53 protein-coding genes, 2 tRNA genes and 1 other RNA gene (2 of these 56 cut by a window edge) are annotated in these 55719 nt (G+C 65.4%); 26 read left to right on the forward strand and 30 right to left on the reverse strand.

Features of this window, described 5'->3' with window-relative positions; all coding sequences use genetic code 11:
* From efp to ACLB0R_RS10345, 6 genes are all read right to left on the reverse strand, one after another.
* Window positions 1-78 carry the 5' portion of an elongation factor P gene (gene efp / locus ACLB0R_RS10320; protein WP_416643770.1) on the reverse strand. Its footprint begins 486 nt before the window's first position, so 78 of the gene's 564 nt are visible here — the first part of the coding sequence; it begins with the start codon at window positions 76-78; its stop codon lies off the left edge, out of view.
* A 69-nt stretch (window positions 79-147) separates the two neighbouring features.
* The gene (locus tag ACLB0R_RS10325; RefSeq protein WP_416643769.1) at window positions 148-423 is read right to left on the reverse strand and encodes a type II toxin-antitoxin system RelE/ParE family toxin; all 276 of its coding nucleotides are present in this window, start codon (window positions 421-423) and stop codon (window positions 148-150) included.
* Window positions 398-592: a type II toxin-antitoxin system RelB family antitoxin gene (relB, locus tag ACLB0R_RS10330; protein WP_416643768.1), complete on the reverse strand. Its 195-nt coding sequence runs from the start codon at window positions 590-592 to the stop codon at window positions 398-400. The genes ACLB0R_RS10325 and relB overlap by 26 nt, the downstream gene beginning before the upstream one ends.
* A gap of 12 nt (window positions 593-604) precedes the next feature.
* The gene (thiE, locus tag ACLB0R_RS10335) at window positions 605-1288 is read right to left on the reverse strand and encodes a thiamine phosphate synthase (RefSeq protein WP_416643767.1); all 684 of its coding nucleotides are present in this window, start codon (window positions 1286-1288) and stop codon (window positions 605-607) included.
* A gap of 53 nt (window positions 1289-1341) precedes the next feature.
* A complete protein-coding gene (locus ACLB0R_RS10340) occupies window positions 1342-2025 on the reverse strand; it encodes an O-methyltransferase (protein WP_416643766.1) in 684 nt (227 codons plus the stop codon).
* A gap of 6 nt (window positions 2026-2031) precedes the next feature.
* Window positions 2032-2937, reverse strand: coding sequence for a fructose bisphosphate aldolase (locus tag ACLB0R_RS10345; RefSeq protein ID WP_416643765.1), 906 nt, complete (start codon window positions 2935-2937; stop codon window positions 2032-2034).
* A 212-nt stretch (window positions 2938-3149) separates the two neighbouring features.
* On the opposite strand from ACLB0R_RS10345, the gene ACLB0R_RS10350 reads away from it, so the two are divergent.
* On the forward strand, window positions 3150-3677 hold the full coding sequence (locus ACLB0R_RS10350; protein WP_416643764.1) for a TlpA family protein disulfide reductase: 528 nt from the start codon (window positions 3150-3152) through the stop codon (window positions 3675-3677).
* On the opposite strand, the gene ACLB0R_RS10355 is transcribed toward ACLB0R_RS10350, so the two are convergent.
* The 4 genes from ACLB0R_RS10355 to tkt all read right to left on the reverse strand — a co-directional run bounded on the left by ACLB0R_RS10355 (window position 3674) and on the right by tkt (window position 8418).
* Window positions 3674-4864: a phosphoglycerate kinase gene (locus ACLB0R_RS10355; RefSeq protein ID WP_416643763.1), complete on the reverse strand. Its 1191-nt coding sequence runs from the start codon at window positions 4862-4864 to the stop codon at window positions 3674-3676. The two genes, ACLB0R_RS10350 and ACLB0R_RS10355, sit on opposite strands and share 4 nt — an antisense overlap.
* Entirely contained in the window at window positions 4861-5340 is a 480-nt protein-coding gene (locus ACLB0R_RS10360) for an MOSC domain-containing protein (protein WP_434953836.1), read from the reverse strand. The genes ACLB0R_RS10355 and ACLB0R_RS10360 overlap by 4 nt, the downstream gene beginning before the upstream one ends.
* 78 nt (window positions 5341-5418) lie before the next feature.
* Window positions 5419-6426, reverse strand: coding sequence for a type I glyceraldehyde-3-phosphate dehydrogenase (gene gap, locus ACLB0R_RS10365; RefSeq protein WP_416643761.1), 1008 nt, complete (start codon window positions 6424-6426; stop codon window positions 5419-5421).
* 15 nt (window positions 6427-6441) lie between these two features.
* On the reverse strand, window positions 6442-8418 hold the full coding sequence (gene tkt / locus ACLB0R_RS10370; RefSeq protein ID WP_416643760.1) for a transketolase: 1977 nt from the start codon (window positions 8416-8418) through the stop codon (window positions 6442-6444).
* Window positions 8419-8565: 147 nt separating this feature from the next.
* Between tkt and ACLB0R_RS10375 the strand changes: the two genes are divergently transcribed.
* The 5 genes from ACLB0R_RS10375 to ACLB0R_RS10395 all read left to right on the forward strand — a co-directional run bounded on the left by ACLB0R_RS10375 (window position 8566) and on the right by ACLB0R_RS10395 (window position 10003).
* Entirely contained in the window at window positions 8566-8739 is a 174-nt protein-coding gene (locus tag ACLB0R_RS10375; RefSeq protein ID WP_416643759.1) for a hypothetical protein, read from the forward strand.
* Window positions 8740-8741: 2 nt separating this feature from the next.
* Entirely contained in the window at window positions 8742-9047 is a 306-nt protein-coding gene (locus ACLB0R_RS10380) for a cell division protein ZapA (protein WP_416643758.1), read from the forward strand.
* Window positions 9048-9059: 12 nt separating this feature from the next.
* A non-coding RNA gene (gene ssrS, locus ACLB0R_RS10385) (6S RNA) lies at window positions 9060-9214 on the forward strand.
* Entirely contained in the window at window positions 9201-9797 is a 597-nt protein-coding gene (locus tag ACLB0R_RS10390) for a 5-formyltetrahydrofolate cyclo-ligase (RefSeq protein ID WP_416643757.1), read from the forward strand. The genes ssrS and ACLB0R_RS10390 overlap by 14 nt, the downstream gene beginning before the upstream one ends.
* Window positions 9794-10003, forward strand: a complete 210-nt coding sequence (locus ACLB0R_RS10395; RefSeq protein WP_416643756.1) for a DUF2842 domain-containing protein — start codon at window positions 9794-9796, stop codon at window positions 10001-10003. The genes ACLB0R_RS10390 and ACLB0R_RS10395 overlap by 4 nt, the downstream gene beginning before the upstream one ends.
* Here ACLB0R_RS10395 and ACLB0R_RS10400 read toward each other — a convergent pair.
* Window positions 9992-10068, reverse strand: a tRNA-Asp gene (locus ACLB0R_RS10400). The genes ACLB0R_RS10395 and ACLB0R_RS10400 overlap by 12 nt on opposite strands.
* Window positions 10069-10133: 65 nt before the next feature.
* Window positions 10134-11300: an AI-2E family transporter gene (locus tag ACLB0R_RS10405; protein WP_416643927.1), complete on the reverse strand. Its 1167-nt coding sequence runs from the start codon at window positions 11298-11300 to the stop codon at window positions 10134-10136.
* A 141-nt stretch (window positions 11301-11441) separates the two neighbouring features.
* On the opposite strand from ACLB0R_RS10405, the gene glpK reads away from it, so the two are divergent.
* On the forward strand, window positions 11442-12920 hold the full coding sequence (gene glpK, locus ACLB0R_RS10410) for a glycerol kinase GlpK (protein WP_416643755.1): 1479 nt from the start codon (window positions 11442-11444) through the stop codon (window positions 12918-12920).
* A gap of 276 nt (window positions 12921-13196) precedes the next feature.
* On the opposite strand, the gene ACLB0R_RS10415 is transcribed toward glpK, so the two are convergent.
* Entirely contained in the window at window positions 13197-14597 is a 1401-nt protein-coding gene (locus tag ACLB0R_RS10415) for a S41 family peptidase (protein ID WP_416643754.1), read from the reverse strand.
* A 109-nt stretch (window positions 14598-14706) separates the two neighbouring features.
* Complete coding sequence (locus ACLB0R_RS10420; protein WP_416643753.1) at window positions 14707-16473, reverse strand: class I adenylate-forming enzyme family protein; 1767 nt, start codon at window positions 16471-16473, stop codon at window positions 14707-14709.
* A 125-nt stretch (window positions 16474-16598) separates the two neighbouring features.
* Between ACLB0R_RS10420 and ACLB0R_RS10425 the strand changes: the two genes are divergently transcribed.
* The 8 genes from ACLB0R_RS10425 (at window position 16599) to ACLB0R_RS10460 (ending at window position 25934) form a co-directional block, all read left to right on the forward strand.
* Window positions 16599-17822, forward strand: a complete 1224-nt coding sequence (locus tag ACLB0R_RS10425; RefSeq protein WP_416643752.1) for a serine hydrolase domain-containing protein — start codon at window positions 16599-16601, stop codon at window positions 17820-17822.
* Window positions 17823-17901: 79 nt separating this feature from the next.
* A complete protein-coding gene (locus ACLB0R_RS10430; protein ID WP_416643751.1) occupies window positions 17902-19932 on the forward strand; it encodes a 3-hydroxyacyl-CoA dehydrogenase NAD-binding domain-containing protein in 2031 nt (676 codons plus the stop codon).
* A 142-nt stretch (window positions 19933-20074) separates the two neighbouring features.
* On the forward strand, window positions 20075-21421 hold the full coding sequence (locus ACLB0R_RS10435) for an amidase family protein (RefSeq protein ID WP_416643750.1): 1347 nt from the start codon (window positions 20075-20077) through the stop codon (window positions 21419-21421).
* 61 nt (window positions 21422-21482) lie between these two features.
* Entirely contained in the window at window positions 21483-22667 is a 1185-nt protein-coding gene (locus tag ACLB0R_RS10440) for an acyl-CoA dehydrogenase family protein (RefSeq protein ID WP_416643749.1), read from the forward strand.
* A 97-nt stretch (window positions 22668-22764) separates the two neighbouring features.
* Complete coding sequence (locus tag ACLB0R_RS10445) at window positions 22765-23892, forward strand: acyl-CoA dehydrogenase family protein (protein ID WP_416643748.1); 1128 nt, start codon at window positions 22765-22767, stop codon at window positions 23890-23892.
* Window positions 23893-24780, forward strand: a complete 888-nt coding sequence (locus ACLB0R_RS10450; protein ID WP_416643747.1) for an acyl-CoA thioesterase — start codon at window positions 23893-23895, stop codon at window positions 24778-24780.
* Between the two features lie 5 nt (window positions 24781-24785).
* Window positions 24786-25586: a dienelactone hydrolase family protein gene (locus ACLB0R_RS10455; protein ID WP_416643746.1), complete on the forward strand. Its 801-nt coding sequence runs from the start codon at window positions 24786-24788 to the stop codon at window positions 25584-25586.
* Window positions 25587-25673: 87 nt separating this feature from the next.
* Window positions 25674-25934: a hypothetical protein gene (locus tag ACLB0R_RS10460; RefSeq protein WP_416643745.1), complete on the forward strand. Its 261-nt coding sequence runs from the start codon at window positions 25674-25676 to the stop codon at window positions 25932-25934.
* A 55-nt stretch (window positions 25935-25989) separates the two neighbouring features.
* Here ACLB0R_RS10460 and ACLB0R_RS10465 read toward each other — a convergent pair whose 3' ends face one another.
* The 5 genes from ACLB0R_RS10465 to ACLB0R_RS10485 all read right to left on the reverse strand — a co-directional run bounded on the left by ACLB0R_RS10465 (window position 25990) and on the right by ACLB0R_RS10485 (window position 31356).
* Window positions 25990-26799, reverse strand: a complete 810-nt coding sequence (locus tag ACLB0R_RS10465; protein ID WP_416643744.1) for an SDR family NAD(P)-dependent oxidoreductase — start codon at window positions 26797-26799, stop codon at window positions 25990-25992.
* 100 nt (window positions 26800-26899) lie between these two features.
* Window positions 26900-27664: an SDR family NAD(P)-dependent oxidoreductase gene (locus tag ACLB0R_RS10470; protein ID WP_416643743.1), complete on the reverse strand. Its 765-nt coding sequence runs from the start codon at window positions 27662-27664 to the stop codon at window positions 26900-26902.
* Between the two features lie 108 nt (window positions 27665-27772).
* Window positions 27773-28816 carry a phosphotransferase family protein gene (locus ACLB0R_RS10475; protein ID WP_416643926.1) on the reverse strand — a complete coding sequence of 348 codons (1044 nt, stop codon included), beginning with the start codon at window positions 28814-28816 and terminating at the stop codon, window positions 27773-27775.
* A gap of 26 nt (window positions 28817-28842) precedes the next feature.
* Window positions 28843-29928: a Zn-dependent alcohol dehydrogenase gene (locus ACLB0R_RS10480; RefSeq protein WP_416643742.1), complete on the reverse strand. Its 1086-nt coding sequence runs from the start codon at window positions 29926-29928 to the stop codon at window positions 28843-28845.
* A gap of 150 nt (window positions 29929-30078) precedes the next feature.
* On the reverse strand, window positions 30079-31356 hold the full coding sequence (locus tag ACLB0R_RS10485) for an acyl-CoA dehydrogenase family protein (RefSeq protein WP_416643741.1): 1278 nt from the start codon (window positions 31354-31356) through the stop codon (window positions 30079-30081).
* A 166-nt stretch (window positions 31357-31522) separates the two neighbouring features.
* On the opposite strand from ACLB0R_RS10485, the gene ACLB0R_RS10490 reads away from it, so the two are divergent.
* Window positions 31523-32770: a TetR/AcrR family transcriptional regulator gene (locus ACLB0R_RS10490; RefSeq protein WP_416643740.1), complete on the forward strand. Its 1248-nt coding sequence runs from the start codon at window positions 31523-31525 to the stop codon at window positions 32768-32770.
* Window positions 32771-33043: 273 nt separating this feature from the next.
* Here ACLB0R_RS10490 and ACLB0R_RS10495 read toward each other — a convergent pair whose 3' ends face one another.
* The 5 genes from ACLB0R_RS10495 to ACLB0R_RS10515 form a co-directional block, all read right to left on the reverse strand.
* The gene (locus ACLB0R_RS10495; RefSeq protein ID WP_416643739.1) at window positions 33044-35779 is read right to left on the reverse strand and encodes a TonB-dependent receptor; all 2736 of its coding nucleotides are present in this window, start codon (window positions 35777-35779) and stop codon (window positions 33044-33046) included.
* Between the two features lie 240 nt (window positions 35780-36019).
* A complete protein-coding gene (locus ACLB0R_RS10500; protein WP_416643738.1) occupies window positions 36020-37084 on the reverse strand; it encodes an acyl-CoA dehydrogenase family protein in 1065 nt (354 codons plus the stop codon).
* Window positions 37085-37178: 94 nt separating this feature from the next.
* On the reverse strand, window positions 37179-38399 hold the full coding sequence (locus tag ACLB0R_RS10505; RefSeq protein WP_416643737.1) for an acyl-CoA dehydrogenase family protein: 1221 nt from the start codon (window positions 38397-38399) through the stop codon (window positions 37179-37181).
* Window positions 38400-38550: 151 nt separating this feature from the next.
* A complete protein-coding gene (locus tag ACLB0R_RS10510; RefSeq protein ID WP_416643736.1) occupies window positions 38551-39348 on the reverse strand; it encodes an SDR family NAD(P)-dependent oxidoreductase in 798 nt (265 codons plus the stop codon).
* Window positions 39345-39959 (reverse strand): glutathione S-transferase family protein, encoded by a 615-nt coding sequence (locus tag ACLB0R_RS10515; protein WP_416643735.1) that lies wholly within the window; start codon window positions 39957-39959, stop codon window positions 39345-39347. Before ACLB0R_RS10515 ends, ACLB0R_RS10510 begins: the two co-directional genes overlap by 4 nt.
* Before the next feature lie 107 nt (window positions 39960-40066).
* Between ACLB0R_RS10515 and ACLB0R_RS10520 the strand changes: the two genes are divergently transcribed.
* The 5 genes from ACLB0R_RS10520 to ACLB0R_RS10540 all read left to right on the forward strand — a co-directional run bounded on the left by ACLB0R_RS10520 (window position 40067) and on the right by ACLB0R_RS10540 (window position 45249).
* Window positions 40067-41590: a class I adenylate-forming enzyme family protein gene (locus ACLB0R_RS10520; RefSeq protein ID WP_416643925.1), complete on the forward strand. Its 1524-nt coding sequence runs from the start codon at window positions 40067-40069 to the stop codon at window positions 41588-41590.
* On the forward strand, window positions 41587-42375 hold the full coding sequence (locus ACLB0R_RS10525) for a thioesterase family protein (RefSeq protein ID WP_416643734.1): 789 nt from the start codon (window positions 41587-41589) through the stop codon (window positions 42373-42375). The genes ACLB0R_RS10520 and ACLB0R_RS10525 overlap by 4 nt, the downstream gene beginning before the upstream one ends.
* Before the next feature lie 126 nt (window positions 42376-42501).
* The gene (locus ACLB0R_RS10530; protein WP_416643733.1) at window positions 42502-43080 is read left to right on the forward strand and encodes an EF-hand domain-containing protein; all 579 of its coding nucleotides are present in this window, start codon (window positions 42502-42504) and stop codon (window positions 43078-43080) included.
* A gap of 100 nt (window positions 43081-43180) precedes the next feature.
* The gene (locus tag ACLB0R_RS10535; RefSeq protein WP_416643732.1) at window positions 43181-43900 is read left to right on the forward strand and encodes a response regulator; all 720 of its coding nucleotides are present in this window, start codon (window positions 43181-43183) and stop codon (window positions 43898-43900) included.
* Window positions 43897-45249, forward strand: coding sequence for a HAMP domain-containing sensor histidine kinase (locus ACLB0R_RS10540; protein WP_416643731.1), 1353 nt, complete (start codon window positions 43897-43899; stop codon window positions 45247-45249). Before ACLB0R_RS10535 ends, ACLB0R_RS10540 begins: the two co-directional genes overlap by 4 nt.
* 13 nt (window positions 45250-45262) lie before the next feature.
* Here ACLB0R_RS10540 and ACLB0R_RS10545 read toward each other — a convergent pair.
* The 3 genes from ACLB0R_RS10545 to nadC all read right to left on the reverse strand — a co-directional run bounded on the left by ACLB0R_RS10545 (window position 45263) and on the right by nadC (window position 47064).
* Window positions 45263-45347: transfer RNA gene (locus ACLB0R_RS10545), tRNA-Leu, on the reverse strand.
* A gap of 70 nt (window positions 45348-45417) precedes the next feature.
* Window positions 45418-46143 carry a ribonuclease T2 family protein gene (locus tag ACLB0R_RS10550; RefSeq protein WP_416643730.1) on the reverse strand — a complete coding sequence of 242 codons (726 nt, stop codon included), beginning with the start codon at window positions 46141-46143 and terminating at the stop codon, window positions 45418-45420.
* Window positions 46144-46206: 63 nt separating this feature from the next.
* Window positions 46207-47064 carry a carboxylating nicotinate-nucleotide diphosphorylase gene (nadC, locus tag ACLB0R_RS10555; protein WP_416643729.1) on the reverse strand — a complete coding sequence of 286 codons (858 nt, stop codon included), beginning with the start codon at window positions 47062-47064 and terminating at the stop codon, window positions 46207-46209.
* 246 nt (window positions 47065-47310) lie between these two features.
* On the opposite strand from nadC, the gene ACLB0R_RS10560 reads away from it, so the two are divergent.
* A complete protein-coding gene (locus tag ACLB0R_RS10560) occupies window positions 47311-49101 on the forward strand; it encodes a DUF885 domain-containing protein (RefSeq protein ID WP_416643728.1) in 1791 nt (596 codons plus the stop codon).
* Window positions 49102-49233: 132 nt separating this feature from the next.
* Here ACLB0R_RS10560 and ACLB0R_RS10565 read toward each other — a convergent pair whose 3' ends face one another.
* A complete protein-coding gene (locus ACLB0R_RS10565) occupies window positions 49234-50940 on the reverse strand; it encodes an alpha/beta hydrolase family protein (RefSeq protein ID WP_416643727.1) in 1707 nt (568 codons plus the stop codon).
* A 268-nt stretch (window positions 50941-51208) separates the two neighbouring features.
* Window positions 51209-51988 (reverse strand): class II aldolase/adducin family protein, encoded by a 780-nt coding sequence (locus ACLB0R_RS10570; protein ID WP_416643726.1) that lies wholly within the window; start codon window positions 51986-51988, stop codon window positions 51209-51211.
* 109 nt (window positions 51989-52097) lie between these two features.
* Here ACLB0R_RS10570 and ACLB0R_RS10575 point away from each other — a divergent pair, with 109 nt between their 5' ends.
* The 4 genes from ACLB0R_RS10575 (at window position 52098) to ACLB0R_RS10590 (ending at window position 55075) form a co-directional block, all read left to right on the forward strand.
* Window positions 52098-52487: a hypothetical protein gene (locus ACLB0R_RS10575; protein ID WP_416643725.1), complete on the forward strand. Its 390-nt coding sequence runs from the start codon at window positions 52098-52100 to the stop codon at window positions 52485-52487.
* Window positions 52484-53560, forward strand: a complete 1077-nt coding sequence (locus tag ACLB0R_RS10580) for an alpha/beta fold hydrolase (protein WP_416643724.1) — start codon at window positions 52484-52486, stop codon at window positions 53558-53560. Before ACLB0R_RS10575 ends, ACLB0R_RS10580 begins: the two co-directional genes overlap by 4 nt.
* Window positions 53557-54093, forward strand: a complete 537-nt coding sequence (locus tag ACLB0R_RS10585; protein ID WP_416643723.1) for a GNAT family N-acetyltransferase — start codon at window positions 53557-53559, stop codon at window positions 54091-54093. Before ACLB0R_RS10580 ends, ACLB0R_RS10585 begins: the two co-directional genes overlap by 4 nt.
* Before the next feature lie 181 nt (window positions 54094-54274).
* Entirely contained in the window at window positions 54275-55075 is an 801-nt protein-coding gene (locus ACLB0R_RS10590; RefSeq protein WP_416643722.1) for an esterase/lipase family protein, read from the forward strand.
* A gap of 610 nt (window positions 55076-55685) precedes the next feature.
* On the opposite strand, the gene ACLB0R_RS10595 is transcribed toward ACLB0R_RS10590, so the two are convergent.
* On the reverse strand, window positions 55686-55719 hold the end of the coding sequence (locus ACLB0R_RS10595) for a phasin family protein (protein WP_416643721.1). It continues 317 nt past the right edge of the window; 34 of the gene's 351 nt are visible here — the last part of the coding sequence; the start codon falls outside the window, past its right edge; it ends in the stop codon at window positions 55686-55688.

Raw genomic sequence — 55719 nt, forward strand, 5'->3', positions numbered from 1 at the left:
GATTTTGACGGCGCGCCAGATGCCGCCTTCATATTCGATGATGTTGCCGGGACGAATGTCCACGCCGCTGATCTTCATGGGCCGAGCCTGTTGGTTGAAAGAGCGAGAAGCGGCGCCTTTAGCGAGGCGGCGCGATGGGGGCAAGGCTTAGGGATAGCGCTGGCGGGCGTGGAGGACGGCGATGATATCGATCGTTCGTTCCCCGACGCGATAGACAATGATGTAATTCGGGTGGACAACGGCTTCCCGTGTCTCCGGGACGCGACCGCGACGATACAGGAATGGATGTTCCGGCAGCCGCTCGGCGGTCGACTCGACAAGTTCGCGAATACGCTGCGCCGCCAGGAAATGACGCTGCTCGATAAAGGCGACGATCTCCTCGAGATCGTCGAGCGCGTCAGGCGTCCAGCGAACCGCGAGCACGGCGCTTCGCCTCTAATCGTCGCGTTAATTCCGCCATCGCTTCATCATGCGGGATCCCCGGGCGCGGATCGTCGAGCGCTTTTTGCACCTTGGTGCGGAACCAGGCGTCATAGGCTTCCGCCTCTTCGCTGGTTTCGAATTCCGACACGATGGGATCGAGCTTTGCCATTGCTCGATGATATCATGCCGCAAGCAGTTGGGCAAAAGCCTTCACCGCCGCCGCCTCATCGCCGCCCCAAACCGCGCCTGACACGGCCAGGAAATCGGCGCCCGCCGCCACTAAGGGCGCGGCATTGGCGGGCGTGATGCCCCCGATCCCCACACAAGGCAGCTCGAACAGCTGCGACCACCAGCTGAGCAGGATCGGCTCGGCATGGTGCTCGACTTGCTTGGTGCTCGTCAGGAAAAAGGCACCGAACGCGACATAGTCGGCGCCTGCCTCGCCCGCTTCCATCGCCAGATGGCGGCTGTTGTGGCATGTGACGCCGATCTGCGCCGAGGGACCAAGCGCCGCGCGCGCCTCTCGCACATCGCCGTCGCCTTGCCCCAGATGCACGCCGTCCGCGCCCAATCTTTTGGCGAGCGAAATCGAGTCGTTGACGATGAACGCCACGTCATAATCGGCGCACACCCGTTGCAGCGGCTCTGCCAGCCGCGCCGCCTCGTGCTGATCGATGCCCTTCACCCGGAACTGGAACGCCGCAACCGGCCCCGCATCGAGCGCGCGCGCCAGCCGATCAGGGAAACTGCCCGACACGTCGAGCGGCGAAATCAGGTAAAGCTGGCAGGGCGGCCGCCGGTCGTCGCGAACGAATTGCGCCGCGAAATCGGGGTCGAGCGGGCCAAGCGGGTCATCAAAGTCCATCCCCGCCCCCTATCCCGACCGGCGGCGCAGCGGAAGAGGCACTCAATCCGCGCTCAATCGATCAGCGCCAGCAGGAACCCGTCCCAGTGCTTCACGCCCACGGTCTGGATCGCAGTCGCGGTCAGCCGGGGATGAGCGCCGACCGCGTCGAACAGCGCGCGCGTGCCCCTTACACGATCATCGGGGTGATCGGGATCGAGGATCGCGCCGGCGCGTACCACATTGTCGACGATGATCGTCGTGCCCGGTCGCCCCAAGGCGATCGCAGCATTGAGATAAGCGACGTTGCCCTGCTTGTCGGCATCGATGAAAACCAAGTCGAACGGCCCTTCCCCGGCCGACTGCATGGCCGCCAGCGTGTCGATCGCGGGGCCAACGCGCACCTCGACGCGATCGGCGAGGCCGGCCTGCGCGATATTGGCGCGCGCGACCGCCGCGTGATGCGGATCGAGCTCCAACGTGACCAAAGATCCGCCGTCGGGCAGCGCACGGGCCAGGCAGATCGTCGAATAACCGCCCAGCGTGCCGACTTCCAGAATGCGCCGCGCCCCCGCCATCCGCGCGAGCAGATGGAGCAACCTCCCCTGCACCGGCGCAACGTCGATATCGGGCAGGCCGGCGGCGGCATTGGCGGCCAGGGTCGCCGCCAGTGCAACGTCAGCGCCGATCAGCTTGCTCTCGATATAGCGATCGACCGCCGCAAAACCCTGATCGGGTCGGTTCGGCGGATCGACCATCACGCGTCAGGCCGCAACCGGCGCCTTCTCCACCGATGCCGCGTAAATCTCGTCGATCGCCGCGCCGAGCGCTGCATCGAATTCGGCATCGCTCATCTGGTGGCGCAAATCCTCGAGCAGCGCCCGGCTGAAGCTGGCGATCATGCCGCTATTCTTGGCGAGCTCGGCGCATGCCTCGGGCCGTGCATAGCCGCCCGACAGCGCCACGACGCGCAGCACGCGCGGGTGCGCGACCAGCGCGTCGAACAGGCCGGGCTCGGCGGGAATCGAGAGCTTGAGCATCACCTGATCGTCACCCGGCAGCGCATCGAGCGCTTTCAGGATTTCGTCACGCAACAGGGCGTCGGCAGCCGCACGCTCGGGCGACTTAATGTTCACCTCGGGCTCGATGATCGGCACCAGCCCAGCCGCCAGCACTTGCTGCGCCACCGCGAACTGCTGCGCCACCGCCGCCGCGATACCCTGGGCATTGGCGAGATTGATCACCGAGCGCTCTTTGGTGCCGAATACGCCCAGCCCGCGCGCCCGCGCCAGCAGCGCGTCGAGCCCCGGCATCGGCTTCATCAGTTGGACGCCGTCCGCCTCGTCTTCCAGCCCCTTGTCGATCTTGATGAACGGCACCACGCCGCGATCGAGCAGCGCCTGCGGCGTCGGCTTGCCGCCGACGTCGCCATCCATCGTCCGCTCGAACAGGATCGCGCCGAGCACCTTCTCGCCCGTGAAGGCCGGCGACGAGATGATCCGCGCGCGCATGGCGTGGATCAGCCCGAACATCTCCTCGTCCGATCCCCACGCGCCCTGCTCGATGCCATAGCCCTTCAGCGCCTTGGGCGTCGATCCGCCCGACTGGTCGAGCGCGGCGATGAAGCCGTTTCCGGTGGCGATCTTGGCCTTCATCTCGGCGAAATTCATGGGAGACCCTCGGCTAGCTTGGTGAATTGCCTGCGCCGATAGCATCGCTGCACACAGGGACAAGCGCATTCGTATGCGGCGGGAGCCTCGATACCGGGGGACGCTAACGCGCCCCGTCGAGAAACTCCCCAGAATGGACCAATAATCAGTTTGTTGACAGAAGAATGGGTCCGGCCCACCCTGTTGTTTAAGCATCGATAAAGGGGATTGGCATGCGCTGGAGGTCACGGATCGCGGTATTGGCACTGGCCGCATTGGCGGCCGTCTCACCAGCACAAGCAAAGATCAAGGTCGGTGAACCTGCGCCGGACTTTGAATTGACCCTAATCGACGGCAGCAAGGTCGCTTTACATGATCTGCGTGGTCAGGTGGTTGTGCTCAACTTCTGGGCGACGTGGTGCGCGCCGTGCCGCGCTGAATTGCCGGCACTCGATCGTTATTATCAAATTCAGGCGGAGCACGGCCTCAAGGTTTTCGCGATCGCAACCGAGGATTCGCTACCGATCTTTCAACTGAAGAAATTGTTCGCCGTCATGCACATACCGTCAGCGCGGCGGATCAAAGGGCCGTACCACGCGCTGGAAGGCGTGCCGACCAATTACGTCATCGATCGCGCCGGCAATCTGCGGTACGCCAAGGCAGCGGCATTTGATCTTGATGATCTTAACAAGGTGCTCTTACCGCTGCTTAATGAACCGGCGCTGGTACCCCCCTCAACCCAAGCCGCCGCCAACAACTAACCGGAAGCAAGTGCCGCGACGCCGGGCAATTGCTTGCCTTCCATCCATTCCAGGAAAGCGCCGCCGGCGGTTGAAACGAAGGTGAAATCGTCCGCCACGCCTGCCTGATTAAGCGCGGCGACGGTATCGCCACCCCCCGCGACCGACACCAGCGAGCCATCCTGCGTCAGCGCCGCCGCCGTGCGCGCAAGCGCGACCGTCGCGGCATCGAAGGGCGGCGTCTCGAACGCGCCGAGCGGGCCGTTCCACACCAAAGTGCGGCAGGTCTTGAGCACATCCGCGAGCGCTTCGACCGCTGCCGGGCCGATGTCGAGGATCATTTCGTCAGCGGCGACTTCGTGGACGTTGCAAATCCGCACGCTCGGTGGGTTGGGCGCGAATTCCTTGGCGACGACAACGTCATACGGCAGGTGGATCGTGCAGCCGGCCTTGTCCGCCGCGTCGAAGATCGCCTCAGCCGTGCCGGTCAGCTCATGCTCGCACAAGCTTTTGCCGACATTCACGCCGCGCGCCGCGAGGAACGTGTTGGCCATGCCGCCACCGATGATCAAATGATCGACGCGCGCGACCAGATGGGTCAGCACATCAAGCTTGGTCGACACCTTCGCGCCGCCGACGACCGCCGCCACCGGGTGCTCGGGATTGCCGAGTGCCTTGTCCAGCGCATCGAGCTCCGCTTCCATCGCGCGACCGGCAAAGGCAGGCAGCACATGCGCGATTCCCTCTGTCGAGGCATGCGCGCGGTGGGCGGCCGAAAACGCGTCATTGACATAGAGATCGCCCAGCGCCGCGAACCGCGCGACGACGGCAGGGTCGTTCCGTTCCTCGCCGCCGAAGAAGCGCGTATTCTCGAGCACCGCGATATCGCCCGGCGCGAGCGCGGCAACCGCCGCCGCATCGCCTTCCCAGTCGACATAATGCACCGGCCGGCCGAGCACCGCCGCATAGGGCTTAACGATCTGCGCGAGCGACAGCTCGGCCGAGGGCACTTTAGGCCGCCCGAAATGCGCGAGGATCAGCACGATCGCGCCGCGATCGGCGAGCTCGGTCACGGTGGCGAGCGTGGCGCGGAAGCGCGTGTCGTCGCTCACCACGCCGTCGTGCATCGGCACGTTCAAATCTTCGCGGACCAGCACGCGCTTGCCGGCGATATCGCCCATATCGTCGAGGGTCTTGAACGACCTCATGCCGCCTGCTCCGCTTCCTGTTCGATTTCAATGCGATCGCCGACGTTGATCACACCGCCGCTCAACACCCGGCAGCAGACGCCGCCGCGCCAATCGGGGGTGAGCGCCGCCTGCAGCCCGGGGTGCAGCGCGTCCATCCGGTAGCAGGGATTGCACTCGACCATCACCATCAGCCGCACCGACCCGATCCGCAGCAGCGCGCCTGCCTCCTGCGGCAGTGCAAGCCCGTCGACCAGCAGATTGGCGCGCCGTTCCTGCCAGGGAATGTCCGCGCCGATTTCCGCGAGCGCCGCCTGCCAGGCACCGCGCTCGATCAGCGTGACTTGCCGCCGGTTGCGCCCGCCCGGCTTGAACCGGCCTTTGCAATCGCCTTCCAAGCCAAGCTCAGGCGTGATCGTCGCGCCGTCCAGCACTTCCATCGGCGCCTTGGGATAAGCGTGCCGGGCGATGCCGGCGAGGATGCCGGTCACAACCACACCGTCATGCCAGCGAACGCTGGCATCGCTCTCAATCGGGGCGACCGCAGCGTTCGCTGGGGTGACGGCGTGCGCATCCTACAAAAACTTCGCCATTGCCTTGGCGGTGTCGACCATGCGGTTGGAGAAACCCCATTCATTGTCGTACCAGCTCACCACCCGCACCAGCTTGCCGTCGATCACCGCCGTCTCCAGGCTGTCGACGGTCGAGCTTGCCGGCGTGTGGACGATATCGGCCGAGACCAACGGCTCATCGGTATAATCGAGCACGCCCTTCAGCGCGCCCTCAGCCGCGGCCTTGAGCACCGCGTTGACTTCTTCGACGCTGGTGTCGCGCTTGGGCGTGAAGGTCAGGTCAATGAGCGAGCCATCGGGCACCGGCACGCGCACCGCCGAGCCATCGAGCTTGCCCTTCAGCTCCGGCAGCACTTCGCCCACCGCGCGCGCAGCACCCGTGGTGGTCGGGATGATCGACATCGCAGCGGCCCGCGCCCGGCGCAGGTCGCTGTGGATCTGGTCGAGGATCTTCTGGTCGTTGGTATAGGCATGCACCGTCGTCATCAGCCCGCGCTCGATGCCGATCGCGTCGTTCAGCACCTTGGCGACCGGCGCCAGGCAATTGGTCGTGCACGACGCGTTGGAGACGATGCTGTGCTCGGCGGTCAGCTTGTCGTGGTTGACGCCGAACACCACGGTCAGGTCGACATTCTTGCCCGGCGCCGAGATCAGCACTTTCTTGGCGCCCGCCGCGATGTGCTTTTCGCAGCTCGCGCGATCGGTGAAGAAGCCGGTGCATTCGAGCACGAGATCGATGCCGAGCGCGGCATGCGGCAGATTGGCGGGGTCGCGCTCCTTGGTGACGCGGATGCGCTTGCCGTCGACGACCAGATCGTCGCCATCGGCCGCGACGGTGCCGGGATATTTGCCGTGAACCGAATCGCGGCCGAACAGCCAGGCATTGGCCTTGGCATCGGCCAGGTCGTTGATCGCGACCAGCTCCAGCCCGCTATCGGGCTGCGCGAGCATCGCGCGCGCCACCAGGCGGCCAATGCGGCCGAAGCCGTTGATCGCAACCTTAACCGTCATCGCAATAACCTTTCGTTAAGCACTGAGTTTCTGGAGTATCTGCGGAACAATCGCTTCCGCCGTCAGCCCGAAATGCTTGTAGAGCTGGTCCGCCGGCGCGGAGAGGCCGAAGCTGTCGATGCCGAAGCGCAAGCCGCCTGCGCCGGTGTGCCGCTCCCAGCCGAGCGTCGCGCCTGCCTCGATCGAGACGATCAGCGCGTCTGCCGGCAGCACATCGGCACGATAGGCATGCGCTTGCGCGGCAAAGGCTTCCCAACTCGGCATCGAAACAACATCGGCGCCGACGCCCTGCGCTTCAAGCTGCGTGGCGACATCCGCCGCAATCGCGACTTCTGAGCCGGTCGCGACCAGCACGACCTTGCGCACCTCCTGCGCTGCGCGCAGCCGATAAGCGCCGCGCGCCGACCAATTCTCGCTCACATCGCTCCGCAATTGCGGCAGATTCTGCCGGCTGAGCGCGAGCAGCGATGGCCCATCGGCCCGCGCCAGCGCCAGCGCCCAGCATTCCGCCGTCTCGATCGCATCGCACGGGCGATAGACGCGGAGATTGGGGATCAGCCGCAGCGACATCAAATGCTCGATCGGCTGGTGCGTCGGCCCGTCCTCGCCCAGCCCGATCGAATCATGCGTCATGACATAGACGACTTGCGCGTGCTGCAACGCTGACAGCCGGATCGCGTTGCGCATATAGTCCGAGAACACTAGGAACGTGCCGCCATAGGGGATGATGCCGCCGTGCAGCGCCATCCCATTCATCGCCGCGGCCATGCCGAATTCGCGGATGCCGTAATAGATATAACGCCCGCCATAGCCGTTCGCGCCCACATCCATTGGTGGGGTGGCGGCGACTTTGGTGTTGTTCGAGCCGGTGAGGTCCGCCGATCCGCCGAGCAACGCGGCGTGCGGGGCGAGATACTCAAGTGCCAGTTCGGAAGCCTTGCGCGTCGCGATTTTCTGCGGGTTGGCGATCAGCTGGTCGAGATAAGACTTGATATCGACATCGCGACCGAGCTCGTCGGCGAGATACGCGCGGAAATCGTCACCAAGCCCGCCACTCTGCGCATCGACGCGCGCCTGCCACGCATCACGCAACAACCGCCCCCGCGCGCCTGCCGTCCGCCAAGCATCGAGGATATCCGCCGGCACCTCGAACGGCGGCGACGTCCAGCCGAGCGTCGCGCGCGCGGCGGCGACTTCGGCGGCACCCAACGGGCTGCCATGCGTCTTGGAGGTGCCCTGCAGATTAGGCGCGCCCTTGCCGATCACCGTCTGACACTGGACCAGCGACGGCCGCGGATCAGCCTTGGCCTCGTCCAGCGCGCGGGCGATATCGGCCTGGTCATGGCCGTCGCAGATGGCGACGTGCCAGCCCGTCGCGGCATAGCGCGCCGGAATATCCTCGCTCGACGAGAGCGAGACCGCGCCATCGATGGTGATGCGATTGTCATCCCACAGCACGATCAGCCGGCCCAGGCCCAGCCGCCCGGCCAGCCCGATCGCTTCGTGGTTGATGCCTTCCATCAGGCAGCCGTCGCCGGCGATCACCCAGGTGCGGTGGTCGACCAGATCGTCGCCGAAGCGCGCGTTCAAATGCCGCTCGGCAATCGCCATGCCGACCGCCATCGCCAGCCCCTGCCCCAGCGGGCCGGTCGTGCACTCGACGCCGGCGAGCTCGAAATTCTCCGGGTGCCCCGCGCATGGGCTACCGAGCTGGCGGAACTGGCGGATGTCGTCGATCGTCGGCCGCTCATAACCGGTCAAGTACAGCACCGAATAGAGCAGCATCGAGCCGTGGCCGGCCGACAGCACGAAGCGGTCGCGGTCCGCCCAACGCGGCTCGGCGGGGTCGAACTTCAAGTGGCGGGTGAACAGCTCGGTCGCGACATCGGCCATCCCCATCGGCATGCCGGGATGGCCCGAATTGGCGGCCTCGACCGCGTCCATCGACAGCGCGCGGATGGCATTAGCAAGATCGGCTGGCGTCGTGGCCATCAATTTCCTTCCGATGCCGGCTTGCGAGCCGGGGCGCGTGCCTGCGCCGATTCGACGCGCGCGTCTTTGCGGGCCGTGCCGCGATGCGTCAACCTTGGGCGCGACAACACCCTTGCGAGCGGCGGTCGGCATGCTATCCCTTGGGGCATGGCGGAGGGGACGGCCCGGATCGACGCAGCATTGAAGCGGATTGACGCCGCGACCAAGGCGCTCGCCGCCGCGCATCACGAGCAGATCAAGCGCAACGAGGCGCTGCGGGTGAGCCTGGCCGGCGCGATCGCGACGCTCGACAGCATCATCGAAGAGCAGCCGAGGCGGTAGCGGTGGCTGATGTCCCCATCACCTTGGGCGGCCGCACGCACCACATCGCTTGCCGCGACGGATCGGAAGACCAGGTCGCGCGGCTGGGTAAATTGCTCGAACAGCGCTGGGATGCGGCCAAGCAAGCCTCGGGCGGCCTCAACGACGAGCGCACCCTGCTTTTCGTGGCGCTCATGCTCGCCGATGGCCTGGACGAGGCGCAGCGGGGCAGCGGTGGCACCGGCGCGGACGACAAGCTGATCGCGCGCATCGGCGATCAGCTCGAATCAATCGCGCTTGCCCTTGAGCAAGCCGTGCCGAAGGACTAGATTGGCAATCGGCGGGCACTGCCCGGTACGAGCCTTTTGGAACATCCCTGAGGCGATACATCATCCAAGGGGGCTGTCCCTTTCGGGGTCCTGGCCCTGAAAAATGGTCCCCACCTGACGTTCTGGCGTCAGAGGATATTCAGGCAAACGGCCATGGCGGTCCCGCCACCCCATCCCTCCGCCGATCCGCCCGAGAGCCACGCCGCCGCCAAGGCAGCGATGCGGCGGGAAATGCTCGCGCGTCGCGAGGATTTTGCGGGGCGCGCACCCCCGCCGTTCGTCGCGCCCGCGCCGCTGCTAGCGCTGTTGCGCGACGCGAAGGTTGTTGCCGGCTATGTCGCCATGGCTGGCGAGGCCGATCCCGCCCCGCTGCTGACCACAGCCCATGCCCACGGTTGCACCCTCGCGCTGCCGCACGTCACGACGCGCGCCGAGCCGATGCGCTTCCTCCGCTGGTCGCCGGGCGAGGCGTTGATCCCCGGCCCGTTCGGCTTGCGCCAACCCGCCGCCGACCAGCCCGAGCTAACCCCCGACCTGCTGCTCATCCCCCTCGTCGCGTTCGATGCACGCGGCCATCGCCTCGGCCATGGCGCCGGCTATTATGACCGCGCGCTCGCCGCCCTGCCGCGCGCGGCCCGCATCGGCATCGCCTGGTCCATCCAGCAGGTGCCGCAAGTCCCGGTTGACCCGTGGGACGTGCCGTTGCACGCGATCCTGACCGAAACCGACTGGATCATCCCCGCCTCATGACCCCAAGCTGGCGCAAACCCGCAGGCATGTTCATCATCCTCGCGCTGATCGCGGTCTGGGCAGCGCTGATCGCGGCGCTGGCGGACGTGCTGGTCGGCTGGCCGACGCTCGCGCAGCTCGGCTTTTACGCGCTGACCGGCGTGATCTGGATCGCGCCGCTCAAGCCGCTGCTGCGGTGGATGGAAACCGGGAAATGGCGCGAGTGACGGGGCTCGAACCCGCGACCTCCGGCGTGACAGGCCGGCGCTCTAACCAACTGAGCTACACCCGCTTGTAAGCGAGAGCGCGCCACCTAGGGGAGCGTCACGCGAGTGTCAACAGCGCCGTTCGCGTCCGCTAGCCTCCCCGCCCGCGCCGCCGTTCGGGTCGCGATTCCGCCGCGTGCAACGTCCCCTTCTCAAACAGGAAACCGGCGATGTCGGGCTTGCCGGCGGCTTCCATCACCGTCTGGATGATGATGAGCAGCGGCACCGCCAGCAGTGCGCCGGCCGTGCCCCATACCCAGCTCCAGAAGCTCAGCGAAATCAGGATCATGATCGGGTTGATCGTCAGGCGATGGCCGACGACGAGCGGCGTCACCACGTTCGATTCGATCAAATGCGTCGCCACCATCACCGCCGCCGGGGAGAGCGCGACCAGCGGGCTCTCGAACGTCATCAGCCCGCCGACGCCGAGCAGCAGCGCCGCCGTGATCGGCCCGAAATAGGGCACGTAATTGGCCAGCGCGACGATGCCGCCCCACATCAGCGGATAGGGCATGCCGATGATCCACAACATGCCCGCCACCACCATGCCGAGCGACAGGTTGATGACCGTGATCGTGCCGAGATAAGCCGAGGTATCGTCGACCAGATCCTGGATCAGCCGCGCCGTCGCCATCGCGCCGTCAAAGCTCGCGCGGCTGGTGATCGTCTGCCGCCTCAGCCGCGTCCAACCCGACAGGAAGAAGAACACCACCAGCGTGCCGAAGAAAATCTGGATCGCGATCGCCGGAGCGGAGGTGGCGATCAGTTCGATCAGCGAGGGCGGCGGCACGCTTGCCTGCGAAGCCGTCGTCGCGGCGTGCTTGGCGGACCCAAAGGCCAGCTTCATCGCTGTTTTGTCGAAATATTTTTCCAGGCTGAGATACAGGTCCATCACCGGCTTGATGTTCATGCGGATGCGGCTGATCCGCTCGGGCAGCAGCCGGAAAAACTCGACCGCCGGCACCACGATCGCCGCCAGCGCGATATTGGCGAGGCCGAGGAACAGGATGACGCAGAGGAACGCCGCGAGCGGCGCGGGCAGCCGCCGCCGCTCGAGCCATTCGAGCACCGGCACCAGCGCAATGGCGATCACCAGCGCGGTCGTGACGGGCAGGAAGAACTCGGCGCCCGCCTTGAGCGCGAAGGGCAAAGCGACAACCAGGCCGATGCCGGCAATGAGGGTCAACGCCGCGAGCAGCCGGTCGCGGCGCAGCGCGATCTTCGCCTGCTCCTCGGCGCTGGCGTCGGGCAACGGCATGCCGAACGCCGCGTCGTGGCGCGGGCCGCTGCGCATGGCTTCGATGCTGTCGCCGTCTTCGGCCACGGGGTTTCCTTTGTGCTTCGTCCCATGCCTTAGCGGGATTTACGCGCGCTTGGAATCCCGGCTAGCTTCGCCGCCATGAGCGACTTTCTCTTGGTGATCGACGAAGGCACCACCTCCACTCGCGCGATGCTGTTCCGGCCCGATGGCGCGGTGATCGCCAGCCATCAGCTCGATTTGACGCAGCATTACCCCGCCCCCGGCCTGGTCGAGCATGACGCGGCCGAAATCTGGGAGCGGACGCTGGAAGTCACCCGCCAGGTCGTTGAGGCGGCCGGCGGCGCGGAGCGCATCGCCGCGATCGGCATCACCAATCAGCGCGAAACGGTGGTGTTCTGGGACAAGACCACCGGCGAACCGCTCGCGCCCGCCATCGTCTGGCAGGATCGCCGCACCGCCGCCGAGTGCCGCGCTTTGAAAGAGGCCGGCCATGAAGCGGCGGTGCAAGCCAAGACCGGGCTGCTGCTCGACCCCTATTTCTCGGGCTCGAAAATTGGCTGGGCGATGCGCCACTGGCCGCAATTGGCCGAAGCGGGCGATCGACTCGCCGTCGGCACGATCGAAAGCTGGCTGGTTTGGAAGCTGACCGCCAATGAGAACCGGGGCGGCGCCCACCTCACCGACGCCACCAATGCCAGCCGCACCGCGCTGATGGACATCGGCAAGGGCGGCTGGGACGCCAGCCTGATCGAGCTGTTCGGCGCGCCGCGTGCCGCGCTCCCCGAAATCGTCGATTGCGCCGGTCGCTTCGGCGAGACGCGGCTGTTCGGCGCACCGATCCCGATTTGCGGCCTCGCCGGGGACCAGCAAGCCGCGACGATCGGCCAATCCTGCCTCAATATCGGCGAGACCAAGGCGACCTTCGGCACCGGCGCCTTCATCCTGAGCCAGGCGGGCACGACCCCGCCCGTCTCAACGCATCGCCTACTCTCGACCGTCGCCTGGCAACTGGGCGGCAAGCGTGCCTATGCGCTGGAAGGGTCGGTGTTCGTCGCCGGCAGCCTGATCAAATGGCTGCGCGACTCGATCGGCCTGATCGGCACCGCGATGGAAACCGAAGCGCTGGCGCGCAGCGTTCAGGATAGCGGCGGCGTGTATCTGGTGCCCGCTTTGTCGGGCCTCGGTGCGCCCTGGTGGGAGCCCGAAGCGCGCGGCGCGATCACCGGCTTGAGCTTCGCGACGACGCGCGCCCACCTCGTCCGCGCGGCGCTGGAAGCGATGGCCTATCAGGCCAACGACCTCAAAACCGCTTTTGCCGCCGATGGCGTCGACTGGGCAAGCTTGCGGATCGATGGCGGCATGGTCGCCAACAACTGGATGGCGCAGGATTTGGCGGACGTCCTCGCCATCGAGGTCGAGCGGCCCAAATTCGCAGAGACGACCGCCTTGGGCGCGGCAATGCTGGCCGGCGTCGGCTGCGGGCTGTTCAAGGACTTGCACGAAGCGAGCGCAATGCGTGGCGCGATCGAACGCTTCGCCCCAGCATTGGAGGCCGGGCAGCGCGCGGCGCGGCTGGCTAGCTGGCGAGCCGCGGTAAAAGGCGTGGTCGGGAAATAACAGCCCCTCCGTCACCCCGGCCTTGAGCCGGGGTCCAGCTTCTTCTTCTTCAGGCGCTCGGTTATAGCGGGACGCCGGCTCGAGCCCGGGGTGACGGATCGCAACTGTCCTACCGCCGCCTTTCACGTCATGATCGCGGATCGCTCTTTGCCATCGTCGATGCCGCGAATGCCCGATCTAATAGCGCGCCCCGCAAACCCCATGGTCAGTGGGAACATTCGCCGAAACGCGCCGTAAAATGAAGGCGTTACCCCTGGGCGAGCAGGATGACACCAATCAATACAAACCCGGCACTTCGCGCTGTTGCGTGTCAGGTCGGGGGGGGCTCAGGATGATGTTGCGCGCTGCCGACTGGCTGGTTTGGCCGCTCGAGGCGATCTTGGTGCAGCTTTGCCCGGCCAGATAGTTCAACGCCTGCCGCGTGGTCGACTCGGCGGGGTCGCCCAGCTGATGGCCGATATCGTCGGTCGCTTGGCAGCTCGCCTCGGCATATTGCGACAAGCCGTTGTAATAAGTGCCCTGGTGCGCCGCATTCTCAACCGCGAAGGCAATCACGCGCAACCGGTCGTCGCACGCCGCACGATCGATCGCGACCTGCCCGACCGGCTTGCCGAAGGTATTGGTGCCGATCAGCGCCGAATTGGCGTGGAGATAGGGCCAGAAGGAATTGATGACGAGCTCGCTCGCCGAGGCGGTGCCGCCCGATCCGATAAAGGCGATCTTGGTCGGCGCGATCGATTCGGGCTGCACCGTGAAATTGGTGACGGTGTTGTTCGATGCCTTTTCGGGCCGGAAGGTCAGATAATCGATCACATCGGTCGGTGCGCGATTGGCGCCAAGCAGATTTGCCAGCGTTTCCGCCACCGCAACCAGGCCACCGCCATTATAGCGCAGATCGACGATCACATTGGTGATGCCCTGCGCCTTGAAATTGGCGAATGCCGTGCGGAGTTCAGGGTCGGCCGTGTTGATGAAGGTGCGCAGGTTGACGTAGCCAACTTGATGGCCGTTGTCGGTGATCACCTTGGCGCCGTAACGCGACGACACCGGGTCGATCGAGTAATCCGCCTTGGTCACCGCCACGGTCCGCGTGCCGGAGGCATCACGGACCTGGAGATAGCGCGTGGTGCCCGCCGTGCTCGGCCCGAGCGCGTCGTTGACCGCGTTCGACCCGCCGCTCGCGACCAGCGAGGCGACGGTCTGGAGATTGCTCGACGTCGTGCCGATCGCCAGGATTTCGGTGCCGCGATCGATGCCGGCGGTCAGCGCCGGCGCATTCTCGAACGCCTCGATGATGAACAGCCGCGTGCCACTGGTATCGAAGGCGAGCCGCACCCCAAAGCCGGCGCTCGACCCGGAATTATAATACGCATTCTCGGACGAGATCGAGGTCAGATAGGTGAAATAGCGGTCCTTGTTCTGCGCCCGCGCGGTCGCGGTCAGCGCATCGATATAATCGCTGACCGTCGTGTACGGCGCCGGATTGAGGCTCGACGGCAGCAGGCTGGGGAAGAGATACCATTCCTGCAGCGTCGCGAATGCCCAGTTCTGGCGATCGAGCAGCGAGCATTGCGCAGCAGGTGTCGGCGTCGGGCTCGGCGAAGGCGTCGGTGTCGAGGCGATCGCGCCGCCGCTCGATCCGCCGCCGCTATCGCCCCCGCATGCTGAAAGGGACATCAGCGCAATCACACTCAGCGCGCTGGCAATCGGTCGCCGCTTCATACACCGCACTCCGCAAACAATACCGATGCTTAACGCGATCGGATGGCGATCGGCAAGATGGTCGCTAGGCGGCCACTGCCCGATCTTCGAACAGCGATTTCAGCTCGCGTTTCAGGATCTTGCCATTGGCATTGCGCGGCAGCGTTTCGGCAACGAAGCGGATCGCCACCGGCACCTTGAACGCCGCCAAGCGCTCGCGCACCCAGGCTTGCAATTCGGCCTCGGTCGCGGTCGTACCCGGCGCGAGATGGACCACCGCCGCCGGTTCCTCGCCCAGCGTGCGGTGCGGAATGCCGATCAGCGCGCAATCGGTGACAGCAGGATGCGCGTAGAGGACATTCTCGACCTCGCTCGAATAGATGTTCTCGCCGCCGCGGATGATCATGTCCTTGGCGCGATCGACGATGTAGACGAAGCCTTCCTCGTCGAGCCGCGCCAGATCGCCGGTCCGCACCCAGCCATCGATGAAAGTCGCCGCCGTCGCTTCGGGCTTGTTCCAATAGCCCTTCACGATCATCGGCCCTCGCGCCCAAAGCTCGCCGACCTCACCGACCGGCAGCTCGGCCGTACCATCCTCGTTCATGATCTTGAGGTCGGCGACCGCCACGGGCGGACCGGCGCTGGTCGGGCGGTTGAGATAATCCTCGGCGCCGTGGCCGGTTACCGTCGCCATTGTCTCGGTCATGCCCCAGCCATTGCCGGGCAGCGCGCCGAATTCCTGGTAGATCCGCTTGACGAGCTCGGGCGCGGACGGCGCGCCGCCATAGGCAATCGCTTCCAGGCTGGAGAGATCGTATTTGGCGCGATCAGGATGTTCGAGCAGCTGCCACGCGATCGTCGGCACGCCGCCGGTTACGTGCACTTTCTCGCGCTCGATAATCTCCATGGCCTGCACCGGATCCCATTTGCGCATGAAGATCAGCGTATTGCCCGCCGCGACCGCGCCCATCAGCCCGGCGCTGCACGCGGTGACATGGAAGAGCGGGATGACGGTGAGCATCGTGCGCGGTGTCGGATCGGGCGGCGCCTCGCCACGCCGCAGAAAGCCGCGCGCGGCGGTATTGGCGCTGGAGAAGATGTTGGTCACCAGATTGCGATGCGTGCCGAGCGCGCCCTTGGGATTGCCGGTGGTGCCGCTGGTGTAGAAGATCGTCGCGTCGTCTTCGGGCGCGAGCGCTGCATCAGGCAACGTCGCATCTGGCAGCGAAGCATAGTCGGCCGGCGCGCCGATCAGCGTTTCGAGCCGCTCATGCCTTCCAGTCGCGGTGCCGTCGCCCCGCGCAACGACGATCCGCTCCAAACCCGGCAAATTGCCATAATGCTCGGCGAGCCGCTGATCGCGCTCGGCATCGACGAACAGGATTTTCGCGCCCGAATCCGCCAGGCCATATTCGAGCTCCGCGCCCGTCCACCAGGCATTGAGCGGCACCACAATCGCCCCGATCGACACGCCGGCGAAAAAAATGACTGGCCACTCCGGCAGGTTGCGCATCGCGAGCGCCACCCGATCGCCCTTGGCTACGCCCAGCTCGCGCAGCCGCTGCGCCAGATGCGCGATGGCGCGGTAATTGGCCTCATAGGTGACGCGATCATCCTCATAGACCGCGAACACCCGCTCGCCATGGCTGCGGGTATGCTGGACAAGCGCGGCGAGATGCGGCGGCGCATTTTTCCACACCCGCGTCGGCACCCCGCGAATGTCGATGGTCTCCATCTCCAGCCGCTGCCCCGGCGCGGTGAGCAGAGCATCCGCCGCCGCTACGGAAAGGCGCGGCCAGGCGGGATCGAGCGGCACCAGCGGGCCATCGCCGGCAGCATCGGTGACAGACATTCTCTCTCCACTCTAGAATTTCGGGTTTGGCATCTTTGCCTTTTCAAGGAAGGTTAGTGTTGATTCGCGCGCCGCTCAAGGCAATAGGGTGCACACGGTTTCGAAGCAGGGGTATGGAGAGCGGCATGACGATCGCACGGCCGGAATCGCTCGGTTTTGACGCGCTGCGCCTCGCGCGGATCGATGCGCTGTTGAAGGAGCGTTACGTCGACTCGGGCAAGCTGCCCCACGCCCAGCTGCTGATCGCGCGGGAGGGCGAAATCGTCCATTACTCGAGCATGGGCGCAGCACGGGCGGAAGGCAGCGCACAAGTCGACGAGACCAGCCTGTTCCGCATCGCGAGCATGACCAAGCCCGTCACTTCGATCGCCTTCATGATGCTGGTCGAAGAAGGCAAGGTCGCGGTCGATACCCCGGTCCATCATGTGCTGCCCGAGTTCCGGGGGCTCGGCATCTATAATGGCGGCGGCGCGGGCGTGCCCTTCCTGACCAAGCCGACCGAAGAACCGATGCGGATGGTCGATCTGCTCCGCCACACCTCGGGCCTGACCTATGGCTTCCAGAACCGATCGAACGTCGATGCGGCGTATCGCGAGGGTCGCATCGAGAATTGGCACGGCAATCTCGATCTCAATGGCTTCATCGCCGCGCTAGGCAAGCTGCCGCTGGAATTCTCGCCCGGCACGGCCTGGAATTATTCGGTGTCGACCGACGTGCTCGGCGCGGTCATCGAGCGCGTCTCCGGCATGCCGCTCGACCAGTTTTTCGCGACGCGCATCTTCGCGCCCCTCGGCATGCACGACACGTTCTTCGCGGTCCCCGAGGACAAGACCGACCGGCTGACCGATTGTTACGACTTTGTGCCGGGCAGCAAACCGGTGCTGATGGATCGCGGCGCCCAGAGCGCGTGGAGCCGCCAGCCGACCTTGCTCTCCGGCGGCGGTGGCCTCGTCTCAACGGCCCTCGATTATCACCGCTTCTGCTCGATGCTGCTGAACGGCGGCAGTCTCGACGGCGCGCGGATCGTGAGCCGCAAGACGCTCGACTTGATGACGATGAACCACCTGCCCGGCAATGGCGACCTAGCGCATTGGTCCAAGTCCTTGTTCAGCGAGACGCAGAATGCCGGCACCGGCTTCGGCCTTGGCTTTGCGGTCAATATCGATGTGGCCCGCTCGATGATGCCGGGTTCGGTCGGCGAATATTATTGGGGCGGCATGTTCTCGACCGCCTTCTTCGTCGATCCGGTCGAGCGAATCCACATGGTATTCATGACGCAGCTTCGCCCGAGCAGCACTTACCCCATCCGCCGCGAATTGAAGACGCTGATCTATTCGGCGCTGACCTGAATCGTCGCCCCAGCGAAAGCTGGGGCCGCCAGCCACAACGACCCCAGCTTTCGCTGGGGTGACGCCTTGGAGAGACAATATGACCAGCCCGATCCGCACCGAACGCCATGACGACATCCTCGTCATCATTTCCGACAACCCGCCGGTCAACGCGCTCGGCGCGGCGGTGCGGCAGGGGCTCGACAAGGGCGTAGACGAAGGCCTTGCCGATCCCGCGATCAAGGCGATCGTCATCCGCTGCGACGGCAAGACCTTCTTCGCCGGCGCCGACATCACCGAGTTCGGCAAGCCGATGCAGGAGCCCGGCCTGCCGACGTTGCTCGACAAGATCGAAGCGGCCGACAAGCCCGTCATCGCCGCGATCCACGGCACCGCGCTGGGCGGCGGCTGCGAAGTGACGCTCGCCTGCCATTACCGCATCGCTGTGCCTTCTGCCGTCATCGGCACGCCCGAAGTCAAGCTCGGCCTGCTCCCCGGCGCCGGCGGCACCCAGCGCATCCCGCGCGTCGCCTCGGTCAAGCTCGCGCTGCAGATGACCGCGATCGGCGATCCCATCCCCGCCAAAGTCGCCATGGACAACGGCCTGATCGATCGCCTCGCGACCGAGGGCAATCTCGAAGCCGATGCCATCGCTTTCGCCCGCGAAGTCGCGACGGCTCGCCCACTACCCCGCGCCAGCGAGAAGACCGCGACCGCCGATCCCGAAGCGGTCGAGGCGTTCAAGAAAGCCAACGCCAAGCGTTTCCGCGGCTTCGACGCGCCTTATGCCAACATCGCCTGCGTCGAAAAGGCCGCTGACGGCCCCAGCTTCGCCGACGGCATCGCCTTCGAACGCCAGGAATTCATGAAGCTGATGCTCGGCACCCAATCGGCGGCGATGCGCCACTTGTTCTTCGCCGAGCGCAAGGCAGCCAAGATCGACGGCATTGCCGACGACATCCCGCTCCGCCCGATCAACAAGGTCGGCATCATCGGTGCGGGCACGATGGGCGGCGGCATCGCGATGAATTTCCTGTCGGCGGGCATTCCCGTGACGATCGTCGAGATGCAGCAGGACGCGCTCGACCGCGGCGTCGGCGTGATCCGCAAGAATTACGAGGCGTCGGCCGCCAAGGGTCGCCTCAAGCCCGAGCACGTCGCGATGGCGATGGGCGCGCTCCACCCGACGCTGAGCTTCGACGAACTCGCCGACTGCGACCTCGTCATCGAAGCGGTCTATGAGACGATGGACGTCAAGAAGGAGGTGTTCGGCAAGCTCGACAAGATCGTCAAGCACGGCGCGATCCTCGCCTCGAACACCAGCTATCTCAACGTCGACGAAATCGCCGCGAGCACGAGCCGTCCGCAGGATGTGCTCGGCATGCACTTCTTCTCGCCCGCCAATGTGATGAAGCTCCTGGAAGTCGTGCGCGGCGCCAAGACCGCTGACGATGTGCTGGCGACGGTGATGGCGCTCGCCAAGAAGATCAAGAAGGTCGCGGTCGTCGCCGGCGTCTGCCACGGCTTTATCGGCAACCGCATGCTGATGCCGCGCCAGGTCGAGGCCAACAAGCTGCTGATGGAAGGCGCGACCCCGCAGCAGATCGACAAGGTCCATGTCGATTTCGGCATGCCGATGGGGCCGTTCCAGATGAGCGACCTCGCCGGCGTCGATATCGGCTGGCACCGCGACCCGACCCGCATCGAAAGCATCCGCGACGCACTCGCTGCCGAGGGCCGCTGGGGGCAGAAGAAGGGCGCGGGCTTCTATGACTATGACGAGAACCGCAACCCGACGCCCTCCGCGCGTGTCGCCGAGATCATCGAGGATTTCCGCTCCAAGTCGAACCTCGCGAAACGCGAGATTACTGACGAGGAAATCATCGAGCGCACGCTGTATCCGATGGTCAACGAAGGCGCACTGATCCTGGAAGAGAAGATGGCGCAGCGCGCGAGCGACATCGATGTCGTATGGATTTATGGCTATGGCTGGCCGGTCTATCGCGGCGGCCCGATGTTCTGGGCGGACCTGGAAGGCGCCAAGAAGATCGTCGATGGCCTGGAGAAGCACGGCTTCAAGATCGCACCGCTGCTCAAGGAAAAGGCCGAGACGGGCGGGCGGTTCAATTGAGTCGAATTTGGCAAAATCCTCCCCTGGAAGGGGAGGTGGCAGCGCGTAGCGCTGACGGAGGGGTATCGACGCTCGTACCGCCGGGGCCACCCCTCCACCATGCCTGCGGCATGGTCCCCCTCCCCTTGCAGGGGAGGAATTGATGAAATCCGCCCTGGCCACTGCTGCCGCTATCCGCGCTGGCGAAACCACCGCGCTTGCCGAGACCGAGGCCGCCATCGCGCGGATCGAGGCGGGCGATGGCGCGATCAACGCCGTCGTCGTGCGCGATTTCGATCGGGCGCGCGAGCAAGCCCGCGCGGTCGATGCGCGGATCGCGGCGGGCGACACATCAGGCGCGCTGCTCGGCGTACCGATGACGGTGAAGGAGTCGTTCGACGTCGCCGGACTCGTCACCTGCTGGGGCTTTACCGAGCATGCCGATTTCGTGGCGAGCGAAGACGCGATCGCCGTCCAGCGGCTGAAGCGCGCCGGCGCGGTTATCCTCGGCAAGACCAACGTGCCGGTCGCGCTCGCCGACCTCCAGACCAACAATCCGGTCTATGGCCGCACCCGCAATCCGCTTAACCTCGATCGCGTCCCCGGCGGCTCGTCGGGCGGGGCGGCGGCGGCGCTGGCGGCGGGCTATGTGCCGATCGAGATCGGGTCGGACATTGGCGGGTCGATCCGCATCCCCGCCTCCTTCTGTGGCCTCTGGGGGCATAAGCCGACCTACAATGCGCTGTTAAGCTTCGGCCATAACTTCCCGAGGACTGATGGGTGCGGCGTCGCGCTCAACGTCATCGGCCCGCTCGCGCGCGACGCGGATGACCTGGAAGCGCTGTTCGAGGTGATGGGCGGCGATGCGCTCGCCCGCCCTGCCTCACGCGCTCCCGGTGCGTGGCGCCTGTTGCTGCTCGACCCGCATCCGCAGGTGCCAGTGCAGGCCGCGATCCGCGACGCGATCGAAGCGACCGGCAAGGCATTCGAAGCGCGGGGCGCAACGGTCGATCGCCATACCGATCTGCTGCCCGATCTGGTCAGCCAGTCCGGCAATTACATGCGCATGCTGCTCACAGCGATGGCGCGCGGCGCGCCACCGCCCGATGGCGGGCCAGCGACCACGCTGGGCGGCTGGTTCGACCTGATCGACGCGCAGGCCAAGTGCCGCCGCGACTGGGGGCGGCTGTTCGGCGAGTATGATGCGGTGATCGCGCCGATCTGGGGCACCACGGCCTACCCGCATGACGACACCCCGCTCGGCGAGCGAATGCTGATGATCGACGGCACGGCCTATCCGGCGGGCATGCAGATGGCGCTCCCCGGCCTTGCCACTTTCCCGATGCTGCCGGCGACCAGCGTGCGCGTCGGCACCGACCCCGATGGCTTGCCGATCGGCGTGCAGGTGATTGCCGATTATAACCGCGACTGGACGGCCATCGCCGTCGCCCGCGCCGCGCATCAACTCGCTTTTGACGTCACCCCAGCGCAGGCTGGGGTCGCTGCGTGAACGTGCGTTACCCTATCCTCAACGAGACCCCAGCTTGCGCTGGGGTGACGGAGTATCTTCGATGACTGAGACGCTCGAAACCTTCCGCGCCGAAACCCGCGCCTGGCTGGAGGCGAACTGCCCGCCCGAAATGCGCGAGCCGGTGCGCAGCGAAAAGGATGCCTGCTGGGGCGGGCGCAACCCCGATTTCCAGCCCGGCCAGAAGGAATGGATGGACGCGATGGCCTCGCGCGGCTGGACGGTGCCCGACTGGCCGACCCAATATGGCGGCGGTGGCCTATCACCTGCCGAAACCAAGATTCTGCGCGAGGAAATGGCGGCGATGAAGTGCCGCAACCCGCTGAACAGCTTCGGCATCTCGATGCTCGGGCCGGCGCTGCTCAAATACGGCACCGAGGAGCAGAAGCTCGAGCATCTGCCCAAGATCGCACGCGGCGAAATCCGCTGGTGCCAGGGCTATTCGGAGCCGAACGCCGGCTCCGATCTCGCCAGCCTCGCCACCAGCGCCGAGGATATGGGCGACCATTTCCTGATCAACGGCCAGAAAGTGTGGACCTCTTACGCCGACAAGGCCGATTGGATTTTCTGCCTCGTCCGCACCGACAAGACCAACAAGCACAACGGCATTTCGTTCGTCCTCTTCGACATGACGACGCCGGGCGTCTCGACCAAGCCGATCCTCTTGATCAGCGGCTATTCGCCCTTCTGCGAGACGTTTTTCGACAATGTGAAAGTGCCCAAGGGCAATCTGGTCGGCGAACTCAACAAGGGCTGGGACGTTGCCAAATATCTGCTCGGCCATGAGCGCGAGATGATCAGCGGCATGGGGCTCGCCTCGACTGGCGGCAATCCGCTGATCGAGGGCGCGCTGGCGACAATCGGCCTCGATCATGACGGCCGCCTCGCCGATCCGCTGCTGCGCGCGCAGATTGCGCTGTTCGAGGTGCGTGCCCGCGCTTTCGGCATGCAGGCGGAGCGCTTCATCGACGAGCTCAAGGCAGGCCGGGCGCACCCCGCCCAGCCGAGCATGATGAAATATTACGGCACCGAGCTGAACAAGGCGCGCCACGAGCTGATGATGGCCGCAGGCGGTTCGGACGCGCTCGAATGGGAAAGCGATCGATCGCGCGGCGGCGCCGGCGCGCGCGCCTGGCTGCGCACCAAGGCCAATTCGATCGAGGGCGGCACCAGCGAGGTGCAACTCAACATCGTTGCCAAGCGGATTTTGGAGCTGCCGGGGGCGTAACTAGCCGTCACCCCAGCGCAAGCTGGGGTCGTTTGCAAATTCTGGTGCCCTGGCGGCACGCGACCCCAGCTTGCGCTGGGGTGACGAAGGACGATCAATGCCACTCTACCTCACCGAAGAACAAACCATGCTGCGCGACACGGCGAAGGACTTCATCACCGATGCCGCGCCGGTCAGCCACATGCGCGCCCTGCGCGACGCCAAGGACGCGACCGGTTTCAGCCGCGACTTGTGGAAGCAGTTCGCCGAAATGGGCTTTACCGGCATCCTGATCGGCGAGGAGCAGGGCGGGCTCGGCCTCGGCCATGTCGAGGCGGGCGTGGTGCTCGAGGAAATCGGGCGCAACCTCTCGCCCTCACCGTTCCTGTCGACGGCCGTTGCCGCCGTCGAAGCGCTGAAAGGCAGTGCGCAGGCCGAACGCTGGTTCCCCGGCATCCTGGCGGGCGAGACAGTGGCCGCGCTCGCGATCGATGAGCGCGCCAAGCACGGCACCGGCATCGCGATGAAGGCGGAGCGGTCGGGCAATGGCTTCCGCCTGTCGGGCACCAAGCAGTTCGTCAGTCACGGCCATGTCGCCGACGTCATCATCGTCGCGGCGCGGACCGCCGGCAGCGCTGACGACAAGAACGGCATCACCCTGTTCGCGGTCGACAAGGGCGCAGCAGGGCTCTCCGCCGAGGCCGAGCGGCTCGCCGACAGCTCGCTTGCCGCGCGCCTTACCTTCGATGGCGTCGAGGTCGATGCCGACGCAGTGATCGGCGAAGTCGATGCCGGCGCCGATCCGCTGGGTCGGCTGCTGCGTGCGGGGCGCGCCGGCGCCTCGGCCGAATTGCTCGGCGTCGGTGGCGGCGCGATGGACATGACGGTCAATTACTTGAAGGAGCGCAAGCAATTCGGCGTGCCGATCGGCAGCTTCCAGGCACTCCAGCACCGCGCCGCGCACCTTTATAGCGAGATGGAAGTCGCGCGGGCGGCCGTGCTCAAGGCGCAGCAGCTGCTCGACGCTGGCGCGCCCGGCGCCGACGAGGCTGTGTCGGTCGCCAAGGCGATGACCAGCCTCGCGACCACGCTCGCGGTGCAGGAAGGCATTCAGATGCACGGCGGCATCGGCATGACCGACGAATATGACATCGGCTTCTACATGAAACGCGGCCGTGTGCTGGCAGAGCTGTTCGGCGACGCGAATTTCCATGCCGATCAGCTGGCGCGAGCAGCGGGGTATTGAGTGGAAAACCCCTCCCCCGCTGATCTTGCCGCCAAGCTTGTCCGCCTGCTCGACGTCGAGCAGCTCGACACTGATCTGTTCCGCGGCGCCTGCGGTGATGATGGCTTTGGCCGGGTGTTCGGCGGCCAGGTCATTGCCCAGGGCCTCCAGGCGGCGCAACGCTCGGTTGAGGAGACCGGTGCCGAAACCAAGACGGCGCATTCGCTCCACGCCTATTTCATGCGCCCCGGCGCGGAGGATTATCCGATCATCTACCGCGTCGTCCGCGATTTTGACGGCAACAGCTTCGCGACACGCCGCGTCGTCGCAACCCAGCGCGGCGTGCCGATCCTGAGTATGACCGTGTCGCTCCAGCGCCCCGAGGAGGGGTTGGCGCATCAGGACACGATGCCTGATGTCCCCGCGCCTGAGGACCTGAAGAGCGAGACCGAGTTGCGTGAAGCGGTGATCGAGCAAATCCCCGAACGATTCCGCGCCAACTTCCTCCGCCCTCGCATGGTTGAAATTAGGCCTATCGAGCCGCGCGAATGGTCGAACCCGGCGAAACGCCCGCCGAATCAGTCAAGCTGGTTCCGGGCGGTCGCACCGGTCGGCGATGACCAGGCGCTGCACCGTGCCATCCTGGCTTATGCCAGCGACATGACCCTTCTGGGGACCGCCACCCTGCCGCATGGCGTCCATTGGATGACGCACAAGCTGCAGACCGCGAGCCTCGATCACACCGTCTGGCTGCATGAGCCATTTCGCGCCGACGAGTGGCTGCTCTATGTCTGCGACAGCCCCTGGACGGGCCATGCACGTGGCTTCAACCGCGGCCAGGTTTTCGCGCGTGATGGCCGCCTGGTCGCGAGCACCGCGCAAGAGGGACTGATGCGACTTAGGGAGTAACAACCATGGAGCTTTCGACCGACATCAGCGATTTCACGCGCCGCGATTTCACCTTTAACGGCAAGACCAAGCCGGTGCTGACGCTGGGTGATGCGGGCCCGGCGGTCATCGTGATCCACGAAGTCTATGGCTTCACGCCGCCGCTGGCCCGCTTTTGCCGGTGGATCGCAGACGCTGGCATGCGCGTTTATGCGCCGATTCTGCTGGGTACGCCCGACGCTGGTAACCCCGCGGTCATCACGCGCGGTCGCATTCTCCACCTCTGCGTCAGCCGCGAATTCACCATCCTGCGCAGCAATCGGTCGAGTCCGATCGTCGACTGGCTGAAGCCGCTTGCGCGCCAGGCGCACGCCGAATGCGGCGGCCCGGGCGTAGGCGCGATCGGCATGTGCCTGACGGGCGGCTTTGCACTCTCAATGGCGGTCGACCCGGTGATGCTGGCCCCCGCGCTTTCGCAGCCGGGCATGCCGCCACGCGATGCGCCCGCGCTCGACATCTCCGCGGCGGATCTGGCCTGCGTCAAAGCACGCACCGAGCAGGAGGGGCTGGAGATTCGCGGCTATCGCTTTGCGGGCGATCCGCTGTCTCGACCCGAAAAGTTTGAAACGCTGCGCACCGTGTTCGGGTCGTCGTTCAAGGGCACCGAGCTTCCAGACAGCGCGGGCAATCCCGATAGCCCGCTCGGTCGCGCTGGCCGGCCGCCACACAGCGTGATGACCGGCGATCTGATCGATGCTCCCGGTCAACCCACCCGCGCCGCCGCTGACGATGTGATTGCCTTTTTCAAGACAAGGCTTGCTGCCTGAACAGCCGCTGTCAGCGTCGTTCAGGAACAAGACCGGGAGAGTCGCGTAATAGACACCATACCCGATCCCCGGGTGAAGGAAGGTGTTATGCGTATCTCCAAAGCTCTCACTGCCGCTGGGCTTGCCCTGACTGCCGTGACGATGGGAACGGCGGCTCAGGCTCATGATTACAACCATGGCCGCTATGATCGTGATCATCGTTACGAGCGCGAATATCGTGACGGCCGCTATGACCGCGACCACCGTGACTATGATCACGATCGCCGTTACGGATGGGGTCGTGGCTATGGCCATCGCCATTGCTGGACCGAGTGGCACTATCACCACCGCGTGACGGTCTGCCGCTAAATGACGATTGGTGCGGGGAGGCATGCACGCCTCCCCGTTTCCGTTTGGGCGTCGATCAAACGGCGGTTCTGCCGAACTCCTGCCGCGTGACCGGGTGGCTCGACGACAAGCCGCCATCGACCGCGATTGCTTGCCCGTTGACGTAACTCGCCTCCGATGACGCCAGAAACACCGCGACGCTGGCCAACTCCTCGGGCTGCGCGGCGCGGCGTAGCGGGTTCAACCGGCCAACCTTGTCCATCTTGTCAGCCTCTCGCGCGTAATCGAACACCGGCTTGGTCATGCCCGTTTCGGTGAGGCCGGGGCAAATCGCGTTGACGCGCACCCCCGAACCCGAAAATTGCTGCGCGGCGGTCATCGCGAGATTAATCACCCCCGCCTTCGACGCCGAATAAGCCGGCGATCCCGCCCCCGACCGAATGCCCGCAACGCTCGCCGTCAGGATAATCGCGCCGCTACCGCTCGTCTTGGCGCGCTCGACAATCGCGGGGCCGGCATGTTTGATCGCGAGGTAGGGCCCAATCAGATTGACGCGCAGAACCTCGGTGATCAGCGCGGCATCGGTATCGAAGATATTGGCCATGCCGCCCGAGATGCCGGCATTGGCGAACATCACGTCGAGCCCGCCGAACGCCTCTATCGCGAGCGCCACCGTGCGGACGACATCCTCCTCCTTGCCAGCATCGATGCGGATCGCGCGCGCGGCACCACCCGCCGACGCGATGACCGACGCCGTTTCCTCGACCGCCTCACTCCAATCGGCACAGACGACGCTACCGCCCTCGCGGGCAAATTGCAGCGCGGCCGCCCGCCCGATGCCGGAGGCGGCACCAGTAACGATGATCGATTGGCCCGTGAAACGCATAGTCCCTCTCCGCTACTCGTCATGCCAGCGAAAGCCGGCACCGCTCTCCGTAAGTCCTGCCGTCGCCAGCGGTCCCAGCTTTCGCTGGGACGACGCTAGGTCAAATCGTCACCCCGCCATCAATCACCAGCGATTGGCCGGTCATGAAGGTGCTGGCATCGCTCGCCAGAAACACGACACCGCCAGCAATCTCGTGCGGCTCGCCGATACGCCGGAGCGGCACGCTTTCGTTGCTCTGGCGGATGCGCTCGGGGTCTTCCCACAAGGCGCGGGCGAAATCGGTCCTGATCAGGCCGGGCGCGATGCAGTTTACCCTCACATTGTCGGGCCCGAACTCGTGCGCCAGGTTGCGCGCGAGCTGCATGTCGGCCGCCTTGCTGATGCAATAAGCGCCGATCGTCGTCGAGCCGCGCAAGCCGCCAATCGACGAGACGATGATGATCGAGCCGCTTCCGCGCGCGCGCATCTCTGGCGCCACCATGCTGATCAGCCAGTGGTTGCTGACGATGTTGTTGTCGAGGATCTTGCGGAGCTGCTCGTCGCTGATCCCGCCCTGCGGGCCGTAATAGGGGTTGGAGGCGGCGTTACAGACCAGCACGTCGATCTGCCCGAAGACGCGGCGGGTTTCATCGACGAGATGCTGGAGCCCCGACTTGTCGGAGATGTTGGCCGCAACCGCGATCGCAGTGCCCTCGCCATATTTGCCGTTGATCTCTGCAGCGACCTCGTCGCACGCGTCCTGTCTGCGGCTGGAGATGACGACCTTGGCGCCATGCTCGGCCAGCTCGAAGGCGGACGCCTTGCCTATCCCGCGCGACGAGCCGGTGACGATGGCGATGCGCCCGGTCAGGTTGAATTGGCTCATACCTTCTCCCTCTCCGCCTAAATCCGTCGTCCCAGCGAAAGCTGGGACCGCTGGCGATGGCAGCCCACCATTGTTGGCGATCCCAGCTTTCGCTGGAATGACGACACGTTACGCCCCCGCCCGTTGCGCAAAATGCAACGCCGCCGCCGCCAGCCCCGGCACGCGCTCTGCCGTCTTCGCGGCCTGCGCGCTGCTCGCGGTGCCGTCGACAATCCGCTTCTTGATCCCCTGAACGATGCCGGTCAGCCGGAAGAGATTGTACGAGAAATACCAGTCGAGATCGGGCACGCCCTCGCGACCCGTCGCCGCGCAATACCGCGCGACCATCTCCTCGATCGTCGGGATGCCGGTTTCCGGCCCCGCCAGCCCCATCACGCCTGATCGACCCTCGGGCTGCGTCACCCAATTCATCAGGAAATAGCTGAAGTCGGCGAGCGGATCGCCGAGCGTCGACAGCTCCCAGTCGAGCACCGCGATCACCCGCGCCTCGTCGCCCGCGAAGATCATGTTGTCGATGCGGTAATCGCCATGGACGATGCTGGTCCGGGTCTGCTCGGGCACGGTGCGCGGCAGCCACTCGATCAGCCGTTCGACCTCGGGCATGTGTTCGGTTTCGGACGCGCGATATTGCTTGGTCCAGCGCTCGACCTGGCGCGCGAAATAATTGCCGGGCTTGCCATAGCTTGCGAGGCCTGCCGCGACGAAATCGGTATGGTGCAGCGCGGCGAGCGTGTCGACCATTGCGTTGTAGATCGCGGTGCGCTCGGGTGGCGTCATGCTCGGCAGCGCCCCGTCCCAAAGGTTGCGGCCCTCGACCAGCCCCATCAGGTAGAATTTGGCGCCGATGACCTCCGGGTCTTCGCACAGCCCGTAAGGCGTCGGCACCGGGAAGCCGGTCGGGTGCAGCCCCGCGATCAGCCGATATTCGCGATCGACTGCGTGCGCGCTCGGCAGCAACTTGCCGAAGGGCTGGCGGCGCAGCACGTAATTCTGCGCGGGCGTTTCGACGCGATAGGTCGGATTGGACTGGCCGCCCTTGAACTTGCGCAACACGACCGGACCATGCGCGCCGGGGATATTGGCCTCCATCCACGCCGCGACCTTGGCCGCGTCGATCGGATCGTCGGCGGGCACCGGCAGCGTGCCGACCATCAGCTCTTCGGCAGAAGGCTCGGCCATCAGGCGAACTCGATCACGCTGCGCACGCTGTCGCCCTGGCGGAGCTTGTCGAGCGCTTGGTTGACCCCGTCCAGCGTGATCTTCTCGGCAACCATCGTGTCGAGGTCGAGCTTGCCGTCGAGGTAGAGCCGCACCAGCCGCGGCATATCGATCGGGAAGCGCGTGGAGCCGAGCAGCGAGCCTTGCAGCTTCTTGCCGGTGAGGAAGGTCGGGCCGGCGATCTTCACTTCATTGCCCGGTGCGATCATGCCCAAAATCGTCGCCGTGCCGCCACGCCGCAGGATGGTCCAGGCAAGCTCGGCGGTGTTGGGACGGCCCACGGCCTCGATCGCATAATTCACCCCGCCTTCGGTCATGCCGATGACCTTCTTGGCGAGATCGGGGTCGGTTGCGTCGAGGCTGTGCGTCGCGCCCAATTTCTCCGCGAGCGCGCGCTTATCGGCGACCGGATCGATCGCGATGATCGTGCCCGCGCCGGCAATCTTGGCGGCGTTGATCGCGGCGAGGCCGATGCCGCCTGCGCCAATCACCGCAACGCTCTCGCCCGGCTTCACCTGACTATCGTTGAAAATCGCGCCCGCGCCGGTGATGACCGCGCAGCCGAGCAACGCCGCGCGGTCAAGCGGCATCGCCTTGTCGATCGCGACGCAGGCGTTTTCGTGGACGAGCATCTGCTCGGCAAAGGCGGACAGGCTGAGGAACGGCGCGAGCGGCGTGCCGTCCGCGCGCGACAAGCGCGGTGCCGCATCCTTGGGCCGGCGCGTCGAGGGGTCGATACACAAAGACGGCCGCCCGCTGACGCAGAATTCGCAAGATCCGCAGAAGACAGTGAAGAAGGTAATGACGTGATCGCCAGGCTTGATCCGCGTCACATCGCTGCCAACCGCCTCGACCACACCCGCCGCTTCGTGCCCCGGCACAGTCGGCATCACATGCGGGAAGCTGCCATCGACAAAGTGCAGATCAGACCGGCAGACGCCGCATGCAGCCGTGCGGATCAGCACTTCGCGCGGGCCGGGCGCATCGATGCGGATATCCTCGATGACGAGCGGGGTCTTGGCTTCGAACAGGACGGCTGCTTTCACTTAAACTCCCCAGCAAAATCCTCCCCTGCGAGGGGAGGTGGCAGGCCGAAGGCCTGACGGAGGGGTATCACGCTATCGTTAGCGTGATACCCCTCCACCACGTGCTGCGCACGCGGTCCCCCTCCCCTTGCAGGGGAGGAGCTAATTTAATCACCGCCCCACCGCCGCCTTTGCCGCGACCGCCTCGGGCAGCTCGGCATATTTGCCGAACTCGTTCCTTGCGATCGCCCGGTTGTGGACCTCATCCGGGCCGTCGGCGAAGCGCAAGGTGCGCATCGCCGCCCAGGCATGCGCCAGGTGGAAATCCTGAGACACGCCGCCGCCGCCATGCGCCTGGATTGCATCGTCGAGGATCTGCAGCGCCATGTTGGGCGCGGCGACCTTGATCATCGCGATCTCCTGCTGGGCTGCCTTGTTGCCGGCCTTGTCCATCATGTCGGCGGCCTTGAGGCACAGCAGTCGCGTCATCTCGATATCGATCCGGGCCTTGGCGATGCGCTGCTCCCAGATCGAATGGTCGGCGATGCGCTTGCCGAACGCGACGCGGGTCAGCAGCCGCTTCGCCATCGCCTCGATCGCGGTTTCCGCCACGCCGATGGTGCGCATGCAGTGGTGGATGCGCCCTGGCCCGAGCCGGCCCTGCGCGATCTCGAACCCCCGCCCTTCGCCGAGCAGGATGTTCTCCGCCGGCACGCGAACATTTTCCAGCACCACTTCGCCATGGCCATGCGGCGCATGGTCATAGCCATAGACGCTGAGCATCCGCTCGATGGTGACGCCCGGCGAGTCCATGTCGAGGATCATCATCGATTGCTGAGTGTGGCGCTGGCTGTCGGGGTTGGTCTTGCCCATCAGGATCGCGACTTTGCACCGGGGATCGCCGACGCCCGACGACCACCATTTGCGGCCATTGACGATGTAATGATCGCCGTCCCGCACCATGCTGGTCTGGATGTTGGTCGCGTCGGAAGACGCCACCGCCGGCTCGGTCATCAGAAAGGCCGAGCGAATCTCGCCGTTCATCAGCGGGCGCAGCCAGCGCTCCTTCTGTTCGTGCGTGCCGTAGCGGTGGAGCACTTCCATATTGCCGGTATCGGGTGCGGAACAATTAAAGCACTCCGAAGCCCAGCCGATTTTCCCCATTTCCTCGGCGCACAGCGCATATTCGAGATTGGTGAGCTGCGTGCCTTTGAATTCGAAGCTGTCATCGACATGCGCGCGGCCCGATTGCGGCGGCATGAAGAAGTTCCACAAGCCAGCTGCTTTGGCCTTGGCCTTCACTTCCTCGATCACCGGAATGACTTTCCAGCGCTCGCCGGCATGCTCTTGGGCGTGATACTCGTCGTTACGCGGGCGGATTTCGCGATCGATAAAGTCCTTCACCCGGTCGCGGAAATAGGTTTCGCGGTCGGTCAGGGTGAAGTCCATGCGTGCTCTCCCGGCAAGTGAATGGCCGCACGCTTAGGCCATACCGCACATTCGGTAAAGCGCCCTTGCGCGGGTTTTCCCCGCCGGATTTCAGGCGCGATCAGCCATTCGGGGAAAATGCGACAAAGGGACTGTTCCTTCTAAAAGATGGTGATAAGTTTCCGCGATGGGGAGCGCGGCGCCGTCGGCGGGGGATATCGAAAGCGGGACGAAGCGGTTCCGCGCCAAGCGTGACGCGATCCTCGCCGCCGCCGCGCAAGCGATCAACGAGCACAGCGCCAAGGGCATGACCTTTGCCGATGTCGCGCAGCGCGTCGGGCTCAACACCACCAGCGTGACCTATTATTTCAAGCGCAAGGAAGACCTGGCGGCAGCGTGTTTCGAAGATACGCTCGGCCAACTCCAGACGATGCTTGATGACGCACATCGCGAACCGACGCCGCAGCGCCGCGTCGCGCGCTATCTGGCGCTCAATATGGAGCGGCAAGCGCGGATTCGCCGGCGAGAAGCGACCGAATTTGCCGTGCTGTCCGACCTGCGCGCGATGGAAGACCCGGTGCGGGGCGTGCTCATGACGGGCTGGCGCGAAGTGTTCCGCCGGACGCGTGCGCTATGGGGCTCAGGCGGCTCCCGCGCGGAAACTGACCTCAACGGCGCGCGCGCGCATGTGTTGCTTGAGAATACTTTCTGGCTGCCAGCATGGCTCGGCCGATACGACCTCGATCAGTTCGATCGTGTCGAGGCGCGGCTGATGGAGCTGTTTGCACGCGGCATCGCGGGTGACGGGGCGAGTTGGGCGCCCGAGCGGATCGACATCGATCATGACGAGGAAGAGCCGGGGCGCGAGGCCTTCTTCCTGGCGGCGACGCGGCTGATCAACGAACTCGGCTATCGCGGCGCGTCCGTTCAGCGCATCGCGTCGGAGCTCAACGTCACCAAGGGCAGCTTCTACCACCATCTCGACGCCAAGGACGATCTTGTGCTCGCTTGCTATCGCCGCAGCCTGGAAACGATCACCAGCGCTTTGCGGCATGGCGAGGCGGCGCCGGGCGATCACTGGCATCGCTTGTCGAGCGTGATCGCGACCTTGCTCGACATCCAGTTTTCCGAGCGCGGGCCGCTGATGCGGACCACCGCGCTTTCCGGGCTCGCGCGGCAGGCGCGGAGCGCGCTCGTCGATCAGTCGAACCGTATCGCGCGCCGCTATGCCGGGCTGATGAGCGACGGCATCGCCGCAGGATCGATCCGCCCGATCGATCCGCTCATCGCGGCACAAGCGTTGATGGCGCTGCAGAATGCCGCGTTCGACATGCGCAAATGGGCGAGTACCATGCCGCGTGAGCGCGCCATCGCGTTCTACGCGTCGACCCTGTGCTTCGGGCTGTTCGACGACCGGGTGCTGGCGACGGCCTAGCCCCCCCTTTCACCCGAGTCTGCAGCGCGAATGTTCCCAATGTTCGCACTGACGTATCGTTTTTTGCAGCAAATGCCCCCGAAAAACAGCCGAGCTGGAGCGAGATTGCGCAGCTGATAGTTAGAGAGCGCGCCACGCCATCATAACCCGCCTATTGGCAGTAGGACAGCAACGAGCAAGCTGCCTGGCGCCCGGCGCATCGATCCCTTCGCCCCAAAAGGAAACCGCCGCCCCTTGCGGAACGGCGGCACCTCCCCCCCTCCAGAGCTCAGCTTAGAATTTGCCGCGCACGGTAACGCCAAAGGTGCGCGGCTCGGCGAGGAACGCCGAGAAAATCTGCGCACCGCCTGGATAAGTGGTGGCGTTCGCAAACGGCCCCGTCGCCGCACCCGCCTGGAAGGGCGAGTTGAAGCCGACCTGCGCATAATTGGTGTCGAACAGGTTCTGGACCCAGAACTCGATCCCCCATTTCTGGTTCGGCCCACGAACGCCGACACGGGCATTCGCGACGAAGAAGCCGTCCTGAATCTTCTGCGGGAACAAGTCCGAGCCGGTATTGTAATCGCTCGACAAGCGGCCATCGAGGTAGAACAGGCCGCTAAGGCCGCTGTCGCCCAGCGACGGCGTCCAGGAAGCAGACGCGGTCACGACATTCTTGGGCGCGTTCGACAATTGCTTACCGGGCAGAACCCCCAGCGCCGGATCGAGCGCGGCGCCCGAGCTGTTGCCGACCAGCCGCTGCCGATAATGCGTGTCGGAATAGGTATAGCCCAAGGTGAACTGGAAATTCCGCGCCGGATTGAACACCGACTCCAGCTCGACACCCTGAGAAATCACGCCCGGGTCGACGCTGCTGGGGTCGCACGTCCCGCCGGCACCGAGAGCGGCGCTGCAGCCGTTGATGTTCTGAACCAGAAAGACCGAGCCGTTAAAGGTATTGAGCTGAAAGCTGGTGAATTCCTGGTGGAACAGCGCCAGATTCACGCTGACCGGACGCGAGGCGTATTTGAAGCCGATTTCATAGGCATTGTTGGTCTCTGGCGCGAAACGCAGCGTGCTGACCAGCGACTGCGCACCGGCTTGGCTGTTGCCGGCACCGTAAAAGGCGAACGGGAACAGCGAGCTCTTCAACGCTGACGGATCGAGGTTGAAGCCGCCCGCCTTGTAGCCATGCGCATAGCTCGCATAGCCGAGCAGCCGTGGGGTGAACTTGTACGACAGCACGGCGGTGCCGGTCAGCTGATCCTCGCCCTTGGCATCGTTCAGCGTCAGCCCGTTGATTTCGGCCGAGTTGTTGCCAAGGCACGACAGCGTGATCAGCGCGCCCGACACGGCGCGGAGCCCGGGATTGGCCAGGAAGCCGTCAAGCGCTGCCTGCTGCGCCGGGCAGCCGACATTGTTGCCGCTGAGCGTGGCATTCAGGCTCTTATGCTCGTTGGTGTAGCGCAAGCCCAATGTGAGATCGAGGCCGCGCGCCAGCGTGATAATGTCGTGCGTGAAAAACGCCCAGTTTTCCTCGCTCTGGTGGAAGACATTGGCATTGGGTCCGACATTGTTGATGGTGTCGAGCCGGTCGAAGGCCGCTAGAATGGTCGGACCAGCAGCACCAAAAGCTCCCGAAACGAGGGGCCGCGCAGCTGGCGCGATACACCCCGAAGACGTCGGGTCAAACACGCCCGCCAGCGCGCCACCAGTAATAATCCGGCAGCTGGCGAACCGACCATATTGGCTGCCGAATGCGAGATTATCCCGCGTCGTCAGCTTTTCATTGCCGTAATAGCCGCCGATCAGCCAGTCGAGATGGCCGCCGAACGCCTTGCCTTTCAGGCGCAGTTCCTGGCTGAACGTGGAAAAGTGGCGCTGACCCGCATTCGGTCCGGGCGCGCGGTACAGGATGTCGACGGTCGAATAATCGACGTCGCCGGCCTGATAATTGGTGTAGCCGCGATACGCGGTGATCGACGTCAGATGGACGCCGCCGAGATTCCAATTGACCTCGCCCGACACACCCCAATCCTCGGTCTGGCCGGCATAGCTGCGACCCGCCGAGGGATAAATGACGCGCGAGAAGGTGTTGTTATAGGCAGCATCGGGCTGGCCGAGCACGCGCAGGACGTTGATGATCGTATTCTGCGGGCCGGTCAGATTAGCATTATAGGCGTTGTAGGCGACATCCTCATAGGATGCGGCACAGCACGCTTCGTTGCGCTTGGTATAATCGCCGACCAGGCGGACGCTGAAGTCGCTCGACGGCTGGAACAGCAATTGCCCGCGCAGGAAATAACGATTGCGGTTGTTGAGGCGCGTCTTGTTGGTCGCGTCGTACAAAAAGCCGTCGCGGCTGACATAAACGCCATCGACGCGCGCGGCGAGGGTTTCGCCCAGCGGCACGTTCACGTTCCCGTCGATGCGGAAATAATTATAATTGCCGTAGGTCGCCGATCCGCCCGCGCCGAAGTGGAAATCGGGCTGCTTCGAATAGATGCTGATGATACCGGCCGAGGCATTGCGGCCGAACAGCGTGCCCTGCGGGCCGCGCAGCACTTCCACCCGGTCGATATCGCCAAGCTCGTTCAAGCCGATGCCCGAACGCGAGCGATAGACGCCGTCGACAAACACCGCGACCGAGCTTTCAAGACCGGGATTGTCGCCGACGGTGCCGATTCCGCGCAGACGAGCCGAGCCATTGGCTTCGTTGCCGGTCGAGGACACCAGCAGCGACGGCGCGATCTGGTTCAGTTGGCGGATGTCGTTGGCGCCCGACCGCTGCAGGCTCGCATCGTTGAGCACCGACACCGCGATCGGCACGTCGGCCAGCACCTGCGCGCGGCCCTGCGCGGTGACGACGATTTCCGGACCCAGCGACTGGTCGGTATCACTCGTTTTGGCATTGGTCGTCGTGTCGGCGCCTTGCGGCTCGGGCGCCGCCGTTTTTGCCGAAGCCGGCTGCACCAGTGCGATGGCCAGAACCGCAGCCGCACTGGCGGCCAACAGACGCGATGTCTTCATGCTATCCTCCCGCAAGATTGGAAACCCTATCGCTTTCCATACCTTCTGTTCGACTAAAACAGGGGCAATGCCGTAACGTCAAGCGGCAACCCCCGACGTTTGACAGCTTTCCCCATGCTGTGGCGTAAATGTCATACTATTGAAATGTTCGGAACGGCCAGAACGGCCCTTCTAAAGCGCGCAAAGGAAATAGCGCTCGCCGAGCCCATCGACGAGCGCGATCAACTCAGCGGCGCGCGGTCAATAACCGTTGAGCCGCGCAAACCGGTCGCGATGGTACGCGGCATTGCCGTACATCGGTTCCAATACCGCCGCGCGCTTGAGGTACAAGCCCGCATCATGCTCGTCGGTCATGCCGATGCCGCCATGGAGCTGGATCATCTCGCGACTGACCAGCTTGAGCGTATCGCCCGCGACGGCCTTGGCGAGGCTTACTGCCTGATCGACATCCGAGCGATTGGCATCGATCGCCTCCAGCGCGCCTTCCACCACCGAGCGCATCAGCTCGAGCTCGGTCAGCATCTTCGCCATGCGGTGCTGGAGCGCCTGGAAGGTCGAGAGTTTCTGGCCGAACTGGACGCGCGTCTTGAGGTAATCATTAGTCGTCTCGAACGCCTGCGTCGCGAGGCCGAGCATCTCGGCGCAGACAGCGGCGGCGGCGCGGTCGATGATCGGCTGCGCGGCGACCGACAGCTTCTCTGCCGCCGCCCCATCGAACGTCACCTTGGCATGGCTGCGCGCATCGACCATACGGCGCGGCGAGCGGGTCACCCCCGGCGCGGCGCCATCGACGAGATAGAGGCCGTCGGTCGCGGCGACGACGAAGACGCCGGCGCTGTCGCCTTCCGCAACGAAATCCTTGGCGCCGGTCAGCTTGCCGCCGCTGACAATCGTCTTGATCGCGGTGGGATTGTGGTTGGGTCCCTCATCGATCGCCAGCGCCGCAACGACCTCACCGGTGGCGATGCGCGGCAGCCAGGCTTGCTTCTGCGCGTCGCTGGCGCCCAGAACGATCGCGCTGGCCGCCGCTGCCGTCGCCGCCAAGGGTGACGCGGTCAGGGTGCGGCCCAGCTGCTCCAGCACCAGCCCCAGCGACAGATAACCGAACGCGGTGCCGCCGAATTCCTCAGGAATGACGATGCCCGCCAGGCCCATCTCACCCAGCGCGCTCCATGCTGCCGGATCATAGCCGGTGATCGAGCCGCTGTTGCGCAAGGCACGCAGCGCGGTGACGGGCGATTCATTATCCGCCCATTCGCGCGCCATGTCGCGCAGCATCGTCTGTTCTTCGCTCAGTACCGCCATTGTTCCTGCCCCGAATTATCCATCATGCCAGCGAAGGCTGGCACCGCTTGGTTATCAAGCAATCCCAGCTTTCGCCGGGATGACACCGTGAAAATCACTGATGATCGAGCATCCCCAGGATGCGCTTGGCGATCACATTGTTCTGGATCTCGGTCGAGCCGCCATAGATCGAGACAGCCTTGCCCCACAGCCAGGTGCGCGTCTGCGCGAGTTCGTCAGCGGTGAAGCCCTCGCCTTCCCAGCCGAGCCCCGCCATGCCCATGATCTCGATCGCGAGTTCGGCGCGTTCCTGGGTGATCCGCGCGCCGACATTCTTCATGATACTCGTGGCGGCCGACGGCCCCTGGTTGGACTTGGCCTCCAACGCGGCGCGGCGCAGGGTGAGCGCGAAGGCGCGCGCGTCCATCTCGTGCTTGACGATGCGGGTGCGCAAGTCGCCGTCGGCGACGCGACCTTCGCCATCCTCGCCGCGATACTGCTTGGCGAGCGCGCTGATCGGCTTGCCCGCGAACAGCCGCGACGCCGTCGAGCCGCCGCCCGACAGGCTGTTGCGCTCATGCTGGAGCAGGCGGGTGCCGATTTCCCAGCCCTGACCCTCGCGCCCGACGAGATTGCCCTTGGGCACCTTCACGTCGGTGAAGAAGGTCTCGCAGAACGGCGATTGCCCCGAAATCAGCCGGATCGGCCGCGTTTCGACGCCGGGCGCGTGCATGTCGATCAAGAGGAAGCTGATGCCGCCATGCTTCTGCGTCTTGTCGGTGCGCACCAGCGCGAAGCATTTGTCGGCCCACTGCCCGCCGCTGGTCCAGGTCTTCTGGCCATTGACGAGGTAGTGGTTGCCCTTGTCTTCAGCGAAGGTCTGCACATTGGCGAGGTCGGAGCCCGCGCCCGGCTCCGAATAGCCCTGGCACCAGCGAATTTCGCCCCTGGCGATCGAGGGGATGTGCTCGCGCTTCTGCTCTTCGCTGCCATATTCGAGCAGGGTCGGGCCGAACATCATCACGCCCATACCGCCGATCGGGTTCCACGCGCCGATGCGCGCCATTTCCTCGCCCAGCACGCGCGCTTCGGCACGGGAGAGGCCACCGCCGCCATAGTCCTTGGGCCAGGTCGGCACGCCCCAGCCCTTGTCGCCCATCGCCTGGCGCCACGCGGTTTCGTCAGCGCTTTCCTCGGTCGGCCCTTCGACCGCCGACATGACATTGTCCTTGCCCTTCAGCGACGCCGGGAAATTGGCGGCGAGCCAGTCGCGCGCTTCCTGGCGGAACGCGTCGAGCGCATCTACGGGGGTGTCGAGTTCGGCGGCGGTTGCCATCACAGCTCTCCTAAGGTCGGCCGCGCAGGGCCGCATCACCGATCCGAATATCGGGTATGCTCGGCGCTGTCCATCACCGACATGCGAAAAACGGGCAGCCGCGCGCTGCCAAACGGGCGACTGTCAGCCGGCTATCCGTTGCGGCGCCGCACTATTCCTTGCCCGGCCTTCGGCTGAGCGCAACATCGAGATGGCCACCTGCATCCACCAAGGTCACTTCGCCGGTCACGCTGCGCATCGCAGGATCGAGCAGGCTGACGATCGGCGCCGCGACATCCTCGGCCATCGTGGCGAGCGCCATCGGCACGTTGGCGGCGATGCGCTCGTTGAGCTTGGCGAAGCCCTCCGCGCCCAAACGCTTCTCGAACCACCCCGTGCCGACATAGCCCGGCGCCACCGCATTCACCCTGATCGCCGGCGCAAGCACTCGCGCGAGGCTCTTGGTCAGCGTGATCAGCGCACCTTTGGAGCAGGCATACGCGACTGACGATCCCATGCCGTATACGCCGGCAACGCTCGCGACATTGACGACTGCACTCGCCGGACCTGCCTCGAGCGCCGGCGCGCAGGCGCGGATCATCTGGAACGCGGCGATGGTGTTGAGCTGGTAAATATCGATGAAGTCCGCGGCCTCCAGCGCGTCCAGGTCCTCGTGGTTGGCGAATTTGGTGCGGCCGGCATTGTTGACGAGGTAATCGATCCGCCCGAACGCCTCGACCGCCGCCCGCGCCAAGTTGCGGCAATCGGCATCGGCAACGATGTCGGCCTGCACCGTGATCGATCCATTGCCGACTTCCGCTGCCAAGGCCTCCGCATCGTCCTTGCTCGACGCATAGTTGATCACGCAGCGCACCCCGCGATCGGCCAGCCGCCGCACGACCGCTGCGCCGATCCCGGTGCCGCCGCCGGTGATGATGGCGACGCCGCCCTGCATCTTATCGCTGCTCATGCCGCCGCACTCGGGCGGGCGGAAGCGCGGGCATGCCAGTCTTTCAGATGCGTCATCTCGTCCCCCAACTCCATGCCGATAAAGCCGGCGAAATCGATCGTGCACAGCAAGGTGATATCGGCGATCGAATAGTCCTTGCCCGCCAGCCAGGGCCGGTCGGCGAGCGCACCGTCGATGAAGCTCAGCGCGGCAACCACCTTGGCGCGGTTGCTCTCGCCGAAGTCCTTATACTGCGGTACGACAACTCGCGCGGTCAGTGGATGGGTGTGCAGCCACACCATCGCCAACGGCGTGTTGAGCCGCAGTTCGACCCGGCGCAGCCACATATCGACCTCGGCAACGCCCTTCGGCCCCTTGCCGAACAGCGGCGGATCGGGGTTAAGAGCTTCGAAAAAGCGGCAGATCGCGATGCTTTCGGTAAGCACTTCGCCATCGTCGAGGACAAGCGCCGGAATCTGCCCGAGCGGGTTGACTGCCAAATACTCGGGCGACTTGTGCTCACCAGCCATTATCTCGAGCGGCTGCATCGGCACTTTCAGCCCCTTTTCGGCCAGGAAGATGCGGACGCGGCGCGGGTTGGGCGCCGGATTGGCGGCATCGTAGAACAGCATATCTTCCCCCCCGATCGGTTCTTTTCGAATATCGCGTATGGCATTTCGCGGCGCGCTCGCCTAGCGCTCGGCGACAGGCGACGGAGGATAATGTGACTGCCCCATCGATTCTGGCTGAGGCGTTGCTGGTGAGTGACTTTGCGACGCTGCCCGATCTGCTGCGCGCGCACGCCCGCGAGCGGCCGGACCGGATCGCGCTCGCCGATGCGACCGGCAGCCTGACCTACGCTGCGCTGGATGAGACGATCGATCGCGTGGCGACGTCGCTGCAGCGCGACGGCGTCGCCCAGCGGAGCAACATCGCCATCGTCGCGGCGGCGTCGGTTGCTTATGGCCTGGTCTTTCTCGGCGCTTTGCGAGCCGGCTGCGCCGCGGCGCCGATCGCCCCTTCCGCGACGCCCGAGCAGATCGCCGCAATGATCGCCGATAGCGGCGCGCCGATCGTGTTCCTTGACGCTGCGGCAGCGAGCGCGCTCGCAGGACAAGTGATCGCCGCCAAGATCGTCCCGTTCGGCGCTGAGTTCGACGCCTGGCTGGCGCCACCCGGGGCCAAACCCGCACCGGTCACCATCGCCCCGAGCGATCCCTTCAACATCATTTATTCCTCCGGCACCACCGGCACGCCCAAGGGCATCGTCCAGAGCCACGCGATGCGCTGGGCGCATATCCATCGCAACTCGGGCGCGGGCTTTGGCGATGCGGTGACGTTGCTCGCGACGCCGCTCTATTCGAACACCACGTTGGTCAGCTTCCTGCCGACGCTCGGCTGGGGCGGCACGGCGGTACTGATGGCCAAGTTCGACGCGCGCGGTTTTCTCGAGCTCGCCGATCGCTATCGCGCGACGCACACGATGCTGGTGCCGGTGCAATATCAACGCATCATGGCGCTGCCGGATTTCGACGGCTTCGATCTCTCCGCCTTCCGCTTCAAAAGCTGCACCAGCGCGCCCTTCTCCGCCGCGCTCAAGGCCGATGTGCTGGCGCGCTGGCCGGGGCTGCTCGTCGAATATTACGGCATGACCGAGGGCGGCGGCAGCACGATGTTGATCGCCAACGCGCATCCCGACAAGCTCCACACCGTCGGCAAGCCGATCGAGGGCCATGACATCCGCCTGATCGACGATGACGGCCGCGAAGTGCCGCCGGGCGAGATGGGCGAAGTCGTCGGTCGATCACCCGCAATGATGAACGGCTATCACGGGCGCGCCGAAGCGACCCGCGCCGCGGAATGGTATGATGGCGACGGCAATCGCTTCATCCGCCACGGCGATGTCGGCCGCTTCGATAACGACGGCTTCCTCATCCTGATGGACCGCAAGAAGGACCTGATCATCTCGGGCGGGTTCAATATCTATCCGAGCGATCTGGAGGCGGTGCTGCGCGAGCATCCTGGCGTTGCTGATTGCGCGGTGATCGGGGTGCCGTCCGAGGCCTGGGGAGAGACACCAGTCGGCTTTTACGTGCCGAACGACGATACCGAGACGGCGGAAATCCTCGCCTGGACCAACGCCAAGCTCGGCAAGACGCAGCGACTGTCAGCGCTCCACCCGATCGATGTGCTGCCGCGCAGCGCAATCGGCAAGGTGCTGAAGCGCGAATTGCGCGATCGGCTGGCGGGCGTGCCGGCATGACGCCGATCGCCCGCATATTGGCCGGCGCGGTTGCCGGCGAGGACGGCCTGCGCCTGACCATCCCCAGCGACTGGATGCAGGGGCGGACCAGCTATGGCGGCCTGTCGAGCGCCATCGCGCTCCACGCCGCGCAAGCCGCCGAGCCCGATCTGCCGCCGCTCAGATCGGCGCAGATCTCGTTCATCGGCCCGCTCGCCGGTGACGTGCGCATCACCGCGACCAAGCTGCGCCGGGGCCGCAACGCCGCGTTCATGCAATCGGACATCGTCTCGGAAGCGGGTCTCGGCTTTCGCGCGACCTTCGTGTTCATGGCCGATCAGCAATCGCAGATCGATTATGTCGACCAGCCCTATGTCGCGCCGCCACCGCCGGCGCCCGATGCCAAGCTCTACACTGGCCCCGAGGAGTTCTTCACCGGCAACTTCAACTTCCGCGATCTGAAGACTCACGCCGACGGCACGCCGCTGGGCAAGGCCGAATGGCTGCGCTGGGCGCGCCTGCGCGGGCTGGGCGCGCTCGACCCGATGGTCGAAATAATGGCGGTTGCCGACGGCTTGCCGCCGGCGGCCTTCAAGATGCTCGACAACCGGTTCGCGCCGATCAGTTCGCTCACCTGGATCGTCAACCTGTTGACCCCCACGCCCAAAACCAAAGACGGCTGGTGGCTCCTCTCTGCCCGCTCCAATTATGCCCGCAACGGCTGTTCGAGCCAGGACATGGCGATCTGGAACGCCGATGGTGAATTGATCGCGACCGGCATGCAGAGCGTCGCCATCTTCGCCTGAGTGCGCGCTCTGCGACAGTTTGCGACAGTTTCGTCGGCGTTCCGACACATGTCCGCGACACGGCGGGGCTAGTCCCCTTGCCATGGGGCCAGCGATCGTCGCTGGTGACCGAGGGAGAATGCCATCATGCGTAGCTGGATCATCGCTGCCGGCCTGGCAGGCGCCATTGCAACGAGCGCGGCCTTTGCCGCTCAAACCGACCCGACCCCCGCACCGCAAGGCCCCCGCGCCGGCGGCTGGCTTGCGCACCACGGCGACACCAATGGCGACGGCACCGTGTCGCGCGACGAATTCCTGGCCAATGCCGCGCGCCATTTCGACGAGCTCGATGCCAATCATGACGGCAAGATCACGCCCGACGAGATCGCTGCGGCCCATGCCGCGCATGGACCTGACCATGGCCGTCGCGGCCCCGGCGGTCCCGGTGGCGACATGATGCCGCCGCCCCCGCCGCCCCGCGGCCCCGGTCCGCTCGAGCGCCTGGACGCCGACAAGGACGGCAAGATCACCCGCGCCGAATTCAACGCCCCCAGCAACCGTCATTTCGACCTGCTCGACACGAATCATGACGGCGTGATCGACCAGACCGAACTCGCCGCGGCGCGCGCCAAGATGCACGACATGATGGAACGCCATGGCGGCTGGAAGCATCCTGACGGCAACACCCCGCCACCGCCGCCGCCCCCCGGCGACGCGGGCAACTGATCGGCACGTTGATCGTGCCGAGCCGGGCGGCGTTCCCCCCGCACGCCGCCCGGCAAGCCCGCTTCATCCGCCGCGCCGCTGCATGCTAGAGCCCGCACCGATGGGCGATACTCCGCACCTCCTTCTCGTTGATGACGAGCGCTCGATCCGCGAGCCGCTCGCGCATTACCTCCAGCGCCAGGGCTTCCGCGTGACGCAGGCGAGCGATGCCGCCGCCGCGCGCACGCGCCTCGCCGCCTATGCGATCGACCTTGCGATCCTCGACATCATGATGCCCGGCGAAGATGGCCTCAGCCTGTGCCGCCACATCCGCGCGACCGGCGACTTGCCGGTAATCCTGCTGACCGCGAAGAGCGAAGAAACCGATCGCGTCGTCGGCCTCGAGATCGGCGCCGACGATTATGTCGTGAAGCCCTTCTCGCCACGCGAGCTCGCCGCACGCATCAAGGTAGTGCTGCGCCGCTACGCCGTCGGCGGCGTGCGTCAGCATGCGCCCGATGGCGGTTCCTACGCCTTTGCCGGCTGGGTGCTGAAATCGGGCGAGCGCGCGCTGGTCGATCGTGACGGCGTATCGGTTGCGCTGTCGACCGGCGAGTTCAACCTGCTCCTCGCGCTGGTCCAGCGGCCGCGCCAGGTGCTGACGCGTGACCAGCTGCTCGATTTGACCCAGGGGCGCGAGGCCGCCGCCTTCGATCGCGCGATCGACAATCAGGTCAGCCGGCTGCGGCGCAAGATCGAGGCCGACGCCAAGACACCTGAGATCATCAAGACCGTCTGGGGCGGTGGCTATACGCTGGCCGCCGACGTGACGCGGCTATGAGCTGGCGTTCGCCCTGGCCGCGCAGCCTCTCCGGCCAGATCGCGCTGCTGATCGCGATCGCGCTGTTTCTGGCGCAGGCGGTCAATTTCGCGCTGCTGTATCAAGGCCATGCCCAGCTTGCCCAGCAGACGATCGTCGGCCCGGCAGTGACGCACTATATCGATGCTGCCGAGCGGCTCAATCACGGCCTGTCGCTCGATGGCGCTCAGCCCGGCCGCATCGAACTGACCCCAACAAGCCCGGTGCGACCCGCCGCGCCGCACAGCCCGCCGATCGAGAATGCCGTGCGGATCGGCCTGCGCGACGCGGGCATGGGCGAGGTCCGCGTCGAGACCGAAATCCGCACCGTGCCGCCCGAAGACCGCTGGGTCGAGCGCTTCGGCCGCACTCGGGCCGAGCGCTTTCACCGGTTCGGCGCGCTGATGATCGTCGCGATGGAATTGCCCGGCCATGGCTGGCTCGTCGTCCATGCCCCCTGGCCGCGATCCGATGGTTGGCTGATCTGGCAGCTCGCCGGCCAGACGCTGATCCTCTACATCGCGTTGCTGCTGCCGATGCTGTGGGCGACACAGCGCATTTCGCGGCCGTTGCGCGAACTGGCGGATGCCGCGCGGCGCTTCCGCCCCGGCCAGGACAGCCCCGAAGTGCCCGAAAGCGGGCCGCGAGACGTGCGTGCCGTGATCAACGCGTACAACGCGCTGCGCCAGCGCGTGACCGCGATGATCGATGAGAAAGACCGGATGCTCGGCGCGATCGGCCATGATCTGCGCACCCCGCTCGCCGCGCTGCGCGTGCGGATCGAGTCGGTGGAGGACGATGCCGATCGCGCTCGGATGGCCGACACGATCGAGGAAATGAACCGCACGCTCGACGACATCCTCTCGCTGGCGCGGCTCGGCCGGCCGAGCGAAGCGGCGACCGATGTCGATCTGGCGGCTTTGGTCGATGCGGTGGCCGAAGACTTCATCGATCTGGGCCAGCCCGTCACCATCGCCCCGGCCGATCGGCTGACGCTGCGCCTGCGCCCCTCGCTGATGCGCCGGGCGGTGCGCAACCTCATTGAAAACGCGATCAAATATGGCGGCGGCGCAGCGGTGCGGCTCGAACGATCAGCTGCCGCTGCCGTAATCGTTGTGGCGGACAACGGCCCCGGCATCCCCGCCGATCGGCTCGACGCGGTGTTCGATCCGTTCACTCGGCTCGAAACGTCGCGCAATCGCGATACCGGCGGCATTGGCCTGGGCCTTGCGCTTGCCCGCGCGATAGCCCGCGAGGCGGGCGGCGACATCGCGCTCGTCAACCGCGCCGAAGGCGGCCTCGATGCGCGGCTGACCCTACCGCTGCGCTAATCGGTAGGAAAGATGGTGCGGGTGGTCGGAGTCGAACCGACACTCCTTGCGGAACCGGATTTTGAGTCCGGCGCGTCTACCAATTTCACCACACCCGCACGGTGACCGCGCGCCGATGCCATGGCGGGCAGAGCACGTCCAGCGATTTGTCGCGTTCTGCTGCGGCGATCAGCGCCCCCGCCAGATCTTGATCGGGCTGTCGGGCGCCAGCCCACCCTGATGCGCCGGGCACGCGCGATAGCCGAGCGCCTTGTCGAGGCACAGCCAGATCTCGTCGAGCCAGCCTTTCTTGTTGGCCGTCACCCGCATCATGTCCGCCGAAATGCCGGGATTGGCGCCCGCGATCGCCTTGGCAACGTCGCCCGCCGTCACGCCCGGCTTGCGCGACAGGGCCGACATATTGGGGTAGCGCAGCCGCGCGTAGAGCCTGGTCGACTGGGTGAAATACTCGTTCGGCGTCAGCCCGGTGCACGTGCCGTGCTTGGCCCATTCATGCTGGATGAGCTGCGCGGATGGCGTCGAGCACAGGGTCGACTTGATGATCGCCGGCGGCAGCAGCGCGGTCGCTTTGCAATATTGCGGCCATTCCGGCCCCTCGCCATCGGGCCACAGGCCGTGCAGCGCGAAGCCGAAGCGATTGCCGCTGGTGCATTCGAAGCTCGCAAGCGGATCGGTCTTGGCGCGCTGGCAATATTCGGGCGCCCAGGTGATGGCGAGCGTGTAGCCGCCGATCGGCACGACGCGGCGCGGCTGCTCGGCGCTGGGCAGATCGGCATGCGGCACCGGGATGGTGGTGGGCACGCGGCACGCCAGTGCCTGGGCATTGGCCGCCGCTGGTAGCGATAGCGAAGCTGCCGCGCTCATAATGATTGCCGCGCGCCGTGTCGTCCGCATGCCCATCCCCCTTTGCTGTCGCCCGTCCAGTGACTTAACGCCTGTTTCTACCGCAGCGGATAATCACCGTCCATCGCCCAGATGGACGAAATCGAGCCCAATATCGGCGGCCGGCGCCGATTGGGTCAGCCGCCCGACGCTGACATAAGTGACGCCCGTCTCGGCAATCGCGCGGATGGTGTCGAGCGTCACCCCGCCCGAGGCTTCGGTCGGCACCCGGCCGGCCACCATCGCCACTGCTTCGCGCAACGTGGCCGGCGCCATATTGTCGAGCAACAGATGCGTCGCGCCGGCGGCGAGCGCGGGTTCGATCTGGTCGAGGCGATCGACCTCGACGATGATCCGCTCGATCCCGGCAGCGCGAGCCAAACCGACGGCTTGGCCGATGCTCTGCGCGACCGCGATATGATTGTCCTTGATCATCGCCGCATCCCACAGCCCCATGCGGTGATTGGTCGCGCCGCCCATCCGCGTCGCATATTTTTCCAGCACGCGCAGGCCGGGTATCGTCTTGCGCGTGTCGAGCAAGGTCGCGCCGGTGCCGGCCAGGCGATCGACATAGCGGCGCGTCATCGTCGCGATGCCCGACAGATGCTGCACCGTGTTGAGCGCGGGTCGCTCCGCCGTCAGCAGCGCGCGCGCCTTGCCGTCGACGCGCAGCAGCGCGGTGCCCGGCGCCGCCGCTGCCCCTTCTTCAACCAGCAGGTCGATCTGCGCGTCGGGGTCGAGCGCGCGGAAAAATGCTGCTGCAATCGGCAGGCCGGCAACGGTGATCGCATCGCGGCTCTCCATCACCCCGGCGAAACGTGCGTCAGCCGGGATTACCGCCGCCGAGGTGATGTCGCCTTGCTCGCCCAGATCCTCCGCCAAGGTGGATTGAACAAAGGCATCGAGATCGAAGCCGGGCAAGCTGAACGACATGGGGAAATCCAACCAAAGTTGACAAAGTTGACACTACGTCACCGCAATATTCGCCCCCACCCCTAGCCGTCATCGCGGGCAAAGCGAAGCGCTGCAGCAATGCTGGGTGCCCAGTGAGATGTTGTGCTTGCGCTCGCCATAATGAGCGCAGGGGTAGCTAAACCACGGCCGGTAGGACAGTGGCGCTTGCCCGCCCGGCGCGCCCTGCCATAGAGGGATGAACCAACAAGAACATGGGAGGACTGGATGACACGCTTGATCGCCACGGCCTTGCTCGCCGGCACGATGCTGACCGCCGGCATCGGCGCGGCGCGGCCGGCGCCGCACCACGCGGCCGCGACGACCGACGCCAAAGCCTTTGCCGCGCTGTCCGATCGCTTCATCAAGGGTATCGCCGAAGCATCGCCGGTCGACGGCACGCTGCTCGGCGATCATCGCTTTGACGACAAGCTGCCCGATATCACCGCCGCAGGCCATGCGCGGATGGTGGCGCGGCTGCACACGTTGCTCGCCGATCTCGGCCGCATCAATCGCGCCGGGCTGAAGCGCGAGGCACAGGTCGACGCGGCGATGCTCGACAATGAGCTGCGCTACCAATTGTGGCAGGCCGACGCGCTGCAGAGCTGGCAATGGGACATCCAGAGCTATAACGAGACCGCCGGCAGCGCGCTCTACAGCCTCGCTGCGCGCGATTTCGCGCCCTGGCCGCAGCGGCTGAAGGCAGCGACGGCGCGGATGGAAGCGCTGCCTGGTTTCCTCGCCGCGACGCGCGCGGTGATCGTGCCGGCGCGGGTGCCGGGCATTTTCGCCTCGACGGTTGCCAAGCGCAATGCCGGCATCGTCGATATCGCCGAGACGATGCTCGCGCCGCACAAGGGAGAGTTGTCGCCGGCTGACCAGCAGCGGTTCGACGCCGCGCTCGCCGGCCTGAAAACGGCCGTCGCGGAGCATCAGAAGTGGCTCGACGCGGTGCTGGTGCCGCAAGCCAAGGGCGATTTCCGGCTGGGGGCGGCGCGCTATGACGAGAAGATCAAGTTCGCGCTCGGCGGCACGCTGACGCGGGGCGAGATCAAGGCCCGCGCGCTGAGCGAAGTCGGCCATGTCCGCGCGCAAATGTATGCGCTGGCGCGGCAAGTGCTCGCCGGCAAGCCGGATGCACCCGCGCTGCCCGATCAGCCGACCGCCGACGAGCAGCAGCGCGCGATCGAAGCGGCGCTAGCGCTGACCTATGAACAGCGCCCGGCGCGCGCGGCGCTGCAGGATGCGGCCAAGGCGGCGCTTGGCCAAGCGACCGACTTCGTCCGCGCCAAGAATCTGGTGTCGATGCCCGACGCACCCGTGCGCGTGATCGCGATGCCCAAATTCCAGCAGGGCTATGCGGTCGCTTATGACGATCCGCCCGGCCCGCTCGACAAGGGCCAGGCCAATTTCTTCGCCGTCGCTGCCGTGCCCGACGAGTGGAGCGACGCGCAGGCGACCTCCTACCTCAGCGAATATAACAACTTCATGGTGCAGGACCTGGCGATCCACGAGGCGATGCCGGGCCATTATCTCCAGCTGTGGCACGCCAACAAGAACCCCTCGGTGCTCCGCGCGGTGCTGTCTTCAGGGCCGTTCGTCGAGGGCTGGGCGGTCTATGCCGAGGGGATGATGGCGGACGAGGGCTATATGAACGGCGATCCGCTGTTCAAATTGACCGTGCTCAAGATGCGGCTGCGCTCGGTAACCAATTCGCTGCTCGATATCGGCATTCAGGCCGAGGGCATGACGCATGAGCAGGCGCTCGACCTGATGATGAAGACCGCCTTCCAGCAGGAGCGCGAAGCCGAAGGCAAATGGCTGCGCGCGCGGCTCTCGTCAGCGCAGTTGCTCAGCTATTTCAGTGGGTACGCGGAGCATATGGCGTTGCGTGAGGAAGCCCGGCAGCGCTGGGGGGCGAAGTTCAACCTGCACGATTATAACGACGCGGTGCTGGCGCACGGCTCGCCCCCGGCGCGCTATGTGCGCGAGCTGATGTTCGGGCTGCCGATCGGCTAAAATCCTCCCCCGCCGGGGGGAGGTGGCGCCGAAGGCGACGGAGGGGGTGGACCCGCAAAGGGCTGTTGGCCCGTCCTCCCCCTCCACCAGCTTCGCTGGTCCCCCTCCCCCTGGCGGGGGAGGATCATGGCTTCACCACCCCTGCGTCGCAGTCCCTGCCGTCAGCATCAGCGTCACCATCGTCGCCGCCAGCACGGCGCCGGCGCGGTGGCCGCCGGTGCGGCGCCAGGTGAAGATGCCGATGATCGCGACAGCCGCGAGCACCAGCGGGAATTGCAGCATGATGACGGTCGACAAGGGATCGAACGCGGTCGGCAATTGCCCGGTCGCGAAGAACGCGCCGTAATCCGCCGCCAGGAACAGCACGAACCCCAGGATCAGCGCGACTTTCGCCCAGCCATATTGCGCGATGAACCCGTCGCTGCGCACCGTCAGCCGATCAGTCAGCGTCCGCATCGTCGGGATCAGGCCGAGCGTGATCGGTACGATGTAGATCAGCGCGATCAGCGCCTGGCGCAGGCTCGGCAGCTTGACCGCGACGATCCACAGCCGGAAGTCGGTGTGATAGAGCCGGTCGATCACCACCAGCGTCGCATAGCCGGCGCCGACCGACAGCGCCGCGATCAGGATCGTCGCACGCCACGGCCCCTGCCGGCCACTGACGGTCCCCCGCCCCAGCCACCAGCCGATCACCGCGCTCACCAGCACCCAGAGCGTCGTCTGCGTCGTCACCGTCTGCGGCAGGATCGGGTTGGCGGGGATAGCGAGATACGTCGCGCTGAAGATCGGCAGGAAGAGCAGTGCCGGCACCAGCGCGGTCAGCAGGAACGCCCGCCACCACGCGCCATCGCGCCGCACCGCGCCCGCTTCAGCCTGGCCGCGCAGCTCGGCGAACGCCGGCAGCTTCAGCAACAAGTCGAACGCGCCGAGCACGATCATCACATAGCCGAACAGCCCGAGCGCGGTGCCGGCTTCCTTCCAATACCAGATTTGATTGCTGGACGGGATCGGCCGCCCGCCCTTCAGCGTCACGCCGAACCAGTCGATCGCGCGCGCGATCGCTTCCGGCGAGATGTGATCGCCGGGGTGCGTGACCGCCGGCGTCGCCAGCACGCGCGCGGTGCCGTTCGCCAGCGACCCATAGAGCTTGCGCGGTACGATGCGGTCGCTGGTGCCGAACACCGCTTTCAACTTGGGCGAGTCGACTACATCACGCGCCTTGTCGACGCCCCACATGATCTTGGAGAACTCGTCATAACGGCTGAACACCAGGCCCAGGTTGCGCGGCCAGGTAGGGCTGCCATCCCGCGCAAAAGGCGCGCCGGTCGAGGAGCCTTCGAGCACGATCGCCCTATAGCCATCGGGCATCGCGGCAGCGGCGGCGAGCACCGTCCAGCCGCCCATCGAATGGCCTTCCAGCCCGATATTGTCCTTGTCGACCATCGGCAGCGAGCGGAGATAAGCGAGGCCATCGGGGCCGCCAAAGCCATTGGAGAAGGCCGGCCCGTCGCTATAGCCGTGCCCCGTCTGGTCCAGCGCGAGCACGACATAGCCGCGCCGGGCGAACTCGATCGCGAAGCCGTCCTGCGTTTCGCGCGAGTTGATATAGCCATGGACGGCGAGGATGGCGGGCGCGGGCGTCTTGGCCGTGGCGTTGGGCGGCACATATAGCAACGCCGACATCTGCTTGCCACCGGTGCCGAGGAAGCGGATGTCGCGCACTTCGACGCCCCCCGCGGTCTGGGTGCGGCTGGCGAGGATCGCCCCGCCGAACGCCAGTGCCAGGCCGATCAACAGCCACAGCCACCCCCATTGCGACGCGCGTATCGGCTGATCCATGATGCCCCCTTGGTTTTGCCGGGCGGAGAATGCGGCGCGGGGGCGGAAGGTCAAGCGGGGATTTTGGGGGCGATACCAGAGGCGAACGGATTTCCTCTCCCCTTGCGGGAGAGGATACGGAGACTTGCGAGCTTGCTCGCTAGTCGTAGTTGGAGAGGGGGCGACGCGAGCGATGCACTTGCGGCCCGTCCCCCTCTCCAAGCGCCGCTAGCCGCTAAAGCGGCAAGCTCTGCTATCCTCTCCCGCGAGGGGAGAGGAGTGGTGATCGCTACTCCGCATACCCGGGATTATGCCGGTCGAGCTTCCTGAGCAGCGCCGGCCACGCCAGCCCCTGCGCCAGCATCGCCATGCCGGCGCCCGAGGATTGCTCCTCGACCTTGTGCTCCACGCCCTGCGGCGGGTTATACAGCCCGTCGCGCCCGGCCGACAGCATGTGCACCTGCGCCTCGCACGCGCGCTCGAGGAAATAGAGCCGCAGGAAGCATTGAGCGACGGTCGCGCCGACTGCCAGCGTGCCGTGATTGCGCAGGATCATCGTGTGCTTGGTGCCGAGGTCGGCGACCAGCCGCTCGCGCTCCTCAAGGTCGGTCGCGATGCCTTCATATTCGTGATAGGCGACGTCGTGCCCGGCGATCATCGCGGTCTGGGTGTGCGGCAGCAGCCCCTCCGCCATCGCCGACACCGCCTGACCATAAGGCGTATGCAAGTGCATCACCGCATGCGCATCCTCGCGCGCCATGTGGATGGCCGAATGGATGACGAAGCCGGCTTTGTTGACCGGCGCGGGATCGCCATCGACCTGATTGCCCTCGACATCGATCTTGACGAGCGCGCTCGCCGTCATTTCCTCGAACATATGGGTGTAGGGATTGATCAGGAAATGATGCTCGGGCCCCGGCACGCGCGCGGAGAGATGGGTGAAGATCAGATCGTCCCAGCCATACATCGCGACGAGGCGATACGCGGCGGCGAGATCGACCCGCGCCTGCCATTCCTCCGCCGACACCTGATCGCGGACGCTGTTGCTCATTTTAAGCGCGGTGGCCATGCTCGCCTCTCCTGAATTTCGTCTTGTTGCCCTTATAGGACAGTCGCGCGGCATTGGCCATGCCACAACCGCTTGACGCGCGAGTCTGTCAGGTGGATGATACAGCATCATGGCTGGCGACACCCCCAATGATCCTGCCGCGCTGTTTCGCGAGATGCTGGGCCAGTGGGAGAACATGGCGAACCAGTGGGGCGCCGAGCTGCTCAAGACCGGCCAGTTCAGCCGCGCGATGCACGGCGCCACCAGCGCAGCAATGAAAGCCCGCGAAGTCCGCGACGACATGATGGCGCGCGCGCTCGATGCCGCACAAATGCCGAGCAAGGCCGACATTGCCGACATGTCCGCACGGTTGGCGCGGGTCGAGGAAAGCGTGGCGCGGATCGAGGCGATGCTGCGCAGCATAGCCGCAGCATCCGTGACGCCCGGCAAGCCGGTGCCGCCAGCCGCCAAGCCCGCGCGGACCCGCAAGCCGCCGTCGCCAGGCCCGGCCAAAGGGTGAGCGAAGCCGATCAACCGGGGTTGCTCGATCGCGCCCGCGTCGAGTTCGATCGTGCGTTGCAGCGGAATATCAAGGGCTTCGGCTACTTCCTGTCATCCGCACCTGTGCTCGGGGCGAGCGCCAAGGACCGGTTGATCCAGCGCGGCACGATGAACCTCTATCATTACCGGCCGCTGGTCGATGAGGTCTATCGCGTGCCGCTGCTGCTGGTGATGGCGACGACCAATCGCGGCTATATCTTCGACATGGTGCCGGGGCAGAGCCTGGTCGAATATCTGCTGAAGGCCGGTTTCGACGTGTTCATGCTCGATTGGGATGCACCGCGCGCCGATGAACGCGACCTGGGCCTTGCCGATTATGTGCTCGATTTCATCCCGGCGTGCATCGACCGGGTGATCGAGGAAACCGGCGAGCCCGATGTCACCGTGGTCGGCTATTGCATGGGCGGCGTGCTATCGACGATCTGGGCGGGGCTGCAGGAAGCGCCGGGGCCGCTGCAGAATCTGGTCTGCTTCACCACGCCGATCGATTTCAGCAAGATGGAGATGTTCCAGGCCTGGGCGGATCGGCGGTTCTTCGATGTTGATCGGCTGGTCGAGACGTTCGGCAATTGCCCGGCCGATTATCTCTACACCGCCTTCGACATGCTGCGCCCCGGCGCGCGCGTCGCCTCCAACATCCGCCTGTACGACAATATGTGGAATGACGAATTCGTGAAGTCTTTCCGCATGTTCGATCGCTGGACCGCCGACATGCTGCCGCTCGCCGGCGAATATTTCCGCGAGACGACCAAGGCGCTGATGTGGGACAACCGCCTTTATCATGGCACGCTGGAGGTGGCGGGGCGCCGCGTCGATCTCAGCCGGATTACCGTGCCGTTTCTGCATGTTACCGCGCAGCATGACCATATCGTGCCGTCTGCCGCCTCGGCGCCGCTGATCGAGATGGTCGGCTCGACCGACAAGGAAGCGGTCGAGTTGAAAGGCGGCCATGTCAGCCTGGTCGCCGGCGGCAATGCCATTCGCCGGCTATGGCCCAAATTGGCGAGCTGGTTATCGGAGCGATCGACATGAGCCATTCCATCCGCCGCTTCGCCGCTGGCGATCGCGACCCGATGCTTGCCTTCGCCAAAGCGCTGCCCGATCATGATTTGTTGTTTCTGGGGAGAGACTTGCAGCACCCCCGCGTCGTCGATGCCTGGGTCGGCGCGATCGACGAGGGCTTTATCGACAGCCTCGTGGCGGAGGAAGACGGCGCGATCGTCGGCACCGCCGCGTTGGTGCGCGATCCGCTCGGCTGGAGCCCGCATGTCGGCGAAGTCCGCCTGCTCGTCGCCGCCGACAAGCGCGGGCACGGCCTGGGCCGCGATCTGCTCGAAGCGATCTTCGCGATCGCCGCCGAGCACGGCGTCGCCAAGCTCATCGCGCGGATGACGCCCGACCAGCGGGGATCCGTCGCGCTGTTCGAGAGTTTAGGCTTTCTCGGCGAAGCAATGCTGCGCAACCATGTCCGCGATCGTGCGGGCGCGACCCATGATCTGGTGATCCTGAGCTATGACGCGGGGCGCGTCGCGGCCAGTCACCAGGCCTTTGGCTGGAGCGAATGATGCTGCGCTGTTCCGACCTTTCATCAACCTTCGTCATTCCCGCGAAGGCGGGAATCCATTCTGGCTTCCGCAGGCGAGATGTTGAACGTTCAGCGCCAATGGATCCCCGCCTACGCGGGGATAACGGTTTCGATAACAACAATGAAAATCATGATCTTACGGTTATGCAGGAGAGTGCCCGATGAATGCTCATACCGCCATACATGCGGAGCCGGTTCGCGCGCCGTCTTTATTGCTCGCGCTGACCGAATTGCCGCGCGCGCTGGCCGAACTGAGCTCGCTCGCGCCGAGCGCCGCGCCGCTGCTCGCGCTTTCGCCGCGCGGCGATGGCCATCCGGTGATGGTGCTGCCCGGCTTCGTCACCAGCGATGCGTCGACGACGCTGCTGCGCGGCTTCCTCGATCGGCTCGGCTATGACGCGCTGCCCTGGGACCTGGGCCGCAATCTAGGGCCCCGCGCGATCGGCTGGATGGGCGAGAAGCTCATCGATCGCGTCGAAAGCGCGCATCGCGAGACCGGCAAGCGTATCAGTCTGATCGGCTGGAGCCTGGGCGGGGTGATGGCGCGCCAGGTATCGCGCCGCCTGCCGCAGGCGGTGCGCCAGGTGATCACGCTCGGCTCGCCCTTTGCCGGCAGCCCGCGCGCGAGCAATGTGTGGCGCACTTATGAAACGCTGACCGGCCAGCGCATCGACGACAAGGATACGCGTGAGCAGCTGAAGGAAAGCGCGCTGCCGCCGCCGGTACCCTCTACCGCCATCTACTCGCGCGAGGACGGCATCGTCGCCTGGCAGAATTGCCGCGAGCCGGCGTCAGCACAGACCGACAATATCGAGGTGCACGGCAGCCATTGCGGCCTGGGCGTCAACCCCACCGTCCTCTACGCCATCGCCGACCGGCTGGCGCAGAAAGACGGCGATTGGCACAAATTCGAGCGCGGCGGACTGCGGGCGCTGGTGTATCCGGAGGTGGGGCGGGCGTAGCTGAATATGTTGAACGACGAGACCTTGGGCAGCATAGCTTTCGGTCTTGCATACGTCGTATGCTACATCGCCTTGACGACAATTATTTGCCTTACCCTCGGGCGATGGATCGAGGCTAAGGGTCGCAGCCGAGCCCTTGCACGCTTGGTGAGCTGTCTATTTTTGCCATTCATTGGCTTATTAGGATGCTTAACCATAGGCCTGTTGGCTAACATCAACTACCGATACGAACATGTCCTAACGTCATTGAGTTTTCTGTTTGGCATATTCGGATCGACTATTCTGCCGATCGGTATCGTCACGAGCTATGTTGTTTTTGCCTTACTGAAGAAAACTCCGCCCTCTGAACCCCTTGGAGATCATTGAGCCGGCGCCTGATCATCTTACGGCCAACGGCTCTTCGATGCGGATCATAACAGAGCAGCGCTGACTAGGCGCCACGGTAGCGGTTTGCCATGATGTATACCCAGCCGCCCTTCTCCACGGGGCGACTATCGCTGTGGCGGCGGACGAAGAAAAGCCAAGCCCCGTGTCAAGCACGGGGCGACGGCGAAAGCGGGCATCCGCTCCCTACCCCGTTGCGGGCGCAAGATCGGGTTCGACCGCCCCCTTACTCCTTCCCCCGCAACGTCCCCACCGCGTCC

It is taken from the genome of Sphingomonas sp. GlSt437, from assembly GCF_048015635.2.
In the GTDB taxonomy this organism is placed as follows: domain Bacteria; phylum Pseudomonadota; class Alphaproteobacteria; order Sphingomonadales; family Sphingomonadaceae; genus Sphingomonas.

Bases quoted from the DNA above. Each gene is read 5' to 3' on its own strand.
- ACLB0R_RS10565 (WP_416643727.1), bottom strand. From the start codon at position 50,940: ATGGATCAGCCGATACGCGCGTCGCAATGGGGGTGGCTGTGGCTGTTG.
- ACLB0R_RS10375 (WP_416643759.1), top strand. From the start codon at position 8,566: ATGGCGGAGGGGACGGCCCGGATCGACGCAGCATTGAAGCGGATTGAC.
- nadC (WP_416643729.1), bottom strand. From the start codon at position 47,064: ATGTCGTTCAGCTTGCCCGGCTTCGATCTCGATGCCTTTGTTCAATCC.
- ACLB0R_RS10420 (WP_416643753.1), bottom strand. From the start codon at position 16,473: ATGTCTGTCACCGATGCTGCCGGCGATGGCCCGCTGGTGCCGCTCGAT.
- ACLB0R_RS10470 (WP_416643743.1), bottom strand. From the start codon at position 27,664: ATGAGCCAATTCAACCTGACCGGGCGCATCGCCATCGTCACCGGCTCG.
- relB (WP_416643768.1), bottom strand. From the start codon at position 592: ATGGCAAAGCTCGATCCCATCGTGTCGGAATTCGAAACCAGCGAAGAG.
- tkt (WP_416643760.1), bottom strand. From the start codon at position 8,418: ATGGCCACGACGCCAGCCGATCTTGCTAATGCCATCCGCGCGCTGTCG.
- ACLB0R_RS10510 (WP_416643736.1), bottom strand. From the start codon at position 39,348: ATGAGCAGCGATAAGATGCAGGGCGGCGTCGCCATCATCACCGGCGGC.
- ACLB0R_RS10525 (WP_416643734.1), top strand. From the start codon at position 41,587: ATGACGCCGATCGCCCGCATATTGGCCGGCGCGGTTGCCGGCGAGGAC.
- ACLB0R_RS10475 (WP_416643926.1), bottom strand. From the start codon at position 28,816: ATGGTCGGCACGCTGCCGGTGCCCGCCGACGATCCGATCGACGCGGCC.
- ACLB0R_RS10500 (WP_416643738.1), bottom strand. From the start codon at position 37,084: ATGGCGGTACTGAGCGAAGAACAGACGATGCTGCGCGACATGGCGCGC.
- ACLB0R_RS10570 (WP_416643726.1), bottom strand. From the start codon at position 51,988: ATGGCCACCGCGCTTAAAATGAGCAACAGCGTCCGCGATCAGGTGTCG.
- ACLB0R_RS10415 (WP_416643754.1), bottom strand. From the start codon at position 14,597: ATGTCCCTTTCAGCATGCGGGGGCGATAGCGGCGGCGGATCGAGCGGC.
- ACLB0R_RS10540 (WP_416643731.1), top strand. From the start codon at position 43,897: ATGAGCTGGCGTTCGCCCTGGCCGCGCAGCCTCTCCGGCCAGATCGCG.
- ACLB0R_RS10405 (WP_416643927.1), bottom strand. From the start codon at position 11,300: ATGCCGTTGCCCGACGCCAGCGCCGAGGAGCAGGCGAAGATCGCGCTG.
- ACLB0R_RS10515 (WP_416643735.1), bottom strand. From the start codon at position 39,959: ATGCTGTTCTACGATGCCGCCAATCCGGCGCCCAACCCGCGCCGCGTC.
- ACLB0R_RS10495 (WP_416643739.1), bottom strand. From the start codon at position 35,779: ATGAAGACATCGCGTCTGTTGGCCGCCAGTGCGGCTGCGGTTCTGGCC.
- ACLB0R_RS10430 (WP_416643751.1), top strand. From the start codon at position 17,902: ATGACCAGCCCGATCCGCACCGAACGCCATGACGACATCCTCGTCATC.
- gap (WP_416643761.1), bottom strand. From the start codon at position 6,426: ATGACGGTTAAGGTTGCGATCAACGGCTTCGGCCGCATTGGCCGCCTG.
- ACLB0R_RS10440 (WP_416643749.1), top strand. From the start codon at position 21,483: ATGACTGAGACGCTCGAAACCTTCCGCGCCGAAACCCGCGCCTGGCTG.
- ACLB0R_RS10560 (WP_416643728.1), top strand. From the start codon at position 47,311: ATGACACGCTTGATCGCCACGGCCTTGCTCGCCGGCACGATGCTGACC.
- ACLB0R_RS10390 (WP_416643757.1), top strand. From the start codon at position 9,201: ATGGCGGTCCCGCCACCCCATCCCTCCGCCGATCCGCCCGAGAGCCAC.
- thiE (WP_416643767.1), bottom strand. From the start codon at position 1,288: ATGGACTTTGATGACCCGCTTGGCCCGCTCGACCCCGATTTCGCGGCG.
- ACLB0R_RS10340 (WP_416643766.1), bottom strand. From the start codon at position 2,025: ATGGTCGATCCGCCGAACCGACCCGATCAGGGTTTTGCGGCGGTCGAT.
- ACLB0R_RS10590 (WP_416643722.1), top strand. From the start codon at position 54,275: ATGAATGCTCATACCGCCATACATGCGGAGCCGGTTCGCGCGCCGTCT.
- glpK (WP_416643755.1), top strand. From the start codon at position 11,442: ATGAGCGACTTTCTCTTGGTGATCGACGAAGGCACCACCTCCACTCGC.
- ACLB0R_RS10585 (WP_416643723.1), top strand. From the start codon at position 53,557: ATGAGCCATTCCATCCGCCGCTTCGCCGCTGGCGATCGCGACCCGATG.
- ACLB0R_RS10445 (WP_416643748.1), top strand. From the start codon at position 22,765: ATGCCACTCTACCTCACCGAAGAACAAACCATGCTGCGCGACACGGCG.
- ACLB0R_RS10465 (WP_416643744.1), bottom strand. From the start codon at position 26,799: ATGCGTTTCACGGGCCAATCGATCATCGTTACTGGTGCCGCCTCCGGC.
- ACLB0R_RS10550 (WP_416643730.1), bottom strand. From the start codon at position 46,143: ATGCGGACGACACGGCGCGCGGCAATCATTATGAGCGCGGCAGCTTCG.
- ACLB0R_RS10350 (WP_416643764.1), top strand. From the start codon at position 3,150: ATGCGCTGGAGGTCACGGATCGCGGTATTGGCACTGGCCGCATTGGCG.
- ACLB0R_RS10355 (WP_416643763.1), bottom strand. From the start codon at position 4,864: ATGAGGTCGTTCAAGACCCTCGACGATATGGGCGATATCGCCGGCAAG.
- ACLB0R_RS10425 (WP_416643752.1), top strand. From the start codon at position 16,599: ATGACGATCGCACGGCCGGAATCGCTCGGTTTTGACGCGCTGCGCCTC.
- ACLB0R_RS10395 (WP_416643756.1), top strand. From the start codon at position 9,794: ATGACCCCAAGCTGGCGCAAACCCGCAGGCATGTTCATCATCCTCGCG.
- ACLB0R_RS10435 (WP_416643750.1), top strand. From the start codon at position 20,075: ATGAAATCCGCCCTGGCCACTGCTGCCGCTATCCGCGCTGGCGAAACC.
- ACLB0R_RS10505 (WP_416643737.1), bottom strand. From the start codon at position 38,399: ATGGCAACCGCCGCCGAACTCGACACCCCCGTAGATGCGCTCGACGCG.
- ACLB0R_RS10490 (WP_416643740.1), top strand. From the start codon at position 31,523: ATGGGGAGCGCGGCGCCGTCGGCGGGGGATATCGAAAGCGGGACGAAG.
- ACLB0R_RS10455 (WP_416643746.1), top strand. From the start codon at position 24,786: ATGGAGCTTTCGACCGACATCAGCGATTTCACGCGCCGCGATTTCACC.
- ACLB0R_RS10345 (WP_416643765.1), bottom strand. From the start codon at position 2,937: ATGAATTTCGCCGAGATGAAGGCCAAGATCGCCACCGGAAACGGCTTC.
- ACLB0R_RS10460 (WP_416643745.1), top strand. From the start codon at position 25,674: ATGCGTATCTCCAAAGCTCTCACTGCCGCTGGGCTTGCCCTGACTGCC.
- ACLB0R_RS10575 (WP_416643725.1), top strand. From the start codon at position 52,098: ATGGCTGGCGACACCCCCAATGATCCTGCCGCGCTGTTTCGCGAGATG.
- ACLB0R_RS10530 (WP_416643733.1), top strand. From the start codon at position 42,502: ATGCGTAGCTGGATCATCGCTGCCGGCCTGGCAGGCGCCATTGCAACG.
- ACLB0R_RS10485 (WP_416643741.1), bottom strand. From the start codon at position 31,356: ATGGACTTCACCCTGACCGACCGCGAAACCTATTTCCGCGACCGGGTG.
- ACLB0R_RS10535 (WP_416643732.1), top strand. From the start codon at position 43,181: ATGGGCGATACTCCGCACCTCCTTCTCGTTGATGACGAGCGCTCGATC.